55 protein-coding genes and 5 pseudogenes (1 of these 60 cut by a window edge) are annotated in these 56422 nt (G+C 65.8%); 38 read left to right on the top strand and 22 right to left on the bottom strand.

Going from position 1 to position 56422, the window contains the following annotated elements:
- From EET03_RS22830 to EET03_RS22810, 5 genes and pseudogenes are all read right to left on the bottom strand, one after another.
- On the bottom strand, nucleotides 1-283 hold the beginning of the coding sequence (locus EET03_RS22830; RefSeq protein ID WP_075540829.1) for an amidohydrolase family protein. 818 nt of this gene lie to the left of the window's left edge; only the first 283 of its 1101 coding nucleotides appear in the window; it begins with the start codon at nucleotides 281-283; its stop codon lies off the left edge, out of view.
- A gap of 277 nt (nucleotides 284-560) precedes the next feature.
- Nucleotides 561-992, bottom strand: coding sequence for a DUF4189 domain-containing protein (locus tag EET03_RS22825; protein WP_075540810.1), 432 nt, complete (start codon nucleotides 990-992; stop codon nucleotides 561-563).
- A gap of 284 nt (nucleotides 993-1276) precedes the next feature.
- Nucleotides 1277-2829, bottom strand: a pseudogene (locus EET03_RS22820) (phospholipase C).
- A 157-nt stretch (nucleotides 2830-2986) separates the two neighbouring features.
- Nucleotides 2987-3988, bottom strand: a complete 1002-nt coding sequence (locus EET03_RS22815) for an NAD-dependent epimerase/dehydratase family protein (RefSeq protein WP_075540809.1) — start codon at nucleotides 3986-3988, stop codon at nucleotides 2987-2989.
- Nucleotides 3989-4102: 114 nt separating this feature from the next.
- On the bottom strand, nucleotides 4103-4603 hold the full coding sequence (locus tag EET03_RS22810; RefSeq protein WP_075540808.1) for a nuclear transport factor 2 family protein: 501 nt from the start codon (nucleotides 4601-4603) through the stop codon (nucleotides 4103-4105).
- A gap of 99 nt (nucleotides 4604-4702) precedes the next feature.
- On the opposite strand from EET03_RS22810, the gene EET03_RS22805 reads away from it, so the two are divergent.
- The gene (locus EET03_RS22805) at nucleotides 4703-5701 is read left to right on the top strand and encodes an acyl-CoA dehydrogenase family protein (protein WP_075540807.1); all 999 of its coding nucleotides are present in this window, start codon (nucleotides 4703-4705) and stop codon (nucleotides 5699-5701) included.
- Nucleotides 5685-6860: an acyl-CoA dehydrogenase family protein gene (locus EET03_RS22800; protein WP_075540806.1), complete on the top strand. Its 1176-nt coding sequence runs from the start codon at nucleotides 5685-5687 to the stop codon at nucleotides 6858-6860. The genes EET03_RS22805 and EET03_RS22800 overlap by 17 nt, the downstream gene beginning before the upstream one ends.
- 81 nt (nucleotides 6861-6941) lie before the next feature.
- Here the strand turns inward: EET03_RS22800 and EET03_RS22795 are convergent, their stop codons facing one another.
- The 3 genes from EET03_RS22795 to EET03_RS22785 all read right to left on the bottom strand — a co-directional run bounded on the left by EET03_RS22795 (nucleotide 6942) and on the right by EET03_RS22785 (nucleotide 9238).
- Nucleotides 6942-8198, bottom strand: coding sequence for a cytochrome P450 (locus tag EET03_RS22795; protein ID WP_425271553.1), 1257 nt, complete (start codon nucleotides 8196-8198; stop codon nucleotides 6942-6944).
- A 113-nt stretch (nucleotides 8199-8311) separates the two neighbouring features.
- Nucleotides 8312-8518, bottom strand: a complete 207-nt coding sequence (locus EET03_RS22790; protein ID WP_075540804.1) for a ferredoxin — start codon at nucleotides 8516-8518, stop codon at nucleotides 8312-8314.
- A gap of 18 nt (nucleotides 8519-8536) precedes the next feature.
- Nucleotides 8537-9238 carry an SDR family NAD(P)-dependent oxidoreductase gene (locus EET03_RS22785; RefSeq protein WP_075540803.1) on the bottom strand — a complete coding sequence of 234 codons (702 nt, stop codon included), beginning with the start codon at nucleotides 9236-9238 and terminating at the stop codon, nucleotides 8537-8539.
- 262 nt (nucleotides 9239-9500) lie between these two features.
- Between EET03_RS22785 and EET03_RS22780 the strand changes: the two genes are divergently transcribed.
- From EET03_RS22780 to EET03_RS22735, 10 genes are all read left to right on the top strand, one after another.
- Entirely contained in the window at nucleotides 9501-11051 is a 1551-nt protein-coding gene (locus tag EET03_RS22780; protein WP_075540802.1) for an aldehyde dehydrogenase family protein, read from the top strand.
- Complete coding sequence (locus EET03_RS22775; RefSeq protein ID WP_075540801.1) at nucleotides 11048-12253, top strand: CaiB/BaiF CoA transferase family protein; 1206 nt, start codon at nucleotides 11048-11050, stop codon at nucleotides 12251-12253. The genes EET03_RS22780 and EET03_RS22775 overlap by 4 nt, the downstream gene beginning before the upstream one ends.
- Nucleotides 12254-12596: 343 nt before the next feature.
- Nucleotides 12597-13403, top strand: coding sequence for an MlaE family ABC transporter permease (locus EET03_RS22770; RefSeq protein ID WP_075540800.1), 807 nt, complete (start codon nucleotides 12597-12599; stop codon nucleotides 13401-13403).
- A 27-nt stretch (nucleotides 13404-13430) separates the two neighbouring features.
- A complete protein-coding gene (locus EET03_RS22765) occupies nucleotides 13431-14276 on the top strand; it encodes an ABC transporter permease (RefSeq protein WP_036414703.1) in 846 nt (281 codons plus the stop codon).
- A gap of 11 nt (nucleotides 14277-14287) precedes the next feature.
- The gene (locus EET03_RS22760) at nucleotides 14288-15565 is read left to right on the top strand and encodes an MCE family protein (protein WP_082274391.1); all 1278 of its coding nucleotides are present in this window, start codon (nucleotides 14288-14290) and stop codon (nucleotides 15563-15565) included.
- Nucleotides 15562-16602 (top strand): MCE family protein, encoded by a 1041-nt coding sequence (locus EET03_RS22755; RefSeq protein WP_075540799.1) that lies wholly within the window; start codon nucleotides 15562-15564, stop codon nucleotides 16600-16602. Before EET03_RS22760 ends, EET03_RS22755 begins: the two co-directional genes overlap by 4 nt.
- Nucleotides 16599-17720 (top strand): MCE family protein, encoded by a 1122-nt coding sequence (locus EET03_RS22750; RefSeq protein ID WP_075540798.1) that lies wholly within the window; start codon nucleotides 16599-16601, stop codon nucleotides 17718-17720. The genes EET03_RS22755 and EET03_RS22750 overlap by 4 nt, the downstream gene beginning before the upstream one ends.
- The gene (locus EET03_RS22745) at nucleotides 17720-19129 is read left to right on the top strand and encodes an MCE family protein (RefSeq protein ID WP_099193750.1); all 1410 of its coding nucleotides are present in this window, start codon (nucleotides 17720-17722) and stop codon (nucleotides 19127-19129) included. Before EET03_RS22750 ends, EET03_RS22745 begins: the two co-directional genes overlap by 1 nt.
- Entirely contained in the window at nucleotides 19126-20490 is a 1365-nt protein-coding gene (locus tag EET03_RS22740; protein WP_082274389.1) for an MCE family protein, read from the top strand. The genes EET03_RS22745 and EET03_RS22740 overlap by 4 nt, the downstream gene beginning before the upstream one ends.
- Nucleotides 20491-22194 carry an MCE family protein gene (locus EET03_RS22735; protein WP_075540797.1) on the top strand — a complete coding sequence of 568 codons (1704 nt, stop codon included), beginning with the start codon at nucleotides 20491-20493 and terminating at the stop codon, nucleotides 22192-22194. It begins immediately after the preceding gene.
- Between the two features lie 23 nt (nucleotides 22195-22217).
- On the opposite strand, the gene EET03_RS22730 is transcribed toward EET03_RS22735, so the two are convergent.
- The 3 genes from EET03_RS22730 to EET03_RS22720 all read right to left on the bottom strand — a co-directional run bounded on the left by EET03_RS22730 (nucleotide 22218) and on the right by EET03_RS22720 (nucleotide 24178).
- A complete protein-coding gene (locus tag EET03_RS22730) occupies nucleotides 22218-22733 on the bottom strand; it encodes an Rv2253/PknI dimerization domain-containing protein (RefSeq protein WP_075540796.1) in 516 nt (171 codons plus the stop codon).
- Between the two features lie 96 nt (nucleotides 22734-22829).
- Nucleotides 22830-23420, bottom strand: a complete 591-nt coding sequence (locus EET03_RS22725) for a twin-arginine translocation pathway signal (protein ID WP_075540795.1) — start codon at nucleotides 23418-23420, stop codon at nucleotides 22830-22832.
- Complete coding sequence (locus EET03_RS22720; protein WP_075540794.1) at nucleotides 23417-24178, bottom strand: hypothetical protein; 762 nt, start codon at nucleotides 24176-24178, stop codon at nucleotides 23417-23419. The genes EET03_RS22725 and EET03_RS22720 overlap by 4 nt, the downstream gene beginning before the upstream one ends.
- A gap of 140 nt (nucleotides 24179-24318) precedes the next feature.
- Between EET03_RS22720 and EET03_RS22715 the strand changes: the two genes are divergently transcribed.
- Nucleotides 24319-24723, top strand: coding sequence for a hypothetical protein (locus EET03_RS22715; RefSeq protein WP_208649119.1), 405 nt, complete (start codon nucleotides 24319-24321; stop codon nucleotides 24721-24723).
- Between the two features lie 5 nt (nucleotides 24724-24728).
- Here the strand turns inward: EET03_RS22715 and EET03_RS22710 are convergent, their stop codons facing one another.
- Entirely contained in the window at nucleotides 24729-25241 is a 513-nt protein-coding gene (locus tag EET03_RS22710; protein WP_244232492.1) for a TetR/AcrR family transcriptional regulator, read from the bottom strand.
- Nucleotides 25242-25418: 177 nt separating this feature from the next.
- Here EET03_RS22710 and EET03_RS22705 point away from each other — a divergent pair, with 177 nt between their 5' ends.
- The 5 genes from EET03_RS22705 (at nucleotide 25419) to EET03_RS22685 (ending at nucleotide 29031) form a co-directional block, all read left to right on the top strand.
- Nucleotides 25419-26168 (top strand): hypothetical protein, encoded by a 750-nt coding sequence (locus EET03_RS22705; protein ID WP_075540792.1) that lies wholly within the window; start codon nucleotides 25419-25421, stop codon nucleotides 26166-26168.
- Nucleotides 26165-26911, top strand: coding sequence for a hypothetical protein (locus tag EET03_RS22700; RefSeq protein ID WP_099193748.1), 747 nt, complete (start codon nucleotides 26165-26167; stop codon nucleotides 26909-26911). The genes EET03_RS22705 and EET03_RS22700 overlap by 4 nt, the downstream gene beginning before the upstream one ends.
- Entirely contained in the window at nucleotides 26908-27498 is a 591-nt protein-coding gene (locus EET03_RS22695) for a cytochrome c oxidase subunit 3 (RefSeq protein ID WP_075540791.1), read from the top strand. Before EET03_RS22700 ends, EET03_RS22695 begins: the two co-directional genes overlap by 4 nt.
- Before the next feature lie 6 nt (nucleotides 27499-27504).
- Nucleotides 27505-27786 carry a cytochrome C oxidase subunit IV family protein gene (locus tag EET03_RS22690; RefSeq protein WP_075540790.1) on the top strand — a complete coding sequence of 94 codons (282 nt, stop codon included), beginning with the start codon at nucleotides 27505-27507 and terminating at the stop codon, nucleotides 27784-27786.
- A 513-nt stretch (nucleotides 27787-28299) separates the two neighbouring features.
- Nucleotides 28300-29031, top strand: a complete 732-nt coding sequence (locus EET03_RS22685; protein ID WP_136625754.1) for a glycoside hydrolase family 18 protein — start codon at nucleotides 28300-28302, stop codon at nucleotides 29029-29031.
- A gap of 58 nt (nucleotides 29032-29089) precedes the next feature.
- Here the strand turns inward: EET03_RS22685 and EET03_RS22680 are convergent, their stop codons facing one another.
- Nucleotides 29090-30367 carry a cytochrome P450 gene (locus tag EET03_RS22680; RefSeq protein WP_075540788.1) on the bottom strand — a complete coding sequence of 426 codons (1278 nt, stop codon included), beginning with the start codon at nucleotides 30365-30367 and terminating at the stop codon, nucleotides 29090-29092.
- A 211-nt stretch (nucleotides 30368-30578) separates the two neighbouring features.
- Between EET03_RS22680 and EET03_RS22675 the strand changes: the two genes are divergently transcribed.
- Nucleotides 30579-31175 (top strand): TetR/AcrR family transcriptional regulator, encoded by a 597-nt coding sequence (locus EET03_RS22675; protein ID WP_075540824.1) that lies wholly within the window; start codon nucleotides 30579-30581, stop codon nucleotides 31173-31175.
- A 15-nt stretch (nucleotides 31176-31190) separates the two neighbouring features.
- Here EET03_RS22675 and EET03_RS22670 read toward each other — a convergent pair whose 3' ends face one another.
- Complete coding sequence (locus EET03_RS22670) at nucleotides 31191-31553, bottom strand: hypothetical protein (protein WP_244232491.1); 363 nt, start codon at nucleotides 31551-31553, stop codon at nucleotides 31191-31193.
- A 59-nt stretch (nucleotides 31554-31612) separates the two neighbouring features.
- Nucleotides 31613-32377: an enoyl-CoA hydratase/isomerase family protein gene (locus EET03_RS22665; RefSeq protein ID WP_075540786.1), complete on the bottom strand. Its 765-nt coding sequence runs from the start codon at nucleotides 32375-32377 to the stop codon at nucleotides 31613-31615.
- Between the two features lie 259 nt (nucleotides 32378-32636).
- Here EET03_RS22665 and EET03_RS22660 point away from each other — a divergent pair, with 259 nt between their 5' ends.
- From EET03_RS22660 to EET03_RS22635, 6 genes are all read left to right on the top strand, one after another.
- Nucleotides 32637-33818, top strand: a complete 1182-nt coding sequence (locus tag EET03_RS22660; RefSeq protein ID WP_075540823.1) for an amidohydrolase family protein — start codon at nucleotides 32637-32639, stop codon at nucleotides 33816-33818.
- On the top strand, nucleotides 33815-35275 hold the full coding sequence (locus tag EET03_RS22655) for a FadD3 family acyl-CoA ligase (RefSeq protein WP_075540785.1): 1461 nt from the start codon (nucleotides 33815-33817) through the stop codon (nucleotides 35273-35275). The genes EET03_RS22660 and EET03_RS22655 overlap by 4 nt, the downstream gene beginning before the upstream one ends.
- Before the next feature lie 346 nt (nucleotides 35276-35621).
- Nucleotides 35622-36524, top strand: a complete 903-nt coding sequence (locus EET03_RS22650) for a hypothetical protein (protein WP_075540784.1) — start codon at nucleotides 35622-35624, stop codon at nucleotides 36522-36524.
- Nucleotides 36521-37120, top strand: a complete 600-nt coding sequence (locus tag EET03_RS22645) for a twin-arginine translocation pathway signal (protein ID WP_075540783.1) — start codon at nucleotides 36521-36523, stop codon at nucleotides 37118-37120. Before EET03_RS22650 ends, EET03_RS22645 begins: the two co-directional genes overlap by 4 nt.
- Nucleotides 37121-37171: 51 nt before the next feature.
- Nucleotides 37172-37804, top strand: a complete 633-nt coding sequence (locus tag EET03_RS22640; protein WP_075540782.1) for a fatty-acid--CoA ligase — start codon at nucleotides 37172-37174, stop codon at nucleotides 37802-37804.
- Between the two features lie 12 nt (nucleotides 37805-37816).
- Nucleotides 37817-38002, top strand: coding sequence for a (2Fe-2S)-binding protein (locus EET03_RS22635; protein WP_075540781.1), 186 nt, complete (start codon nucleotides 37817-37819; stop codon nucleotides 38000-38002).
- A gap of 1 nt (nucleotide 38003) precedes the next feature.
- On the opposite strand, the gene EET03_RS22630 is transcribed toward EET03_RS22635, so the two are convergent.
- Nucleotides 38004-39728 carry an alpha-keto acid decarboxylase family protein gene (locus EET03_RS22630; protein WP_099193747.1) on the bottom strand — a complete coding sequence of 575 codons (1725 nt, stop codon included), beginning with the start codon at nucleotides 39726-39728 and terminating at the stop codon, nucleotides 38004-38006.
- Nucleotides 39729-39763: 35 nt separating this feature from the next.
- Here EET03_RS22630 and EET03_RS22625 point away from each other — a divergent pair, with 35 nt between their 5' ends.
- From EET03_RS22625 to EET03_RS22610, 4 genes are read left to right on the top strand one after another with little or no spacing between them, the layout of a single operon-like run.
- Complete coding sequence (locus EET03_RS22625; RefSeq protein WP_063472435.1) at nucleotides 39764-40207, top strand: SRPBCC family protein; 444 nt, start codon at nucleotides 39764-39766, stop codon at nucleotides 40205-40207.
- A gap of 5 nt (nucleotides 40208-40212) precedes the next feature.
- A complete protein-coding gene (locus EET03_RS22620; RefSeq protein WP_075540780.1) occupies nucleotides 40213-41292 on the top strand; it encodes a CaiB/BaiF CoA transferase family protein in 1080 nt (359 codons plus the stop codon).
- 56 nt (nucleotides 41293-41348) lie between these two features.
- Nucleotides 41349-41804 (top strand): SRPBCC family protein, encoded by a 456-nt coding sequence (locus tag EET03_RS22615; protein WP_081255090.1) that lies wholly within the window; start codon nucleotides 41349-41351, stop codon nucleotides 41802-41804.
- 50 nt (nucleotides 41805-41854) lie between these two features.
- Nucleotides 41855-42295 carry an SRPBCC family protein gene (locus EET03_RS22610; RefSeq protein ID WP_063472489.1) on the top strand — a complete coding sequence of 147 codons (441 nt, stop codon included), beginning with the start codon at nucleotides 41855-41857 and terminating at the stop codon, nucleotides 42293-42295.
- On the opposite strand, the gene EET03_RS22605 is transcribed toward EET03_RS22610, so the two are convergent.
- On the bottom strand, nucleotides 42276-43466 hold the full coding sequence (locus tag EET03_RS22605) for a pyridoxal phosphate-dependent aminotransferase (protein ID WP_075540779.1): 1191 nt from the start codon (nucleotides 43464-43466) through the stop codon (nucleotides 42276-42278). The genes EET03_RS22610 and EET03_RS22605 overlap by 20 nt on opposite strands.
- 374 nt (nucleotides 43467-43840) lie before the next feature.
- Between EET03_RS22605 and EET03_RS22600 the strand changes: the two genes are divergently transcribed.
- Complete coding sequence (locus EET03_RS22600) at nucleotides 43841-45052, top strand: acetyl-CoA C-acetyltransferase (protein ID WP_075540778.1); 1212 nt, start codon at nucleotides 43841-43843, stop codon at nucleotides 45050-45052.
- A 5-nt stretch (nucleotides 45053-45057) separates the two neighbouring features.
- Nucleotides 45058-47202 (top strand): 3-hydroxyacyl-CoA dehydrogenase NAD-binding domain-containing protein, encoded by a 2145-nt coding sequence (locus tag EET03_RS22595; RefSeq protein WP_099193745.1) that lies wholly within the window; start codon nucleotides 45058-45060, stop codon nucleotides 47200-47202.
- A 279-nt stretch (nucleotides 47203-47481) separates the two neighbouring features.
- Here the strand turns inward: EET03_RS22595 and EET03_RS22590 are convergent.
- Nucleotides 47482-47856: pseudogene (locus tag EET03_RS22590) on the bottom strand (FAD-dependent oxidoreductase); the annotation flags it as partial.
- Between EET03_RS22590 and EET03_RS22585 the strand changes: the two are divergent.
- Nucleotides 47812-48357: pseudogene (locus EET03_RS22585) on the top strand (LLM class flavin-dependent oxidoreductase); the annotation flags it as partial. The pseudogenes EET03_RS22590 and EET03_RS22585 overlap by 45 nt on opposite strands.
- Before the next feature lie 29 nt (nucleotides 48358-48386).
- On the opposite strand, the gene EET03_RS22580 reads toward EET03_RS22585, so the two are convergent.
- The gene (locus tag EET03_RS22580) at nucleotides 48387-48680 is read right to left on the bottom strand and encodes a putative quinol monooxygenase (protein ID WP_075540775.1); all 294 of its coding nucleotides are present in this window, start codon (nucleotides 48678-48680) and stop codon (nucleotides 48387-48389) included.
- 198 nt (nucleotides 48681-48878) lie between these two features.
- Here EET03_RS22580 and EET03_RS22575 point away from each other — a divergent pair.
- Nucleotides 48879-49332, top strand: a pseudogene (locus EET03_RS22575) (Zn-ribbon domain-containing OB-fold protein).
- A gap of 2 nt (nucleotides 49333-49334) precedes the next feature.
- A complete protein-coding gene (locus EET03_RS22570) occupies nucleotides 49335-50480 on the top strand; it encodes a thiolase family protein (RefSeq protein ID WP_075540774.1) in 1146 nt (381 codons plus the stop codon).
- 67 nt (nucleotides 50481-50547) lie between these two features.
- On the opposite strand, the gene EET03_RS22565 is transcribed toward EET03_RS22570, so the two are convergent.
- Together EET03_RS22565 and EET03_RS22560 are read right to left on the bottom strand one after the other, a co-directional pair.
- Nucleotides 50548-52197 carry a DNA repair helicase XPB gene (locus tag EET03_RS22565; protein ID WP_075540773.1) on the bottom strand — a complete coding sequence of 550 codons (1650 nt, stop codon included), beginning with the start codon at nucleotides 52195-52197 and terminating at the stop codon, nucleotides 50548-50550.
- A 43-nt stretch (nucleotides 52198-52240) separates the two neighbouring features.
- Nucleotides 52241-54517, bottom strand: a complete 2277-nt coding sequence (locus EET03_RS22560; protein ID WP_075540772.1) for a helicase-associated domain-containing protein — start codon at nucleotides 54515-54517, stop codon at nucleotides 52241-52243.
- 71 nt (nucleotides 54518-54588) lie between these two features.
- Between EET03_RS22560 and EET03_RS22555 the strand changes: the two genes are divergently transcribed.
- The 4 genes from EET03_RS22555 to EET03_RS22540 are packed head-to-tail and all read left to right on the top strand — an operon-like array spanning nucleotide 54589 to nucleotide 56195.
- On the top strand, nucleotides 54589-54789 hold the full coding sequence (locus tag EET03_RS22555) for a hypothetical protein (RefSeq protein WP_099194258.1): 201 nt from the start codon (nucleotides 54589-54591) through the stop codon (nucleotides 54787-54789).
- A gap of 10 nt (nucleotides 54790-54799) precedes the next feature.
- A complete protein-coding gene (gene moaC / locus EET03_RS22550) occupies nucleotides 54800-55291 on the top strand; it encodes a cyclic pyranopterin monophosphate synthase MoaC (protein WP_063472424.1) in 492 nt (163 codons plus the stop codon).
- Nucleotides 55288-55773 carry a MogA/MoaB family molybdenum cofactor biosynthesis protein gene (locus EET03_RS22545; protein ID WP_063472423.1) on the top strand — a complete coding sequence of 162 codons (486 nt, stop codon included), beginning with the start codon at nucleotides 55288-55290 and terminating at the stop codon, nucleotides 55771-55773. The genes moaC and EET03_RS22545 overlap by 4 nt, the downstream gene beginning before the upstream one ends.
- A complete protein-coding gene (locus EET03_RS22540) occupies nucleotides 55770-56195 on the top strand; it encodes a molybdenum cofactor biosynthesis protein MoaE (RefSeq protein WP_075540770.1) in 426 nt (141 codons plus the stop codon). The genes EET03_RS22545 and EET03_RS22540 overlap by 4 nt, the downstream gene beginning before the upstream one ends.
- A gap of 9 nt (nucleotides 56196-56204) precedes the next feature.
- On the opposite strand, the pseudogene EET03_RS22535 reads toward EET03_RS22540, so the two are convergent.
- Nucleotides 56205-56422, bottom strand: a pseudogene (locus tag EET03_RS22535) (Resuscitation-promoting factor RpfA); the annotation flags it as partial.

Here is a 56422-nt window from a genome sequence, read left to right as displayed (position 1 = left end):
CGCGGCCCATCGGATGCAGGATCGCCACGTCGACACCGCGTTTGGAAAAGAGTTCGCCGGCAACGAGTTCCACGTTCGAACCCGGGTATTCGCGGTTCGGCCCCTCGGCGTTCGGGGCGTACTCGCCGCCGGGCGCTCCGTACCAGTCCATCTCGTAGTCGGGAAAGCCGCGGCTCTTGAACGGCTCGCGCAGGAAGCCGCGCAGGTCTTTGTTGGACGGAAAGAAGATGTGCACACTGGCATCGATGACCGGTGTGCGCGTTCCCTCGGCATCCTCGATCACGAAACCCACCCTCCGGCTCCGGCGACGACGAGCCCGGTCAGGGCATCTGATAGACAACCTAACATTTCCGTCGGTCGCCGATCAACGCCTTTCCGGTAAGCATTTCGATTAATCATCTGCCCTGCTACGCGGTGTTGTTGCCGGCCATATTGCCAGTATTGTTCTTCAATACGGATAATATCATTCTCTCATTCGATGAGGGGCGCTCCGAGCGGGATCCGAAGACAAGGATGACTTCGGCGCGCGAACCCGGGGCAGCCGACGCGATCGGCAACGGCTAGTTGCACGCCCAGTCAACGATCCGCCCGCCACCGAGGTTGGCCATGGCGTGTGCTTCGGCCGCGCCGCGGTTGTACCCGTAACCGCCGTGGTACTTCGCGCCGTCGTGGGCGACCGCGCCGCATCGGGTGAAGACGCTGACCACTGTGCACGTGTGGATCCCACACAGCTCCAAGGCACGCTGCTTGGCCTGCGCCTTGGAGAGGTGCCGCCATGCCTTGCCATTTGACCCGTCGTGTCCGTAGGCGATGGCGCCGTAGTAAACAGGGGAGGGCGGCATATTGGACACATGGGTCATCTCACCCCGGTGGGTATGGGCGCCTGCCGGATGGATCTGCGTGACGGTCATTGCGGCCGCAACCGCCAGGCCCGACACTGCCAGTACGATTCGGCGGCGAAGCTTTCCGGTGCTTTTCTCAGCTCTACTCACCTGGGCTCACCTCCACCACAGCCTCACCGTTCCCGATGCCCCGATGGATGAGGGCGCTGACGCTGTATGAAATGCGATATTTACTTGGGAGAAATATTTACCATCTACAATACCGGCGCGTTGGCCGCTACGTGGGTTGTGTGAATCGGGCTTCATAGGCAATTCATGATGTGGGTTGGCCGTCTCGTCGGCCGGCAATCTCGAACATCGCGACGTCATACCCCTCAGGCGTTCCATGCGTCGAAATCGCTTCGGCCGCAGCTGTATCGATGATGCCGGCAGATTCAGCACAGACCGCTGGGAATGCCCCTGGCGGGAGTGTTTCCTGGCTGGGCATCGCCTGCGGGTAGGGCACCCGGTAGGGCGGGTTCAAGCGATAGGTGCCCGTCAACGCTCCGATGCCGAGGCCGCACTGCGCCAGTTCCGGCAGCACCCGTCGGGGTTGGTTCAGCTTGGGTGGCGACGGGTTGGGTGCGACGGCGAAGTTGAAGGCCGACGTCATGTCGCCGATCACGCTTCGGCGCCATGCGGTGAGGTTGGGCACCGGCACGCCGAACCGTTTCTCGATCAATCGAAGTTGGGAGGTGTGATCGAACACGTCGTGGGCCATCGGCCCGCCGCGGCTGAACGGTGAAATAACCAGGCAGGGAACGCGAAAGCTCAAGCCGATCGGTCCGCGGATGCCGCCGGAACCGGCCACGCCGTCGATGTCGGGCACCGTCAGGTATTCGCCCGCGGTGCCCGGCGGCGCCGTCGGCGGCACGACGTGGTCGAAGAAGCCGCCGTTTTCGTCGTAGCTGACGATCAGCGCGGTCTTTTCCCAGACCGCCGGATTGGACAGCAGAATCCGCAGCGTGTCCGCCATCGCGACGGCGCCGCCCGCGTCCGGCATCGCCGGGTGTTCGGACACGAGAATATTCGGAACCAGCCAGGAGACCTGCGGCAGCCTGTTGGCTCTGACATCGGCGGCGAAGTCCCAGGGATAGCGGGGGGCGACGCCGAAGCGAGCCAAATCCGACCGCGGGTCTGCGGCCTGTTTGAACCATCGCACGATCTCGCCGTAACCCACGTAAGTGTTGACCGCGGGCCCTAATGACTTGTCGCTGTACATCTTCCAACTGACGCCGGCATCGCTGAGGTTCTGCGGCATGATGCGCCAGTTGAACGCCCCGATCGGCGCGGTGGAGGAGGTCTCCACCAATGGCCCCCCATTGGTACCGGCGGGGTCGATCCAGGCACTGAGCCAATACAGCCGGTTGGGAGAGTTCGGACCCAATACCGAGCAGAAGTAGTGATCGCAGACGGTGAAGGTGTCGGCCAGCAGGTAATGAATCGGGATGTCTCGACGAGTGTGGTAGCCCATTGTCCCCGGGGTGTTGGCGGCCGAACGGGTCCTCGCCTGCGCCGGCAACCAGTTGTCGTTCGCGCCGCCGTTCCACGACTGATGGATCGCGATCCAATCATGGTCGGGATCGTTGATGCACGCGCCGTTGAGAAAGGGCGCTCTGGTGCTGTCGAAACGGAACGGGAGGGTGATGCCGGAGGGGTCCAGCGACTGGGTCCGCGGGTCCCAGCCCTTTTGCTGGAACAGCGGCGAGGCGGTATTGAATCCGTCGGTATCGGAAAGTGTTCCGAAGTAGTGATCGAAGGATCTGTTTTCTTGCATTAACAGCACGATGTGCTCGATGTCGGTCAACTTACCCGAGCACGGCCCGGCGCCGTAAGCCTTTTCGATCACCGGCCCGACTAACGACATGAGAGAGGCGGCAGTGGTAGCAGCGGCGGCTTTAGCCAAAAACTCGCGGCGCGACATTGTGTCATCCGGGTTTTTGCCCATCACCATGGTTCCTTCCGCACAGTTAGGCGAACTGTATCTTTGCGGCGGCGATCTGCCGTGACACGTCAAAGGGTGTGTCGTGGCGAATGCGCCGGGGCGCTGAGACGCAAATTCGCCGGGGTGCGAAATGCCGGCATGCCGCCAACTGGATTATTGCCTAATCGGCTGGGTGCGCGACGAAAAACCGGGCGGCCTTGCGGATGGAATCTTCCACCGGTTCCGGTTTCCAGCCCAGTTCGCGTTCGGCTTTGCTGTGATCCAGCGGCGACATCAGTTCCGCCATGCGCGCTCCGACGTAGGCGAAGAGCAGGTCGCGACGCAGCAGGCGGGCGGCCAGATCGTTGAGGCGCGCCGCGGCCCGCAGGACCGGCATCGGGATCGGAATGCGCGGCGGGCGTATGCCGACCGCGCGGGCCGCGATCTCGTGGATTTCCCGGGTGCTCAGGTAACGATCGGAAATGATGTAGCGCTCGCCGACGCGGCCCCGGTCGGCCGCCAGAAGCATGGCGCGGGCGGCGTCTTCGATACCGACCACCTCGGCGGAGAAGCCGAGGTAAAACGGGAACCGCCCGGTGGCGACGCGCGCGATGAGCGAACCATGCGGGGTCGGGGCCCAGTCGCCGGGCCCGTAAGTGGTCGAGATACACATCGCGACCGCCGGTAACCCTTTCTCGCGCACGTACCGCAGGACCAGGTTCTCCGCGGCCACCCGGGACTCGATGTAGGCGCCGCCGTCGTTCCAGTTGTGCGGGTCGTCCTCGGTGACGGGCCGCTGGCCGTTGATTGCCAATGTGCCGGTGCTGCTGGTGAATACGAACTTGCGCAACTGTGCCTCGAGAGCCGCGTCGAGCACCTGCCGCAGGCCTTCGACATTGGTGCGGAACAACGGAGTGGGGTCGCGCAGCCACATCCGGGCGTCCACCACGCAGTAGTACACGACGTCGCAGCCGGCCATGGCCCGCCGCAGCGCGGCGTCATCGAAGATGTCGCCGTAACAGCGTTCGACTTGGCGAGTCTGCAATAAGTCGTCGATGCCCTTGGTGACACTGGTGCGCCGCACCATGACCCGCACGTCCTGCCCTGCTGCGACGAGTTGGCGGGTGACGTGTGAGCCCAGGAAACCACTGGCCCCGATGACTAGTTTGGTGGTTCCGGTCATCGCCGCCTCAGAAGGTGGTGGGTCGCGACCACGGTGTGGCCGCGGCGCAGCAGGATTTCGGTGCAGCGCTTGCCATCTGGCCGAACGCGCCGGTGACCAGAACGGTCTGGCGGTTCACCGGCCGAGCCGCCGCGCCAGCGCGGCCGCCGTGTCCCGCAGCCGAGGCGAAATACGCACGGAGAAAATGGGATTGAAGATATCCTCACGCAGCCGGGTCAGCGTCGAGGACTTGATCAGCCAACCGCCGTCGAGCTTCTCGTAGGTTTCGTGGTAGTGACCGCGCCCGTTGAGATTGACGCCCGGGCCCAGCCGCACCACGTCCTCGAGCGCCCAGATCCCGGTCGCGGTCGTCGGCGACGTCAGCGTGATTTCCGGGGCGTGCACCTGATGCACCGTGGGTTGCGACGGCTTGCCCAGCGCGTGGCGCACGTAGGACACGAACTCGTCGGCGCCGCGGATCACCATCCCGCCCGACTGCGAGGTGTCGCTGACGAAGTCGTCGGTGAACAGCTGCCGCCAGTCATCCCAGCGCTTGGTGTCCAGGTATCGGCAGTATCGGGCCTTGAGTTGCTTGATCGCCTCGATCTCCCACAGTGTCGTTGCGGTGGCGGACATCCTAGCTCCTCATGCACCTCATAGCCCGATTTCGAGATTACTGCTTCCGTATCAGAGAATGCTATTCTCGCATGATAGCGACGACAGGAGGCGGCCCGAATGCTGTTGGAGTTCGATGCCGATCAGCGCTTGTGGCAGGACACCGTGCGCGATGTCGTCGCCAAGCAGTGCCCGCCGTCGCTGGTGCGCGCCGTGGCCGAAGACGGCGTCGACACGAGCCCGCTATGGAAGGTGTATGTCGACCTCGGCTGGACGGAACTCAACGATCCGGCCGGCGCGGTGGAGCTGGCGATCGTGTTGGAGGAGTTGGGGCATGCAACCGACCCGACCCCCTTCCTGGCGACGATGAGCCAGTTCGCGCCACTGGCCATGGACCACTTCGACCCGCACCAGTCGGGTACCGCCGTGTACAGCGGGGTGACGGCGCGCCGGGACGCCGACGGATGGGTGCTCGATGGTACCGCACGCCACGTTCTCGACGGCGATCGCGCCGACCGATTGGCGGTGGTCACCGACGCCGGGGTGTTCATCGTGGACGCCCATCAGGTCTCGGCCCGTCGCGAGTCCGTGTTCGACCCAGTGCTGCACGTCGCCGACCTGTCCTTCGATCGGGTTCGGGTACCCGACGCTGTCCGGGTAACCGCCGATCGGGAAGGCGCGCGCCACGTTGCGCTGACCGGCATGGCCGTCACGATGGTCGGCGCCTGCCAGCGCATCCTGGATCTCGTGCTCGAGCATGTGCGCAGCCGTCACCAATTCGGGGTACCGATCGGATCGTTCCAGGCGGTGCAGCACAAGGCCGCCGACATGCACGTCGCGGTGCAACGGGCCCGGGCGCTGGCCTACTTCGCGGCGCTGACCATCGCCGCCGACGACCCGCGGCGGCGGCTGGCCGCCGCCATGGCCAAGGCCAGCGCGGGCGAGTGCCAGTCGCTGGTGTTCCGGCATGGCTTACAGCTGCACGGCGCAATGGGATTCACCTGGGAGAACGATCTGCAATTCGCGCTCAAGCGGGCCAAGGCCGGTGAACTGATGCTCGGCGGTGCGGCCGAGCATCGGGACCAGATCGCGCAGGAGTACCGTGCAGCTGACTTTTGATCCCGACGTCGAGGCGTTCCGGGCGGAGTTCGCGGCCTTCCTCGACGAAAACCTGCCTCCGGCAAGCGAAACGGGCGAGCGGCCGCGCTCGGTCTCGCATCTGCCGGCTTGGGCGCGCCGCTGGCAGCGGTTGCTGTTCGACAACGGCTGGCTGCTGCCCGGCCAGCCGCCGGAGTTCGGCGGTCGCAACGCGACGGTGGTTCAGCAGTTCGTCCACCTCGAGGAACTGTGCCGCCGGCGGATCTATCACAGTTTCAACCCCCAAGGCGTGAATATCGTTGCCGCGTCGCTGCTGTCGTTCGGCACCGAGGAGCAGAAACACCGCTGGGCGGTGCCGATCCTGCGCGCCGAGATCACCGCGTCACTGGGGATGAGCGAGCCCAGCGCCGGGTCCGACCTGGCGTCGCTGCGCACCCGGGCGGTGCTGGACGGTGACCACTTCGTCGTCAACGGGCAGAAGGTGTGGACCTCCGGGGCCCATGACGCCGACGTGTTGCTGACGTTCGTGCGCACCGACCCGGATGCGCCAAAACACCAGGGCATCAGCGCATTACTCATCCCGACCGGCACCGCGGGTGTGGTGCGCCGCCCGTTTCCGTCTATCTGCTCGGCCGACGACCTGGATTTCAACGAGGTGTTCTTCACCGATGTGCTGGTGCCGGCGGAAAACCTGGTGGGTCCGCTCAACCGGGGCTGGCGCGTGGCCAATGGCTCCCTCGGGCACGAGCGCACCATGATGTGGCTGGGTTTCGCGGATCGGCTGGACAACCTGCTGGCCGACTTTCGTCCCGGCACGGAACTCGAACGCGACCGGTACGCCACCATGGTGATGGACAAACAGGCGCTGCGCCTGCTGGGTTCGGTGGCGCTGGCCCGCGCCGCCCGCGGCGAGGATGACACCGCCGCCGTCTCGGTGCTCAAGCTGCTGGGTTCGGAGGCCGAACTGCAAGCGTGCGAGCATGCCCTGGCAGCCGCCGGTTCCGACGGGCTCGTTCACCCCGCGCTGACCGGCCCGTATGCGCCGATGAACCTGGATCACTATTTCGCCAGCTGGTTCGAGCGTTACGCCCGCAGCTTTTCCGGCACCATCGCCGGAGGCACGTCGGAAATCCAGCGCAACATCATCGCCCAGCGAGTGCTGGGGCTGCCGCGCGGCTAAGCTCTTTCGCCGAGCAGACGTAAAAGCGCCCGACACGCCGAGGATTTTGGGGCTTTTGCGACTGCTCGCCAGGGCCGCTGCTCACCAAATGACCGCAGCCTCTTTGCGTTCGGTGACCGGTCTGGCGAGTTCCTGCTCCTCACAAATGCGTTGCAGCTTGTCGAGAGTTTCGTCAAGACCCGCACCTATCCTGCTGCCGGGCGTGAAGGTGGCCGGTAGCTTGCGCATCCCCTGGATGACCCCGATGGTCTCGTAGTGGACGGTGCCCGCAGGGTCGCAACGGTAGTCCGGCATCCGGTCGAGAACCACGGTCAGCATGGACTTGAACACGGTGCGCGCCACGTTGGATCCGATGCAACGGTGCACACCGATCCCGAAGCTGAAGTGCCGGTTACCTTTACGGTCAAGAATTACCTTGTCCGGGTCGGGGAACACCGCGGGGTCGCGGTTGGCCATCGCCCACGAAATCCACAGCCGCTCACCCTCTGTGAAATGCAGCCCGTCCAGTTCGACGTCGTCGGCGAATGTCCGGCCGTCGCCGGGGGCGGGGGTGAAGTAGCGCAGAAATTCCTCGGTCGCCGAGTCGAGCAGGCTTTCGCGCTGCCTGCTGAGCAGCTCGCGCTGTTCGGGGTTTTCCGAAAGCCATTCCAGCGCATGGGCGGTCAGCGCCGTCGTGGTGTCGAAGCCGCCGCCGATGAGCAATCCCAGATTGCCCAGTATTTCCAGATCGGGAGCGGGCTTGCCGTCGATGCGCATCTCGAGCAGGGCGTTGACCACCCCGGGCCGCGGATTGTTGCGAATCTCGACCATGTTGTTGACCAGGTCGAGCCCCATCTGCCGGTGCATCTCGGTAACCCGCTGAATGTCCGGCGAGTGCTCCGGCGTATACACCGCGGCGTGGGTCGGCTCGCTGTACATCTTCCAGTTCTGCAGCGGAATACCCATGAGCGCCAAGGTCAGAACGGCGGGCACGACGTTGGCCAGATCGTCGACGAAGTCGATGCTGCCGTGCTCGATCCTCTCGTCGAGGCAGGCGCGCGTCACGTCGTCGACGAACGGCACCCAGCGCTTGACGGCAGCCGGCGACAAATACGGGTTGAGCACGTTGCGGTAGCTGCGGTGCTCGGGGTCGTCCATCTCCAGGATGCCGCCGCGCACGCCGTTGATCCGGCTGGCCGTCGGAATCGAAATGCCCTTGTAGCCACGGCGTTCGTTGTTGACATCGTGATCGTTGGAGACGGCGGGACAGCGGGCGAGCTCGAACACTTCGTGGCTGCCGGCGGCGACCCAGTGCCCGCCGTAGGTGTCGCTCCACGCCATCGGGCAGCTGGCGTGCATCTCCTCGGTGATCGCCTTGAACCGTGACCGGTACTCTGCGGAGTGCCGGTCGAAGTGGTACCGATGCGTGCTGCGGTCACTGACGCTCAACCCGCTGTCTCCCTTTACCCGTTCTACCCGTCGGTGATGACGATGGCCTGCTCCGGACACGATCGCGCGGCTTCACGCACCTGGTCCTGCTGGTCGGCCGGCAAGGCCGGCACCACTTCGCTGACCGCCGACGAGGTGCCGTCGATGTCGCTGAGCCGGAAGGAGTCCGGGGCGATTATGGAGCACAGGGTGTGGCCCTGGCAGCGTTCGGGGTCAACCCAGACCTTCACGACGCCTTCCTTCCCGGCTCAGGTGTTGCGGCCACCGTTGACGCCCAGAATCTGGCCGGTGATGTAGCCGGCTTCCTCGGACACCAGAAAGGCGCAGGCCGCCGCGATGTCTTCGGGTCTACCCATCCGCCGCACCGGAGTGCGGGCGATGCTCTCTTCGATGTCACCGAGAAACCCTTGCTCCGCGGCCTTGCGCAGCATCGGGGTATCGATGAACCCGGGCGGTATGGCGTTGACGGTGATGCCGCTGGGCCCGTACTCGAGCGCCAGCGTTTTGGTGAGCCCGTTGACCGCGGATTTGGCCGCGACGTAGTGCGCCATGTAGGGCGTGCCGGAATGTGTGCTCGACGACGAGATGTTGACGATCCGTCCCCACCCGGCCTCGACCATGTCGGGCAGCACCGCCTGAATGGTGTGAAAGACGCCGTTGAGGTTGACGTCGATCACCCGCTGCCAGTCCTCGAAGGTGATGTTGGCGAACCGCTTGAACCCGTCCAGGCCCGCGGCGTTGACCAGAATCGTGACCGGTCCCAGTCGGTCGCGGATCGCCGACAGTGCGGCATCGACCTGCGGGCGGTCCGTCACGTCGGCGGTGTAGGCGAACTCGGCGTCACTGGGCTTGAGGTCGACGGTGGCCACATCGATACCGTCGGATCGCAGCCGACGGGCGACCGCCAGCCCGATGCCCGACGCGCCGCCGGTGACGACGGCGGTCTTCATGCCCGCAACCTCTCAATCATAAAGAATCTCCCTTACAATTATGAGAACCCTACTCTCGCCGTCGAGCGGCCCGCAAGCCGGCCACGAAACCGGGTCCTGCCTGCGCCGAACGCCGTAACTGGGATGCCGCTGAGCGATTGCTTAGCACCACGGCAGGTCGGTCCGATGACGGGGCATTCTTGAACTCTCAAATGGCGAATGTAAGATTCGCAAAGGATGAGAATGAAATTACCGTGACCGTCAGCACACCGAGGGGGCCGCAATGCCAACGCAGCAGACGGCGGGAACCATCGCGGAGGGGCGAACGGCCGGCGGGCTGGCCGGCGCCCCGAGTCAGTCACGGGCCGGCCGGCGGCTATTGATCGACGGCCGGCTGCTCACCACCGACACGACCTTTGCCTCCATCAATCCCGCCACGGGCGCGGTTGTGGGGTATGCGCCCGCCGCCGGGGCGACGGAAGCCCAGGCAGCGGTCGCGGCGGCCCGCCGTGCCTTCGACACCACCACCTGGTCGACCGACGTCGAGTTGCGGACGCGCTGTCTCGACCAACTCCATCAGGCATTGCTCGACCATGCCGAGGAGTTGCGGGAACTCACGATCGCCGAGGTCGGCGCCACTCGCGCCCTGACCCATGGAGCGCAACTCGACGAGCCGATCGGCATCGTGCGCTATTACGCCGGCCTGCTGCGCAGCTATCAGTTCTCCGAAGACCTCGGCGACATCCAATCGCGGGGGATGCGCCATCACCGCTGGGTGGAGAAGGAAGCCGCCGGGGTGGTCGCGGCGATCATCGCCTACAACTACCCCAACCAGCTCGCACTGGCCAAGCTGGCCCCGGCGCTGGCCGCCGGCTGCACCGTCGTGCTCAAGGGCGCGCCGGACACCCCGCTGGTCACGTTGGCGCTGGGCGAGTTGATTGCCGAGTGCACCGACATCCCGGCCGGCGTGGTGAACGTGCTGAGTTCCTCGGATGCCGCCGTCGGAGAGGTGTTGACCACCAGTCCCGATGTCGACGTGGTCACCTTCACCGGGTCAACGGCGGTCGGCCGGCGAATCATGGCGGCGGCCAGTGGGACGGTCAAACGGGTGTTCCTGGAATTGGGCGGCAAGTCCGCGGTGATCATGCTCGACGACGCCGACTTCGCCGGCGCGGCCATGTTCGCGGCGTTCAGCATGGTCACCCACGCCGGCCAGGGCTGCGCACTCACGTCGCGGCTATTAGTGCCCCGACAGCACCACGACGAGATCGTCGAACTCATCGCGCAGAACTTCGCCAAGGTGCGGCACGGCGACCCGGCCGACCCGAAAACATACCTGGGTCCGCTGATCAACGAACGCCAGCGGGACAAGGTCGACGGCATGGTGCAGCGCGCCATCGCCGCCGGCGCGACCCTGGTCACCGGCGGCAAGCGACTCGATCCCGGCTACTTCTATGCGCCTACCCTGCTCACCAACGTGGACCCGGACAGCGAGATCGCCCAGGAGGAGGTGTTCGGTCCGGTGCTCGTCGTGATCGGGTTCGACGACGATGATCACGCCGTGCGGATCGCCAACAACTCGATCTACGGCTTGGCCGGTGCGGTCTTCAGCCGCGACCAGGGTCGCGCCCTGGCGGTGGCCCGCCGGATCCGCACCGGATCCTTTTCCATCAACGGCGGCAACTACTTCGGCGCGGACAGCCCGTTCGGCGGCTTCAAGCAGTCCGGGGTCGGCCGCGAGATGGGGGTCGCCGGCCTGGAAGAGTTCTTGGAACGCAAGACTTTTGCCGTTCCGGCGGGGCCGGCGTCGCCGGCTGAGGGGAGCCCCGGATGAACCCCCTCGAAGGCATCCGGGTCCTGGAAGTCGCCATGTACGGGTTCGTCCCGTCGGCCGGCGCGGTGCTCGCCGAATGGGGAGCCGACGTCGTCAAAGTCGAGCATGCGGTGACCGGCGACCCGCAGCGCGGCCTGCGGCAGACCGGCATGCTGCGGGTGGAGGGCGACCCCAACCCCAACATCGAGCACGCCAACCGCGGCAAACGCAGCATCGGCCTGGACATGTCGGTGCCCGAGGGCAAAGACGTGCTCTACGAATTGGCCCGCCGCTCCGACGTATTCCTGACCAGCTTCCTGCCCGACGCACGACAGAAGTTCGGCATCGACGTCGACGACATCCGGGCGGTGAACCCGTCGATCATCTACGCCCGCGGCAGCGCGCTCGGCCCGCGCGGCGAGGAAGCGACCAAAGGCGGCTACGACATGACCGCCTTCTGGTGCCGGGCCGGAACCGCCGCCACCATCACTCCGATGGGTTATGCCGGGATGATCAATCCGCCTGGGCCGGCCTATGGCGACACCATCTCCGGCACCAACCTCGCCGGCGGCATTGCGGCGGCGTTGCTCAAGCGCCAGCGCAGCGGAGAACCGTCCGTCGTCGACGTGTCGTTACTGGGCAGCGGATTCTGGTCGCTGGGCCACACCGTGGCGTTGACAAGGCATTTGGGCCAGCGATTGCAGGCGCCGCCGCCCGGTGTGCACGGCGCGCCCAACAACCCTTTGGTGGGGCTGTATACGACATCCGATGGCCGCTACATCTCGTTCGTGATGATGCAGCCCACCAAGTTCTGGGCCGACGTGTGCCGGCACATCGACCGGCCCGAATTGGCCGACGATCCGCGCTTCGCGACCGTCGAGACCATCGCCGCCAATACCGCCGATGCCGTCGAGATCTTGACCAAAGTGATCGCAACCCGCACGCTTGCCGAGTGGAGCGAACGCTTTGCGACGCTCGCGGGACCATGGGCGCCGGTGCAGGACACCCTGCAAGCGGCCGACGATGCGCAGATCCGGGCGAACGAATATCTGGTGCGCGCCGGCCAACTCGAGCTGGTCGCCAATCCGGTGCAATTCGACGTCACCGCGCCCCATACCGGGCCGGCACCCGGATTCGCCGAGCAGACCGACGAGATCTTGCTGGAACTCGGTCTGGACTGGGATCGCATCATCGAACTCAAAACGGCCGGCGCCGTCACCTGAGACCCGCATGAGACCCGAGCCCGCGATGCCGAATGCCCCCGTTGTTCGAAGCCGTCGCAGCCGATCCGCCTTGTCGGATAACGGTTACGGGTTTCCGGTTACACCTGGGCGCGGCATGAGCCATAATCGCCACAGGCTTGCAAGACGTGGGGGCTGGGCCGGCATTGTTCGCAAGCACCAACTCACGCAGCGGAATGGAGGACTGGCGTGAGGGCGGTAGCCGTTCTTCAGGCGAGCCCATGCCCTCTGGGGCAACCGATGATCGTCGCCGCCCGGGTCAGCTTGGCATGGCGCCTCATTGGCTACACAACTGGCCACACAACGCGAGAAGGGCCGGGGACCGATGACCGGTAGGGGGGCGGACCGCTGGTCACCGGGCGTCACGTTTGGGCGCGGGTCCAAACCCATGCAGGCGGTCGGGGGGCTATTCGCGATGTCGGCGGACGCCATCAAGTTCGTGTTCCGGCGGCCCTTCCAGTGGCGGGAGTTCCTGGAGCAGTCGTGGTTCGTCGCGCGCGTCTCGATGGCGCCGACGTTGTTGGTGGCCATCCCATTCACCGTCCTGGTCAGCTTCACGCTCAACATTCTGCTGCGCGAACTGGGTGCGGCGGACTTGTCCGGTGCGGGGGCCGCTTTCGGTGCGGTCACCCAAGTCGGTCCGCTGGTGACCGTGTTGATCGTCGCCGGCGCGGGCGCGACGGCGATGTGTGCAGACCTTGGTTCGCGAACGATCCGTGAGGAAATCGACGCGATGGAGGTACTGGGCATCAACCCCGTGCAGCGCTTGGTGACCCCGCGCATGCTGGCTTCGGGATTGGTCGCGCTGTTGTTGAACAGTCTGGTCGTCATCATCGGCATTCTGGGCGGCTATGTCTTTTCGGTGTTCGTCCAAGACGTCAACCCCGGTGCGTTCGCCGCGGGCATCACCTTGTTGACCGGGGTGCCCGAGGTGATCATTTCCTGTGTCAAGGCAGCGCTTTTCGGCCTGATCGCCGGTCTGGTTGCGTGCTACCGGGGGCTGACGGTATCCGGCGGGGGCGCCAAGGCCGTCGGAAACGCCGTCAACGAGACCGTGGTGTACGCGTTCATGTCGTTGTTCGTCGTGAACGTGGTTGTCACCGCTATCGGCATCCGCATGTCAGCCAAATAACCGCAACGGGAGGCCTAGGGACACGCTGTGACACTGCGAGCAGCCTATCCGCGACTGACGCGACAACTCCAAAAGCCGGTCGGCACGTTGAGCCGCATCGGCGATCACACGTTGTTCTACGGCAAGGCGCTGGCCGGCGCTCCGTTCGCGGCCACCCACTACCGGCGGGAAATCATTCGTCTTGTCGCCGAAATCAGCATGGGTGCAGGGACTTTGGCGATGATCGGCGGTACCCTGGTGATCGTCGGCTTCTTGACGTTGGCCGCGGGAGGCACGCTGGCGGTCCAGGGCTACAGCTCGCTGGGCAATATCGGCATCGAAGCGTTGACCGGATTCCTGGCCGCTTTCATCAACGTTCGCATTTCAGCGCCGGTGGTGGCGGGAATCGGGCTGGCCGCCACCTTCGGCGCCGGCGTGACCGCACAGCTGGGCGCGATGCGGATCAACGAAGAGATCGATGCGCTGGAATCGATGGCGATCCGCCCGATTTCATATCTGGTCAGCACCAGGATCGTCGCCGGGATGCTCGCGATCACCCCGCTGTATTCCATCGCCGTCATCCTGTCCTTCCTCGCCAGCCAATTTGTCACCGTGGTGCTGTTCGGCCAATCGGGTGGCCTCTATCAGCACTACTTCACGACGTTCCTGAATCCGATCGACCTGTTGTGGTCGTTCCTGCAGGCGGTGCTGATGGCACTGACCATCTTGTTGATCCATACCTATTTCGGCTATTTCGCCTCGGGCGGACCGGCCGGTGTCGGGGTTGCGACCGGTAACGCGGTACGCACCTCGCTGGTCGTGGTCGTCTCGGTGACACTGCTGGTGTCGCTATCCATCTACGGCTCCAACGGCAACTTCCACTTGTCGGGCTAGGGGAAACGACAGTGACGAAGAACCTCGGGCCGGGTCCCCTTCACCGTTCGGAAACCGCCAGCGCCGCAAGGCCTGTCGCGGCGTCACCCGGCCGGCACTTCGGCGTGCGGTCCTATGTTCGCCCCTTGGCGGGTTTGGCAACCGTCGTCGTGGTGGCCGGCATCGCCGCCGTCGCGGTGGGTCTGTTCCGGGGTTCGTTCACCGAGAGCGTGCCGGTGACCGTGGTTTCGCCGCGAGCCGGCCTGGTGATGAACCCCGACTCCAAGGTCAAGATGCGCGGGGTTGAGGTGGGTAAGGTCGCCTCGATCGAATCCCGGCCGGACGGCAAAGCGGTGCTGCACCTGGCCATGCAACCGTCGCAGATGCATCTCATCCCGTCCAACGTGCTCGTCGACATCGCGTCGACGACCGTCTTCGGCGCGAAGTTCGTCGAGCTGGTGCCGCCCGATAATCCGTCGCCGCGGCCGCTGCGCGCCGGTGCGGTGCTCGAGGGCCAGCACGTCACCGTCGAAATCAACACGGTTTTCCAGCAACTCACCTCGGTGCTGAACTCCATCGATCCCGCCAAACTGAACGAGACCCTCGGCGCCATCGCGTCGGCGGTGAACGGCCGCGGCCACGAGATCGGCCAGATGCTGTCCGATCTCGATCACTTCCTGGCCACCCAGGATCCGAGTCTTCCGGCGCTTCGCCACGACCTCGAGGTCCTGCCCACGGTCAGCAACGCCTATGCCGACGCCGCGCAAGACCTGGTCACCACGGCCGACAATGCCATCCGGATCAGCAAGACGATTCTCGACGAGCAACGCAACCTGGACGCCTTCTTGATCAGCTCGATCGGTCTGGCCGACATGGGCAACGACGTGATAGGCGGCAACCGGCAAGCGCTCACCGATGTCCTGCATCTGCTGGTGCCGACCACCAATCTGACCAACGAATACCACCAAGCGCTGTATTGCGGTCTGGCCGGGTCGTTGGTGAATCTGCACGCGCCGCCGCTGCCCACCCCCGGCGTGTTGGTGTTGGTCGGTTTCGAGTGGGGGGCCGAACGATATCGTTACCCGGTCAACTTGCCCAAGGTGGCCGCGACCGGTGGCCCGCAGTGCTGGGAGCTTCCGGTGGTGCCCTTTGACGTGGCTCCGCCGTTCGTGGTCGCCGACGTCGGCGCCAACCCCTGGCAGTACGGAAACCCGCACCTGCTGCTGAATTCGGATGCCCTCAAACAGCTGCTGTACGGGCCACTCGACGGGCCGCCGCGCAACACGATGCAGATCGGGCAGCCCGGATGAGCAGCTCACGCCCGATGATCGTCAAGTTCGGCATCTTCGCCGTGATCATGACGGTGCTGACGGTGTTCTTGTTCTTCATTTTCGGTCAGTACCGCACGGGTTCGACGAATGGTTATTCCGCTGTCTTCAACGATGTCTCGCGACTCAAGTCCGGACAGACGGTACGCGTGGCGGGCATCCGGGTGGGCACCGTCAACAGCGTCACGCTGCTGCCCGACAAAAGGGTGCGGGTGAAGTTCGACACCGATCGCAGCGTCGTGCTCACCACCGGCACCCGGGCCGTCGTCCGCTACCTCAACCTGGTCGGTGACCGCTATCTCGAACTCGTCGACGGTCCCGGATCCACCAAGGTACTGCCTGCCGGCGGCGAGATTCCGCTCGACCGGACGGCGCCCGCGCTCGACCTCGATCTGCTGCTGGGTGGCCTGAAACCGGTTATCCAGGGCCTGAATCCGCAAGACGTCAACGCGCTCACCGCGTCGCTGGTACAGGTGTTCCAGGGCGAGGGCGGCACCCTGCAGTCGTTGCTGTCGAAAACGTCGTCGTTCTCAACTACGTTGGCCGACAACAACGAAACCGTCCAGCAATTGATCGACAACCTCAACGCGGTGGTTGCCACGCTGGACAAGGACGGCGACAAATTCTCCACCGCGCTGGATCGCCTGCAGCGACTCGTCAGCGCGTTTTCCGACGACCGCAATACGATCGGCACCGCTATCGACGCCCTGGACCAGGGAACCGCGTCGATCGCGGATCTGCTCACCCGGGCCCGGCCGCCGCTGGCCGGCACGGTGGATCAGCTCAACCGGCTGGCGCCGCTGCTTGACCAGGACAAGGACAAGATCGACGTGTCGTTGGCGAAGCTGCCCAACAACTACCGCAAGCTGGTGCGGCTGGGCTCCTACGGTGCCTGGATTCCGTACTACCTCTGCGAGCTGAGCCTTCGCGTCTCCGACCTGCAGTACCGGACCGTGGTATCGCCCATCTACCGCCAAGAAGGCGGGCGGTGCGCGGAGCCCGATGAGGGAGACCGATGAACAAGTACCGCGGCACCGGTCTCGTTCGGGCCGGATTCATCGGCACCGTGCTGGTGATCATGGTCATCGCCGTCGGCCTGTCGCCCGAGCAACTGATCCAGCGGGCCACCGCCGTCAGATACCAGGCGGTGTTCTCCGAAGCCGGTGGCCTGGCCCAGGGCAACGACGTGACGATATCGGGAATGAAGGTCGGCTCGGTCTCGGATGTGGCCCTGCACAACGGCGATGCACTGGTGACGTTCACCATCAAAGGGACGGTGCTCCTCGGGTCGGACACCACCGCACACATCCGGACCGGTTCGCTGCTGGGCCAGCGGGTGCTCACCCTGGAATCGGCGGGCGGCGGCAAGCTGCATCCCATGGATGTGATACCGATTTCACGCACATCCTCGCCGTACTCGTTGAGCGACGCCCTCAGCGATCTCACGACCGATGTCGCCGGCACCAATACCGATACGCTCAACCAGTCGCTGGACACGCTCGCGACAACGCTTGACCAGATCGCCCCGCAATTGGGCCCGGCCTTCGACGGGGTGACCCGGCTGTCGCAAACCCTCAACAGCCGCAACAAATCACTGCGCGACCTCTTACAAGGCGCCGCCGATGTCACCAAGATCCTTTCGCAACGCAGCGCGCAGGTGAACACGCTGATCCTCGACGCCAACAGCCTGCTGTCCGTCCTGGTGGCCCGCCGACAAGAGATTGTGCAACTGCTGGCCAACACCTCCGCGGTGGCCAAACAGCTGACCGGATTGGTGCACGACAACGAAAGCAAGTTGGCGCCGACGTTGACCAGGCTGAATTCGGTGATCGCGATGCTGGAGAAGAACCGCGACAATCTCTCGCAGGCGCTACCGGGCCTGGCCAAGTATCAGCTCACCCAGGGCGAGGCCATCTCCAACGGGTTCTACTACACCGCGTTCGTCCCGAACTTCTTGGTAATGGAGCTCTTTCAGCCGTTCTTCGACTATTTCTTCGGCTTCCGAGCTTACGGAGCGCCCGGTCAGCCACCGGACACCGCCGGTCCGCGAGCACTGATCCCCTTCCCCTCCAACGCCATTCCACCGTGCCCCGACTGCCGGGTGCCCGGCCTTCCGCCCTTCGCCGGAGGGTCGTGATGATCACCCGCACCACGCTTCGGGCCGGGCTGGCGATCATGTTGGTAGCGCTGGTCGTCGTGGGCGCCGCAGTGGCCGTTCGCAATACGTTCTTCCGCCCGAAGACGATCACCGCCTACTTCACCAAGACCACCGCGATCTACCCGGGCGACGACGTGCGGGTCTCGGGTATCAAGGTCGGCACGATCACCGCCATCCATCCGGAGGGGACCACGGCCAAGATGGTCATGCACGTCGATCACGACGTCCCCATTCCGGCGGATGCCAAGGCGGTGATCGTCGCGCAGAATCTGGTCGCGGCCCGCTATGTCCAACTCACCCCGGCCTACCGGTCCAGCGGTCCCACCATGCCCGACGGCGCCGTGATACCGCGCGAGCGGACCGCGATACCCGTCGAGTGGGACGAGGTCAAAGACCAACTAATGCGGCTGGCAACGGAATTGGGGCCCAACAGCAAAGTCTCGACGCCCTCGGTGGCGCGCTTCATCGACAGCGCCGCCAACGCGCTGGGCGGCAATGGCGCGAAGCTGAGACAGACCCTGGCCGAACTGTCCGGGGTGGGGCGGATCTTGGCCGACGGCAGCGGCAACATCGTCGACATCATCAAGAATCTGCAGACTTTCGTCAAGGTGCTTCGCGACAGCAACCAACAACTGGTGGTGTTCAACAACCAGCTGGCCACGCTGACCAATGTGCTCGACGACAATAAATCCGACTTGGACGCCGCGCTCACCGACTTGGCGGGCGCCGTCGGTGAGGTGCAACGGTTCATCGCGCAAACCCGTGATCCGACCTCGGAGCAGATCGCGCGATTGGCCGACCTGACCCAGATCCTGGTCGACAACAAGATGGCTCTCAAGAACATCCTGCACGTCACGCCGAACGCACTCGCCAACGCCTACAACGACTACGAACCCGACATGGGGGCAATCCGTGGCGCGTTCACGGTCAACAACACGGCCAATTCGGTGAACCTCTACTGCTCGCAACTCGGGGCCATCGAAAACGTCACCGCCGTCGAATCCGGCAAGCTGTGCGGCCTGTATCTCAGTCCGGCACTGCGAGTGTTCAACCCGCTGTTGCTCTTCAACTGGAACTATCTCCCTATTCCGATCAACCTGATCCTGGCGTCGTCGGCGGACCCGCAAAACATCGTCTACACCGAGCCGCGGCTGGCGCCCGGAGGTGAGGGCCCCAAGCCCGGACCGCCCGAGCTGCCACCGGCGGTGTCGGCCTATACCGGGCTGCCCGGCGATACGCCGGACTATCCGCCGCCGCCGGGGCCGCCGGCACGGATACCGGGCGCGGCAATGCCCGAGCCGCCGGCGCCCACCCGCCCGGGCGAGTCACCGCCGCCGTCGCCGGCGCCGATACCCGGCCTGCTCCCAGCCGAAGGAACGCAGCCGTGACCGCCCGGGTGTTGGCCCGCCGGGTGCTGGTCCTCGGCGCGGCCGTCATGCTGAGTGTGACCGGATGCGCATTCAACGGCCTCAACTCGCTGCCGCTGCCCGGCGCGGTGGGACGTGGCTCGGGTGCCGACATCTATCACGTCGAGATCGCCAATGTCGGCACCATGGAGTCGAATTCGCCGGTGATGGTCAACGACGTCGTGGTCGGCAGCATCGGCAGGATGCGGGTGACCGGCTGGCACGCCGACGTCGAGATCTCGGTGAAGCACGGTGTGGTGATACCCGCCAACGTGATTGCCAGTGTCGGTCAGACGAGTCTGCTGGGGTCCATGCACCTCGAGCTCAATCCGCCGCCCGGAAAACAGGGCGAAGGGAAGTTGCAACCGGCGGCCGAATGCGCCCGGCTTCACCTCGCCCAGCCGCCCTGCGCCACCGTCCCGCTGGACAAGTCGTCGACGTACCCGTCGACGGAACAGACGTTGTCGTCGTTGTCGGTTGTCATCAACTCGGGCGGCTTCACCCAAATCGGCGACATCGTGCACAATTTCAACGCGGCCTTGTCCGGCCGGGCAGCCGATGTTCGCGACCTGATCGATCGCCTCGACCGGTTCGTGGGAACACTCGACCAACAGCGTGGCAACATCGTCGCGTCGATCCAGGCACTGAACCGGCTTGCCGGCACGTTCGCCAGCCAGCGCGACATCATCACCCAGGCGCTCTACAAGGTGCCGCCCGCCCTGGACGTTCTGATCCGCGAGCGGCCGCGCATCACGGCCGCGTTGGACAGACTCAGGGTGTTCAGCGACACCGCCACCAGGCTGGTCAACGACGCGGGCAGCGATCTGGTCACGAATCTGAAAAACCTTGAGCCGACCATCGGTGCGCTCGCCGACGTCGGGCCGGAGCTCGACGCCGCCCTTGCCTACGCGCCGACCTACCCGTTCACCCAGAACCTCATCGACCGAGCCATCCGAGGTGACTTCGTCAACGGGTTTTTCGTTCTCGACCTGACGAACGCCCGGCTGCGCAAGGGGCTGTTGCTGGGCACCCACTGGGGACGGTTGGGCGCGGAGCTGGTGCCGGCGCCCGGGGACCCGCAGTACCTGCAGTACCAGTACACGCCCGACCCGCGGAATCCATCCGCTCCTGGGCCGGTGGCGCCGCCGGTCGGTGCGCCGTTGACGCCGACGGCGGCGCCGGGCCCCGCAACGTTTGTGCCGCTGCCGTTGCCGCCGCCGGGCGCGCCGCCGCCGGTGCCGCCACCACCGCGGCCACAGCTGGGCCCGGCGACACCCGAATTCGGTCCGCAGGTGCCGGGCACGCCGCCGACCGCCACGCAGCCACCGGATGGGGGCTCGTAAATGCTGACCCGGTTCGTTCGTATCCAGCTGGCGATTTTCACGATCGTGGGCATCGTCGGTGTGTTCGTCATGGTGTTGATGTACATCCAGGCGCCGACGCTGCTCGGAATCGGGCGGATAACGGTCACCCTGGAGGTGCCCGCGGCCGGCGGCCTCTACCGCTTCAGCAACGTGACCTACCGCGGCGTGCAGGTCGGCAAGGTGACCGCGGTGGGGCTGACGTCGCACTGCAGCGACCCCACACGCAGTCCGTGCACGAATGCGACGCTGTCGCTTGGTTCTTCGCCGAAGATCCCGGCGGACCTGGAAGCCGATGTGCGCAGCATCTCAGCGGTCGGCGAACAGTACGTGGATCTGCGGCCGCGCACCAACTCGCCGCCCTATCTGCACAACGGATCGGTGATCCCGATGAGCCAGGCCACCATTCCGCAGCCGATCGGGCCGGTGCTCGATCAGACCAGTGCGTTGATCGACAGCATCCCCAAGGACAAGCTCGTCGCGTTGCTCGACGAGGCATTCAAGGGATTCAACGGGGCGGGCTACGATTTCGGATCGTTGTTCGACTCGGCGGCAAAGGTTTCCGGTGACCTCAACGGTGTCGCCGACCGGACCCGAACCCTCACCGAGGACACCGGGCCGGTTCTGGACTCCCAAGCGCAAACCACCGACGCGATCCGGCTGTGGGCGCGCAGCCTTGCCGGCGTCTCCGGCCAACTGGTGACCAACGACCCGCAGGTCCGCACCCTGCTGGAGCAAGGCCCCGGCGCATTCGACGAGGCGTCTCGACTGCTCGGGCAGATCAAGCCGACGCTGCCGGTGCTACTGGCCAACCTGACCACGGTCGGCCAGATCGCGGTGACCTACCACGCGTCACTCGAGCAGGTACTGGTGTTGCTGCCGCCGTTCATTGCCGCGATTCAATCGTTCGTCGGCACCAAAAACCCGACGGGCTACGCCCAGGGCGACTTCGCGGCTCTGGTCGACGATCCGCCCGGCTGCACGGTCGGGTTCCTACCGCCAAGCCAATGGCGCTCGCCGGCCGACACCACGACGATCGATACCCCGGACGGGCTGTACTGCAAGCTGCCGCAGGACTCACCGATTTCGGTTCGCGGTGCCCGGAACTATCCCTGCCTCGAGCACCCGGGCAAGCGCGCGCCGACGGTCGAAATCTGTGACAGCGACCGGCCTTTCGAGCCACTGGCGATGCGCCAGCACGTCTTCGGCACCTATCCGCTGGATCCGAACCTGCTCGCACAGGGCATCCCGCCCGATGACCGGGTCAACTTCTACCGGGACCGGATTTTCGGACCGGTGGAGGGCACCCCGCTGCCACCGGGATCGCCCGGGCCGCGGGGAACGCCGCCGGGACCGCCGAATTCGCCGGTGCCCCTGGGGCAACCACCGATACCGCCGGGATCGTCGGTACCGCCGCCGGCCAACTTGCAACCGCCGGTGCCGGTGGAACTGACGCCAATCGCGCCGATGGACGTTCCGGACGGCGCCCCCCCGGCCCCGGTTGGCGGGCCGCAGGCTGCACCAAGTGCGTTCGGCCACAACGGTTCTCGAGTGAGCCCGGGTTTGGCCGTGGCGCAGTACGACCCCCGCACTGGTCGCTACGTCGCTCCCGATGGCCAGCTGTATCGGCAGTCAGATCTGGTCAAGGCGCCCAAGACCTGGATGGACATGCTCTTGGCGGCGTGATCCCGGTGGCGGCCGGCGCCCGGTCAGATCTTGTCGAGCCGGAACGGCATCATGACGACGAGCCACTTGTTGACACCGCATGCGCCGCTGGGCCCGACGGTCTGGTCCTTGCCGGCATATGTCGACGAGCCGGCCTGCACGGTGCCGTCCGGCCCTGCCGGATAGAAGGTGAACGTTTGCACCCCGGTGAAGGAGGTGCCGTCGGGGCATGTTTCCCAGTTGGGCACCTCGTGTTTGACGGTCCACATCACCCCGTCATGCATGTAGAGCGGTGCGCTCCAACCCTGGTCGCTGGTGACGTGGCCGGTGCAGTCCTGAGCCGTGGTACAGCTGGACGTCAGGGTCCACGTGCTACTGACGGTCGGTTCATCATGAAAAGATTGATTCGTCTTGGCCCATTCACCGACGGACGTGGCGCGGTAGGTTCCGTTGATGGCGAGACCGTCGGTGGAGGCCCGGGCCGGCGGTGCGGTGCTCGAGCCGCCAATCATCGTGGCAGCCACCAGTATTGCGCTTGCGACAATGCCCATTGCCCGCATCACGTGCTCCTCGACGCGCTAGCGCCACTTCCCACTTGAGACAGTAACACCGGGACCGCCAAGTGGGCGAGGGCTTTGCCGCGGAGCGCGCGGCCGTCACAGCGAGTCGAGCTTGGCGATCAGCCAGAATCCGTTGACCTTCGTCAGCGTTACCCGAACGCTGCTGGTCGTTTTCACCGGGTCGGGTTTGTCCTTGCTGGTGGTCTTCAGACTGATAAACACAAGTACGACAGCTGAATCCGGATGCAATTCTGCCGCGGCGGCTCGAATGACGCGGGCGTTGGTGGTGATTTGGCCGCGCTGGGCCGCCGGCGCCACGATCTGCTCGGTGAACCGTTCGTAGTAGGTCTGATAGTCGCCGGTGAGCCGCGATCTCGCGTTGTCGAAATCCCGGCTCAGGCTGTCGGGCGAGTACGACAGGAGCGCCACCGTGCCCTCGGACGCCGCTCTGATCGCGTCGCGTGCCGCCGCGTCGTCGGTCTGTTGATCCGGACGGTAACCGAAGTAGAAGAATCCGGCGGCGAAGCCCGTCGTGGCAATGACCAACAGCCCTAACAGAATTGGACGCCACCGCGTCAGGCACCGGCGGATCCGGCGGCGTGCCAACCTGAATCGGCGGCGCGGCGCCGCAGTGTCATCCGGCAAAGCGGTCGGGTCGTCGAGCTGTGAACCCTCGTCGAGGGTCACGGCAGCGCCTCGACCTTCGCCACTTTGAGCTGTCCGCCGTCTCGTTGCACCGTCATGACAATCCGCCAGGACCGCGGCGGCAGTTTGGCCTTGTCCGGATTGGCCTCGGGATTGGCGACCTCGGCTTTGGCCGCCACCAGGACCACTGCGGAATCGTCGGTCATCGACTGGACGGCGACGCCTTGCACGGTCACCTTGGTGCTGACCCTGGACTGCTCGACCGACTGGACCAAGTCGTCGGCAGCGATCAGCATCCCGCCTTTGAACGCGCCGGTGGTGCTGTCGATGATGCGTTGTACGTCCTCTCTGGCCTTGGTGGCATCGATCGACATCAGGGTGATGGCGCCCTGCCGGGCCGCGGACGCGAACTCGGTGGCGCGCTGCTGTTGGCGCACGACAGTGCGGTGGTGCCACACCAGATAGCCGCTCGCGCCGAGTGACCCGCAGCTGATGACCGCCGCGGCCATCGCGGCCAGGCCCTTGCGTCCCGGACGCCGAAGCCGCAGCCGCCGCACCCGGAATCGGCGCCGTGCGTTACCGGCTCCGTGGTCGACGGCTGCGTCCTCAGCCTCGGCGCCAGCCGTTGGCTGCTGGCCGCCAGTTATCGCGCCGGCCTTTTCGCTGAGCTGTCTCGCGCGTTCACGGGCCGCGCGCGCCCTCGCTTCGGCCAGGGCGACGGCTTCTGCTGCCTGGGTTAGCGATTCGCCGTCGCGGCCATCGGCTTCGTGGGCCTCAGACAGACGCTCTCGCGACGGCATTGTCACCTCCTGGTCACGCGCTGAGGGAGAGCAACATTATCTATCACTCATCAGAAGGTCCTGGCCCCGCCCCGAATAGGTTGATTTCAGTCTTCTGGCGAGCAGGAGAGTTTTCTTCTCAATTGTGCAAGAGTAATAGCGTGCGCTTACTCGTGGCAGCGATTGCCGCGTTGCTCGGCATGACGGTATTGACGGCACCGCCCGCCGACGCGGGTCCGACGGTTTGCGACTATCCGGCCTGCACGCCGGGAATCACCCCGAACGTCGTCCTCGGGGCACCCTGCGACAACACCACCTACTACGTCTTCGGAACCGCCGACTACTACGTCTCGTTCGCCACCGAGCCGGGACGGTTGATGTTCTGCGGTTCGCCGCGGCGATATGAACCCCGATGGTTCCGATCACCCCCGATGGCCGGGATCAAGGACGAGAACTCCGACTGCACCAGATATCCGGAGTATTACGTCGCGCAGGCGCCCGACGGCCTGTTCCTAGTGTGCGTGGCGCAGAACGGTCACGCCAGATGGGTGCGGGGCGACACGTAGTGGGTTCACTCCGCGTCAATGAGCCGACGGGTGATGCGACGCAACTGCGAACGCAGTGACTCGTCGTCGACATCCGCGACCAAGGGGTGCATCACGCCGACGGCAATCGCGCCCGACAGCATCGCCGCCGTGACCCGGGCGTCCTCGGCGGCATCGCCGACCAGCACACCGTAGAGCCGCGCAATGAATTGCTGAAACGGTTGGTGTTCGGCCAGCAGCCGAACGATGACCGGATCGAACTGCAGCGTGCTGGCCGCGCCCCGGCGCTCGACCGCCACGTCGATCACCCGCTGCAGCAGCAGCTCACGCGCTCGCGGCTGGTGAGCCTGGGTTTCGGCGGACTCCAGTGCCTCTTCCAGACCGCCGAGCTCACGTTCGGTGAGGGCGATGACGATCTGCTCTTTGGTCTTGAACTGGTGGTACACCGCCGCTTTGGTAACCCCGATGGCGTCGGCGATCATCTGCAGCGACGTGCCGCCGACGCCGTGCTCGGCGATCAGCTGCAGTGCCGCATCCAGAATGCGGGTCTGCGCGGGGGTGCGGTTGATGAAGCGAAACTGGCCGGGCGGCGGTGTGGACACCACATCGAGAGCCTAGCCGATCGGCTATTGACCGCAGATAGCCGATCGGCTAGCTTCGCTGAGAAGCCGCACCCCGCGATCGCCCAACGACCCGCGGACCGGAAGGAGTCCCCGATGTCCGGCATCGGTGAGCACCCAACAGCCCCGCCATCGGCGTTACGGCGCACCGATGGCGAGCTGATCCTGTTGTGGACGTTGCCCGTCGTGGCGATCATCTGGGTCTCGGCGTTCGTCTTGTTTCCCGGCTTTACGCCACCGATGTCGCCCAGAATGCCGGCCGAACAGGTGGCCGCCTTCTATCGGGAAAATCAGTCCGGGGTCCGCTACAGCATGATCCTGTTCAACTGGTTCTGCGTGGGCCTGATCCCGGTCCTGATCCTGCTGGTGATGCAGATTCGCCGGATGGCTCACCGCACACCGATCTTTTCCTATTGCATGCTCGGGTGCGTGGCCGGCGGTCCCACCCTTTTTCTCATCGCCAACGTCTGCTGGTTGCTGGCCGCGTTCCGCCCGGAACGCAACCCCGAGCTGACCCAGATGTTCAACGATCTGGCCTGGCTCACCTTCACCACGCAGGTGCCCTTCCTCATCGGGCAGAGCGTGATTCTGGCCCTGGCGATCTACTTCGACGATCCGTCGCATCCGGTATTCAGCCGGTGGGTGGCCCATTTCAATCTGCTCATCGCCGCCGCGCTGGTGCCGGCGGCGTTCGCCGGCCTGACCCTGTCCGGCCCACTGGCGTGGGACGGAGCGTTGTCGTTCTGGCTGAAGAACATCGCCATCGCGGTGTGGATTGTGGTGTGCGCCGTCGTCCTCGGCCGGGCCGTTCACCGGCAGCGCGCCGACGAATCGGCCGGCGCATGAGCGCAGTGGCGACAAACCCCAAGCGCGAGTTGTGGCTGGCCTGGTGGACGCTCGTGGTCTTCTACAACTTGTTCGTCCTGGTGTTCTTCGTGCTGACCCGCGCCCAGCCCCCGCCAGACCCCTCGTGGGACACACCGAGAATCGTTCGGTGGTTCCAGGACAACCACTTTGGGATACTCATCGGTTTTGCCATCATGTTCGTCATCACCGGCATGACAACGATGAGCAACGCGCTCATCGCCTATTCCATGCGCCGCATGTCGGTCAGCCCGGCATTCGCATACTCGTACCTGGTGTTGTACTCGCTCAGCGCGATTCCCGGAATGATGCTGATGTGCATCGTGCTCACCGCGGGGGCGATGCGCCCCGACCGCGATCCAGAACTGATCGGTTGGCTCTACGACTTCGGCTTCCTGTCGTTCATCGGGACCATGGGGGTGTTCCTGATCGGCTCGCTGGTGTGGATGCTCGCCATCCTGATCGACAAGAACCGGGTCTTCCCAAAGTGGTTCGGCTATCTCAACCTCTGCAACGCGCTCACCGAGATCGTGGTCTCGCCTGCCTGGATTTTCCGTCGCGGCGTCTTGGCCTGGAACGGGCAGATCGCCTGGTGGCTCAACATGGCCGTATTCGGTATCTATACTGGCGTTTTCATCGCCTTGCTGCGGCGGATGATCCAGCGTGAGGACTTCGGTACCGGGACACTGCCCGAGCTTGCGCCCGGAAAGGTGACCGCGCTATGACCGCCGGTGCGAACAAGCCGCCCAGGGTCGTCCCCGGCCAACCGGACATGTGGGCCTTCGTGCTGTTCGAAACACTGGTATTCACTGCTTATTTCAGCTTCTACCTGTTCTACCGCACCCAGAGCACCGAGCTCTTCCTGCGCTCCCAGGCGCAGCTGGACCTGCGTATCGGGGCCTTCAACACACTTATTCTGCTGCTGAGTTCCTGGTCGGTGGCACGATGTGTCCAGTCGGCCCGCGTCCACGCATACCGAGCGGCGCTCACCGACGCCTTTCTCACCGCGTTCTGCGGCCTGGTGTTCCTGGTCGCCAAGGTGTTGGAGTGGGCCAAGCAGATCCGGATGGGCAATTCCTTGACCGCTAACGACTTCTTCACCTATTACTTCTTTCTCACCGGTATCCACTTCGTGCACCTGCTGATCGGATTCGTCGTCATCGGCGTTGTGGTCTACCAGCTTTGGGGTCTGGCACGAAAATGCCAGTGGTCTCAGGGGTCTCAGCAGCTTGTCGAGACCTGCGCCACGTACTGGCACACCGTCGACTTCCTCTGGGTGCTGATTTTCGCACTGCTGTACGTGGTGAGGTGATCCGAAATCAGATTCAACAAGCGGCTGTCGGTCGTCTGGGTGGTGCTGGCGTCATTGACGCTGTCGTACCTGTGGCTTGATTACGCTGTCGACGGATCTCCGAAGGCCAGCGCGGTGGTTACGTCGAGCGTGATCGTGATCGCACTCATCAAGGTACGCATCATCTTTCGCGAGTTCATGGAAGTCGGGCAGTCGCCTGCCTTGCTGCGCCGCCTGACGGACGCGTGCGTGCTGCTTGTCGGCGCTGCCTTGTTCGGCAGCTATCTGGTCGGCATGATGCTCCACTAGGACAGTTGCGGACTTAGGCGAGGGCCCGGCGATCGCATCATGCACATTGGTTTCTGGCCCAACGGTAGGTAATTCGCTCGCCCTCGCTCGGAAATTCCTGGTGTCCACGGATGTGGCTGGTCAACGATGTCCTCGTGCGCAGCCTCGGGTGCCCGGGCACGCCTTGGCTCTGTTGTCGGCACGCCGATACCGCACCTTCGCTCAAACCTCTTCTGATGGCCGGCGTTCGGGGGATGTCTCACGTGCTCACCGAGTCGGCAGTGATGCCGCATCGAGTGTGAGGCGACGGCTTTGACCGTGTATGCAGGGGCGGGAACCGCCGCAATCGGCCGCCCTGACGGCACGCTCGGCGCCGCCAGCGCACACTCGGCGCCGCCAGGGCACGCTCGCCGCCGTTAGCCGCCGACCCAACCGCACCAGCACGCGATTTCCAGCCGTCGCGCTGTTGGGGTTGTCACGGACAGGCGGGCTGAGTGAGACATCGCGAACCCGTTGGAGATTGATGTGGCTGATGTGAAATTCGCAGTTGAGTCGTACAACTCGGGGCACCTGTCGGTGGTGAATACCTACAAGATTTGTCACCTCGACTTCGACGTCGAAGGCGCGTTGCAGGGCAATACTCAGGCGCTGACGACACAAACGAAATCCATTGCCCTGCTGCAACAGCAGGAGGCGGACAACGGCACGCCAGTGACCGTCTCCTCCGCCCTTCCGGTGCTGTCGACCGGGCTGGTGACGGGTCAGGGCGGCGGACTGAACGTCCTCCAAATCGCTACGGCCAACGGTGTCAACATCTCCCGGGTGAACGTCATGGCCATGGATTACGGCCCTGGTTTCGCTCAGCCCGGCAACCCTGGCATGGGCACGTACGCGATCGACGCGGCGACGGCGACCCTCGGTCAGCTGATGACGTTGTATCCGTCGCTGTCCAGCGAGCGGGCATGGTCGATGCTCGGGGTGACGCCGCTGGTAGGAATCAACGACGACCCGCGCGAGATCTTCACCCTCGCCGGCGCGCAACAGCTGACCACGTTCGCGGTTCGAAACCATATCGGCGAATTGTCCATGTGGGAGCGCCCGCGGGAACACCACAGGCACCTTGGGCGCAGTAGACGCCGTCGACGGCAGCGGAGTGGCGCAAACCCCGTTCGAGTTCTCCAAGATCTTCGAGCAGATCGAGACCGGTTCCACACTGTGACGCCGGTCGCCGAGCGGGCGGCTCCGACAACATCGGAAACTCCGTGAGTCGTTGTGCAGCAGGTTCTTCGGTACTCGTCCCGGCAGCAGCGTCACATCGAAGTGCCTACGCCGTCGGGGTGAAGGTGAGATGTAGTTCGGTGAGCCCGCGCAGAATATACGTCGGTTCATATCGGTAGCGGCGATCGCCAGCCGGCCCGTGCTTGGATTCGTCAGCGGCTATGTCGGCCATCCGGTCCAGGATGCGCTCGATCGAGACGCGGCCCTCCACGCGGGCAAGGGGTGCGCCGGGACAGGAGTGGACTCCGCGGGCAAAAGCCATGTGTTCGCGGACATTCTTTCGGTCGAGGCGGAACTCGTGCGGATTGTCGAACCTTCGCGGGTCGCGGTTGACAGCACCGGGCAACACCATCACCACGGTGCCGGCCGGGATGTCGACCCCCGCGACGGTGGTGGCCCGGCGGGCGAGTCGCGAGTCGCTCTTGACCGGGCTCTCCAGCCGCAGTGACTCCTCGATGAACGCCGGAATCACGCTGCGGTCCTCGCGCAGCCGCTGCTGTAGGACCGGCCGGTCGACGAGCACCTGCAGCGCGGCGCTGAGCAGTTTGGCCGTCGTTTCCTGCCCGGCGGCGAAAAGAAATGTGGCCGAACGGACTACGTCAATGACCTCGGGTGTGGATCCGTCCGGATACTTCGCCGTCGCGAGCGCGGTCAGCACGTCTTCACGCGGTTCGCGGCGCCGGTCTTCGATGTAGCTGCTGAACTTCTCGTCGAGCCACTGCAGCGGGTTGGTGCCCACCGACTCGTGGTCGAGTCCACCCACCCGCGCGCCGGGACGCTCGGCGCCCAACATGACGCGAAACTCCTTGTGGTCGTCCTCCGGAACACCGAGCAGATCGGCAATCACCAGGGTGGCAAAGGGTTTGGAGTATTCGGAGATGAACTCGCACCGGCCGTTGCCGAGGAACTCGTCGAGCTGGCGATCGGCCAGGCGCCACATGAACTCCTCGTTCTGCTTGAGGCGGCTCGGCGTCAGCAGCCGGCTCAGCAATGACCGGGCACGGGTGTGATCCGGCGGGTCCATGGTGACCATGTGCTCGTACATCGGGAACTTCTCGCGGTTCTGGTCGATCTGGGCGTTGATGTCGTCGCCCTCGGGCACGAACGGCAGCGGCGGGAACGGTCCGCCCAGTGCGACGCAGTTGGAGAAGGAGTCGGTGTCCTTGTAGACCGCGGTGGCCTCGTCATACCCGGTGACGGCGACGACGCCGTAGTGTGGCAGTCGCAGCACCGGGTTCTTGCTGCGCAAGTAATCGAAATACGGATAAGGGTCGGGGACCAGCGACGGGTCGGTGAAAAAGTCGATCGAATGGTAGTCGCTCATGTCGCGCGTGCCTCCCGCAGCTGGCGTTTGCCGAATGGGCCGTCGGCGGCGATAGCTTCCGCCGCCCGAATCCGACGATGTGCTGAGCACCTGCTTAGCATGGCGGTAATGTCATGGTCAAGGTGGGCCACCCGGCCACCACGGCGACGTCGCTACGATCGGCGTGATCGGCGTGGTCGACGTCGAGGCATCGAAAATAGGGAGTGAGGGCATGACATCGGCTCGCCGGATCGGGGCGCCGGACGCGAAGAATCGCGGCCTGCTGCTCGACGCGGCCGAGCAACTGATGCTCGAAGAGGGCTATGCGGCAGTGACTTCGCGCCGTCTGGCGGGTAAGGCCGGGTTGAAGCCGCAATTGGTGCACTACTACTTCCGCACCATGGATGACTTGTTCCTGGAAGTGTTTCGCCGCCGCGCCGAAGCCGGTCTGCGGGTGCAGGACCGAGCGCTCGAGTCGCCGCAACCGCTGTGGGCGCTGTGGCGGTTCGGCACCGAGCCCGGATTCGCAAAGATGACAATGGAATTCATGGCGCTGGCGAACCATCGTAAGGCGATGCGGTCCGAAATCGCTTACTACGCTGAACGTTTCCGCGAACGGCAGCGGGTGGCGTTGACGGCCGCGCTGCAGCGCTACCACGTCGACACCCAGGACGTGCCGCCGGTGGTGTGGACGGTCCTGATGACCAGTATTTCGCGATTTCTGGTGATCGAGCAGGGGCTAGGCATGTCGGGCGGACATGCCGAAACGGTGGAAGTGGTCGAGCGCTACCTGCGTCGTCTGGAGGGTGAGCCACAGCCAGTCGAGTAGGGCAGCCGCGCCGAGTCACCAGTTGCGCAGCGAACAGAGCACGCCGCGGGGGCCGTCCTTGGCGACGACGACGACCCCGTCCACGGCCAAATCGCAATGAAACATCGGCGTGCCGGGTTCCGGGCCGGTGCTGGCGGTGACCATTGCCCACTGGTCGGGGTTGGCGAGCATGACCTGCATGGTCCACGGCCTGCCCGCAGCGATATCGGCCTGGATGTTCGGCGTGAACTGATAGGGGTTGTGGCTGTAGTCGGAAAAGACGGCAGGATCCTGGTCCTGGTAATAGATGTCGGCGTAGATCGGGTTCTTCGCCGAGATGGTGTACCGGACCTGATGCATGGGTGTGTCGTCGGCGTGTGACCGGCCGGTGCTGGCCATCAGAACCGGGCCCGCCACCAAAACCGCCAAGCCGAAACCCAGCTGCCGCCTTGTCGTGGTCATGTCGCGCCTCCAGCTGGCCCCCGGGGACCGGACGTGCGGTTGCGCACCCGCGCTGCGGCCTGCCAATGAGCCTCCGCCACCCACAGTCGTGCAAAGGATGCTATCGCTTCATCAGCCGAAACACCGCTGATTACCCGCTTGATCTCGGTCGCCGGGTGGCGCGCCAGGGCTGCGGCAACCGATCGCCACCCACGATCCGGTGAGTCGAACGAGGCGCGGGGCAGCACCAGATCCACCAGGCCGATGCGTTCGGCCTCGACGGCGTCGAGCGCCGTTCCCGTGCCCGCCAGCAGCAGCGCCTTGCTCTTTCCGACCAGCGCGGCCAGTCGCTCGGCGCCGCCCCAGGCCGGCATGATCTCCAGCTCCACCTGATTGAACGCGATCTTGATGTCGTCGGCGGCAATCCGGATGTCTGCGGCGACAGCCACCTCGGCGCCACCGCCGAAGGCGTGGCCATTCAGCACGGCGATCACCGGAGCCGGAAAAGCCGCGAGCTGGTCGCAGATGGAGCGCATCCGCTTCGCCATCGCCGAGGCGTCCTCCTCGGTTCGCAGCGAGCTCAGCTCCTTGAGGTCTCCGCCGGACACGAAGGCCCGGTCCCCGGCACCCCTGATGACCAGCGCTCGCGCGCCCGCCACCGCCTCGAGTGCCGTCTCCAGCTGGTCCATGGTGCCCGGCGCGATGGCATTGCGCGCGTGCGGGCGATCGATGGTGAGCACCGCCAACCCGGTACCCGACTTGTCGAACTCGAGGTCCACCATGCGTCAGTGCTTCCGGGACGAGCGGCGAAATTGGCATTCTCTTGCTCGGAGAATAGCATCATCGCCAGGGCTCGGGACTTCCGTCGCACAGCATCCGGGGTGGCCACGTGCAGCACCGAATCGGGGCAGTGAGCACAGCGGCCGTAGCGGCACTGTAAGCCCACTGCCGAAGCCCACTGGCGACGCACCGCCACCGCAGCCCGTTGCGGCGAACCCGATGAAGAGAATACTATTCTCGCAAATCGCGAAGGAGGATTTCATGTCGTCGGGCGCGCTGTCGTATCCGTTGTTCGATGCGGACAATCATCTCTACGAGACCGAGGAATCGCTCACCAAATTCCTGCCCAAGCAGTACCAAGGCGCGATCCAGTACGTCGAGGTGAAGGGGCGGACCAAGATCGCGATACGCGGCCAGATCAGCGACTACATCCCCAATCCCACCTTCGAGGTGGTCGCCAGGCCGGGGGCGATGGAGGAGTATTTCAGGGTGGGTAACCCGGAGGGCAAGAGCCGCCGGGAGATCTTCGGCGAGCCGATGCGGTCGATTCCGGCCTTTCGCGAACCCGGCCCGCGGCTGGAGCTGATGAACGAGTTGGGCGTCGACCGCAGTTTGATGTTCCCGACATTGGCCAGCCTGGTCGAAGAACGCATGCGCGACGACCCGCTGCTCATCCATGTGGTCGTGCACGCGCTGAACCAGTGGCTGGACGAAGTGTGGGGCTTCAACTACCAGAACCGCATCTTCACCGTGCCGGTGATCAGCCTGCCGATCGTGGAGAAGGCGATCGACGAGCTGGACTGGGTGGTGCGACGCGGCGCCCGGGTGGTTTTGGTACGGCCGGCCCCGGTTCCTGGGTACCGCGGCCCAAGGTCGTTCGCGCTGCCGGAGTTCGACCCGTTCTGGCAGCGCTGCGTCGAGCACGACGTGCTGGTGGCCATGCACTCCTCGGACAGCGGCTACGCCCGCTATACCGCGGAGTGGGACGGCGGCGACAAAGAGATGCTGCCCTTCCAGACCAATGCATTCGCGATGCTCAACGAGTGGCGCCCGGTGCAGGATGCGGTGGCGTCGTGGGTGATTCACGGTGCGTTGTACCGCTTCCCGCAACTCAAGGTCGCGGTCATCGAAGCCGGGTCGAAGTGGTTGTTCCCGCTGCTGGAACAGCTGGCCGACGTCTACAAGAAGACACCGGAAAGCTTCCCCGGCGGCGACCCGGTCGAAGAGATCAAGAACCGCATCCACATCAGTCCGTTCTACGAGGACGGGATCCGGGACCTCGTCGACCTGATCGGCGTGGACCATGTCCTGTACGGCTCGGACTACCCGCATCCGGAAGGGCTCGCGGCACCGCGGCATTACGCCGATGCGCTGCAGTACCTCAGCGTCGACGATCAGGCAAAGATCATGGGCGGCAACCTGTCTCGGCTCGTGTCGGTATGACGCAATCGGCGCCGCGGCGCCGGGGCGAACCACCATGGGAAACCATCCCCGAGATGGTCGGCAGCGCAGCGGACCGGTTCGGCGACGCCGAAGCCGTCGTCGACGGACCGCTGCGGCTCACGTTCACCGAGCTGACCGATCGGGTGCGCCGGGCCGCAGGTGCCTTCGCCGCGACCGGAGTCGACAAAGGTGATCGGGTTGCGATCTGGGCGCCCAATTCGGCGGAATGGATCATCGCCGCGTTCGGGCTGCTGACCGCTGGCGGCGTGCTGGTTCCGGTCAACACGCGCTTCAAGGCAGCCGAGGCGGCCGACATCATCGGACGCAGCGGTGCCAAGGCCGTGCTCGTCGAGAAGGGCTTTCTGGGAATGGATTTCGCTGTCCCGAACCCCGTCCCGGTGATCGACGTCAAATCGGGCTTCCTCGACAGCGGCAAGCCCTTCGAGCGCGCGGTCAGTGGCTCAGACGTCGCCGACATCATCTACACCTCGGGAACCACCGGGCGGCCCAAGGGCGTGATGATGGACCATGCGCAAACGTTGCGGCACTACGCCGAATGGTGCGATCGCGCCGACCTGCGCCAGGGCGACCGCTATCTGATCGTCAACCCGTTCTTTCATATTTTCGGGTACAAGGCCGGTTGCATCGCGTCGCTGATCCGGGGCGCCACGATCGTTGCGGTACCGGTATTCGACCTCGGCCGGGTGCTGGAATTGATTGAGCGAGAACGGATTACGATGCTTCCGGGACCGCCGACACTGTATTATTCGCTACTCGGCGCCCAGGGTGAGCGGGATTTGTCGTCGCTGCGCGCGGGGGTGACGGGCGCTGCCGACATTCCGGTGGAGCTGATCCGGCGGGTGCGCACCGAGCTGCCTTTCCAGACCCTCATGACCGGTTACGGCCTGACCGAGGCGGGCACCGTGACGCTGTCCCGGCCCGAGGATTCGTTCGAGGACATCGCGACCACCGCCGGTGTTCCCTGCGACGGGATCGAGGTCGGCATCGCCGACGACGGCGAGATCCTGGTGCGCGGGTACAACGTGATGAAGGGCTATCTCGACGACCCGGTCGCCACCGCTGAGGCCATCGACGACCAGGGCTGGCTGCACACCGGGGATCTTGGCAGCCTGGACGAGACCGGCCGGCTGCGCGTCGTCGGCCGCAAGAAGGACATGTTCATCGTGGGCGGATTCAACGCCTATCCCGCTGAGATCGAAGGCTTCCTGATCGAGCACGAGGCGGTCGCTCAGGCCGCCGTGATCGGTGTTTGCGACGACCGGCTCGGGCAGGTGGGCAAGGCGTTCGTCGTTCGCAAAGGTGTTGTCAGCGCTGACGAATTGATCAGCTGGTGCCGGGAGCGCATGGCGGGGTTCAAGGTGCCGCGCTCGGTGCAGTTTGTCGACGCGCTTCCGCTCAATGCCACCGGCAAGGTGGTCAAAGACCGGCTGCGTTGAGCCCGGCATCGACGGCGAGCCGCGTCGCCGGGTTTCGGCGAGGCTGCGAGCCCGGGCAATGTGCTCAATATGAGAATGCTATTTCCGCTGAATGTAGGATTGTTTGGCCGTGGCTGCGGCGTGACCTCGGGGTGGAAGGTGATGACTTGGCTCTCCAAGAACCGGCGATGCCGAGGAGCCGGCGCCAGCACCTGGCCGGTGACCGCAACGTCGGCCCGGGTGCTCGCGTGATGTCGGCTTTGCCTAGTAGGGTTGCGCAACAGCGACATCTGGCCACTGGCGGACCAGGGGTAGAGGAGATCCGCGTTGAGTTACCCGAGCAGTCGCCCCGTCGGGCCGGTGAATCATGAGCGCCGGCAGCAACCACAACGCCGCTGACACGAGATCGGTTCTGGTGAGCGACGACGAAAACGCAAGCACCGCAGCTGAATTGCGGGCATTGGCCGAACAGGCCGAGGCTGAGGCCGCCGAAGCCGAAGCGCTGGCCGCCGCCGCCCGCGCCCGCGCCCGCGCAATTCAGTTGCGCCGTCGGGCCGAAATCGCCGAAGGCCCGGAAGACACCCCGGTCACCGAAGAGGATCCGGTCACCGAAGAAGTCGACGCGGAGGTGTCCAAGGGTGAGCCGGACGATTCCGAGCCCACCGTGGTATCCGAAACCGTCGAGGCCGAGCGTGGTTTGGACGTCGGGGGAGAGGACAGCGACGTCGCGGTGTCCGCCGATGCCGATGAGGGGCCGGCGCGGCGCCGGCACAGGCTGCGGCTCACCCGGTCCGCGGTTGCCGCTGCGCTGGCCGTCATTGTCATTCTGGCCGCGCTGTCGGGCAGCCTGTACATGGTTGTGCAGCATCGCGATGCCACCCGCCACCGTGAGCGAGTGGCTGAGTTCGCCGCAGCCGCGCGACAGGGCGTCGTGACGTTGACATCGCTGGACTTCACCAACGCCAAGCAGGGCGTGCAGCGCATCCTCGACAACTCCACCGGGACGTTCCGCGACGATATGGCAAAGGTGGCAGACGATTTCATCAAGGTGGTCGAACAGTCGAAGGTGGTCGAGCAGGGCACCGTCCAGGCGGTCGCCGTCGACGTGGACACCATGACCGACGACTCGGCGGTGGTGCTGGTCGCCTCGACGTCCGAAGTCACCAATGCCGCCGGAGCCAAGCAGGATCCGCGCAAGTTCCGGTTGATCGTGACCATCACCCGCGACGGTGATCAGCTCAAGATGTCGAAAGTCGAGTTCGTGCCATGACCGCAGAGAAAACGTCTCTCGAGGAGACTGCGGAGGCCGACGCGGCCTTGCCAAGCGACGACGACCGGCCCGCACGGCCGAAGCGCCGCGCCGGCTGGGTGAGCAAGCTGTCGTCGGGCAAGGTGATCGCTGCCCTGATGGCGTTACTGGTGGCGGCCTCGCTGGCGCTGCTGGCAGGACTGTATTTCTTCTCCTACCGACCGGATCGGGAAGTCGATGACCAGGCCGCCAAGTCGGCGGTCGCGGCGGCTACCGATGGCACCATCGCCATCCTGTCGTACTCTCCGGATACCCTGGAGCGCGACTTCTCTTCCGCGAGGTCACATTTGACCGGCGACTTCTTGTCGTATTACGACCAGTTCACCCAACAGATCGTCGCACCGGCCGCCAGGCAGAAGTCGGTCAAGACGAGCGCGGTGGTGCTTCGCGCCGCCGTATCCGAATTGCATCCGGACTCGGCCGTCGTGCTGGTGTTCGTCAACCAAAGCACCCAGAGTGCCGACCGCCCGGAGCCGACGTTGACGTCCAGCAGCGTCATGGTCAAGCTGACCAAAGCCGACGGGAAGTGGCTCATCTCATCGTTCGATCCGGTGTAGATCGGGGGCAGGTCCGGTGCGGGAGCCTCCGCTGGTGACGGGAATACGACCATGACCAACGACATCCATTCGATGGTGATCGCGTCCGACTACCGGGTCCCGGATCCGAGCCGAGTGTGGCCGTTGTTGCAGCGCAAGAAGTCGGCGCTGGCCGCTATCGGAGCCCACCACGTTCTGGTCTATACCTCGACCCGCGACTACGGCCGCGTCCTGGTGATGATCGGCGTGCACAGCCGCGAACCGATCGTGGAGCTGCTGCGCTCCCGGGTCTTCTTCGAATGGTTCGACGCGGCGGGCGTCGCGGACATCCCGGCGGTCTTCGCCGGCGAGATCGTGGACAGGTTCATTGCCGAGGCTCCGGCCGCAGGGGCCGCCGGCCGGGCACCGGGGGTCGTGGTTGCGGGAATCGCGTCGGTGGACGACGTGTCGACACTGACTGCCGAGGTAGGCCTTGCGATGGCGCGGTTCACCGCCGCCGGCATCCGAAAGACATGGGTTTTCCAGGCCTTCGACGACGAGCGCGAGGTCCTGATTCTGCAGGAATTCCCGGACGAAGAGCGCGCCCTGGTGTGGATCGACCATCCCGATGCCGCGGCCCAATGGATGAGCCGCGCTGGAGTGGGCGCCTACCCACCGCTGTTCGTCGGCCGGCTTTCGGAGATGATGCGGATCGAGACGGATTGAGCGGATCGCTCGATGTACGTCTGCCTGTGTAACGGCGTCACCAGCCAGATGGTGGCCGAGACCGTTGCTGCCGGCGCCTCGACCACCAAGGATGTCGCCCAAGCCTGCGGAGCGGGCGCCGACTGCGGACGTTGCCGGCACACCATTCGCGCGATCCTTGGTTCCTTGGCGGCGGAGCGGACACCGCACCGGTCCTGAGTCAGCGGCGCGCGGTGCCGTCCGCCGACGTGGGTGCGACGAGATCGCCGAGCAGGTGCGGGATTTCGAGCCGCGGCAGCACCGCCTCGACGAGCACCAAGCGGTCCCGGTGCGCCGCGGCCGCGGTGAGCGCGTCGTCGAGTTCGCCGTACGTCTGCGCCCGGAACGCCAGGTGATCGGTCACTCCCAGCGCGCTGGGGATGGCGGTCCAACTCCAGTCGACGATGTCGTTGTAGGGGGCCGTCTCGCCGTGTATCGCCCGCTCGATGGTGTAGCCGTCGTTGTTGACCACCACGATGACCGGGGCCAAGCCCTCGCGGGAAAAGTTGCCGATCTCCTGGACGGTCAGTTGAGCGGCCCCGTCGCCGATCAACAGCACCGTCCTGCGGTCACGGTGGGCCACCGCGGCCCCGAGCGCCGCCGGTAGTGTGTAACCGATTGAGCCCCAAAGGGGTTGGCCGATGAAGGTGACGCCGTGCGGCAACCGGTGGTCCGCCATGCCGTAGAACGAGGTGCCCTGCTCGGCCAGCACCACGTTGCCGGGGGTGAGCGCGTCGTTGACCCGGTCCCACAGCATCCGTTGGGTCAGCGGGTCCTCGCGCCTCGGTGCCGGCGCCGGCCGGTGGTCATCCGGCGCCGGCACGGGGGGTGAGCTTATCCCGCGGCGGGTCAGGATCTCGGCCAGCGCGCGCAGGGCGGCGCTCATCTCGAGCGGGGCGAACACCCGGCCGGCCACGGTGCTTTGGTACTGGCCGATGTCGATGGTGCGCGCCGGGTCGATCCGCTGGCTGAAGAACCCGCTGACCATGTCGGTGAACACCACCCCGGCCGTTACCAGCACCGGCGCCTGCTCGATCGCCTTACGTACCCGCTCCGCGCTGGCGGCTCCGGCATAGATGCCCAGAAAGTTGGGAGAGCTCTCGTCGAGCAGACTCTTTCCCCACATCAGCGTGGCATGCGGCACCACGTCGGTGGACAGCAACGCCTCCAGCTCGCCGACCGCCCGCAATCGATGGACCAGCAGGTCGGCGAGCACGGTGAGTTGGTGCTCGCCGATCAGTGCGGCGGCAGCTTCGGTGAACAGCGACAGCGCGCGCGGGCTGGTGCCGCCACCGTAGCGGGGCAGCGGGGCGCCGGGCGCTTCGGTGGGGAAGCGGGCCACGTCGGTGGACAGCAGTAGGTATCCGGGCCGCTTCTGCTCCCGCACCTCACACAGCACCCGGTCGATCTCCCGGCATGCCGTTGCCGGCATGAGATTGGCTTGCGCGCAGGTGATTTCGCGGCTGATCCGAAGGAAGTGTTCGAAGTCGCCGTCGCCGAGCGAATGGTGCAGCGCTCGCCGGGTGCCCTGGGCGTCTTTGGAGGGGCCGCCGACGATGTGGACCACCGGCACATGCTCGGCGTAGCTGCCTGCGATCGCATTGGCCGCCGACAGTTCTCCGACACCGAATGTCGTTACCACAGCTGACATTCCGCGCAACCGCCCGTAGCCGTCGGCGGCGTAGCCGGCGTTGAGCTCGTTGGCGTTGCCCACCCACCGGATGGCCGGATGGGCCACGATATGGTCGAGGAACTCCAGGTTGTAGTCCCCGGGCACGCCGAAGATTTCGGAAACGCCGAGTTCGGCGAGGCGGTCGAGCAGGTAGTCGCCGACGGTGTACACGGGTTCGTTGAGGCCAGCCGCACGATCGGTCACGAAGACGACGGTACGCCCGGCCGAAATCATTCCGGCAATGACGCGGTCGCGCTATCGTCGGCGCCATGGCAGTCAAGGAATCCCGCGAAGTAGTCATCGAAGCAAGTCCCAAGGAGATCCTCGACGTGGTCGCCGACGTCGAGGCAATGCCCGAGTGGTCCGACATCCATCAGAGCGCAGAAGTGCTCGACCGCGACGAGGATGGCCGGCCGCGGCGCGCCCGGATGAAAGTCAAGACCGCCGGGGTCACGGACGAGATCGTGCTCGCTTACACCTGGCGCGACGACGGCGTCACCTGGACGCAGGAAAGCGGGAAGGCGTCCCGCAACCAGGAAGGGAGCTACACGCTGACCTCGGAAGGCGACAAGACGCGAACGAGGTTCGACCTGGGCCTGGACCCGCTGGTGCCGCTGCCCGGCTTCATGATCAAACGGGTCATGAAAGGGATCATGGAGCTGAATACCGACGGGCTGCGCAAGCGGGTACTCAAGGTCAAGAAGGGCGGCTAGCCACCGTGACCGGCGGGGGGCCCTTGGCCGGGGTGAAGGTCATCGAACTCGGCGGCATCGGACCCGGTCCGCATGCCGGGATGGTGCTGGCCGACCTCGGCGCCGACGTGGTGCGGGTGCGCCGTCCCGGCGGGTTGACCATGCCGTCCGAGGACCGGGATCTGCTGCATCGCGGGAAGCGGATCGTGGACCTGGATGTCAAGGCGCAGCCCGGTGCATTGCTGGCGTTGGCCGCCAAGGCCGATGTGCTGCTGGACTGCTTTCGGCCCGGCACCTGCGAGCGGCTCGGCATCGGTCCCGACGACTGCGCGGCGGTCAATCCGCGACTGATCTTCGCGCGCATCACCGGCTGGGGACAGGACGGGCCGCTGGCTTCGACCGCCGGCCACGACATCAACTACCTGTCGCAGACCGGTGCCTTGTCGGCGCTCGGCTACGCCGACCGGCCGCCGATGCCGCCGCTGAACCTGGTCGCCGACTTCGGCGGCGGCTCCATGCTGGTGCTGCTGGGCGTCGTGGCCGCGCTGTATGAGCGGGAGCGGTCGGGCAAGGGGCAGGTGATCGACGCCGCGATGGTCGACGGGGTCAGCGTGCTGGCCCAGATGATGTGGACCATGAAGGCAATCGGAAGTTTGCGCGACGAACGCGAATCGTTCCTGCTCGACGGCGGCGCCCCGTTCTACCGTTGCTATGAAACCGCCGACGGCAAATTCCTGGCGGTGGGTGCCATCGAGCCGCAGTTCTTCGCGGCGCTGCTGGCCGGGCTCGACCTGACGGCCGACGACGTGCCCAACCAGCTCGACGTCGGCTCGTACCCGCGGATGCGCGACATCTTCGCCGAGCGGTTCGCCGGCCGGACCCGCGACGAGTGGACCGAGGTCTTCGCCGGCACCGACGCGTGTGTGACTCCGGTACTGACCTGGAGCGAAGCGGCCGGCAACGCCCACTTGAGAGCCCGGTCGACGGTGATCAACGTCCACGGTGTGGACCAGGCCGCGCCCGCGCCGCGCTTCTCGCGCACCCCGGCCGGACCGGTCGCGGCACCGCCGGCCGCGACCACACCGATCGACGAAATAAATTGGTAGTCACCTATTGTCCCGAACACGTCCGCGAATAGGGCGGCGTTGCTAGCTTGAGCTTGGTGGCCGTCAAAGCATCGCGGGAGATCATCATCGATGCGCCTCCGGAAGTGGTCATGGAGGCGCTGGCAGATGTGAGCGTGCTGACATCCTGGTCACCGCTGCACAAACGGGTGGAAGTGATCGACTATTACCCGGACGGGCGCCCCCATCATGTGAAAGCCGTGGTCAAAATTCTGGGGCTGGTCGACAAGGAGATCCTGGAATATCACTGGGGCCCGGACTGGATGTGCTGGGATGCCGACCAGACTTTCCAGCAGCATGGCCAGCACATCGAGACCACCGTCAAGCCCGAAGGCGTCGACTCGTCACGGGTGCGGTTCGACATCACCGTCGAACCGGCCGGCCCGATTCCCGGCTTCATCGTCAAGCGGGCCAGCGAACACGTGCTGGATGCCGCGGCGAAGGGGCTGACCGAACTGATCAGCGGCCGCAGCGACCGGGATCATCTGACATAGTTCCGTTCCGCCGCGCCGCAAGCCGGCCCGTGGTTGCTAACTTGGTGGCAGTGGCTGTCCAAGCGTCGAGCGAAATCGTCATTGATGCGCCCCCTGAGGTGATCATGGAGGCGCTCGCCGACATGGACGCGGTGCCGTCGTGGTCTTCGGTGCACAAGCGGGTCGAGGTCGTCGACACCCATCCCGACGGTCGGCCGCACCACGTGAAGGTCACCGTCAAAGTGACCGGCATCGTGGACACCCAACTGCTCGAATACCACTGGGGTCCGGACTGGATGGTCTGGGACGCCCACAAGACCGCTCAGCAGCACGGGCAGCACGGCGAGTACAACCTGCGCCGCGAGGGGGAAGACAAGACCCGGGTGCGGTTCACCCTCACGGTCGAGCCGTCGGCGCCGCTGCCCGAGTTCTGGATCAAGCGGGCGCGCAAGAAGGTCCTGCACGCCGCCCTGGAGGGACTGCGAAATCACATCATGGGCAAGGCCGGATAGCCCCGTCGCGTAGTGTGGCAAGTCGCCTGATCGCCTCGTCGAGGGTGTCCTCGCGTTTGCAGAAGGCGAAGCGCACCAGGTGATTCCACAGGTCGGCGTGCTGTGCCGCGGGGTCGCAGAACGCCGACATCGGGATGGCGGCCACCCCAGCCTTCACCGGCAGCGCCGCGCAGAATGCCGCGCTGTCGTGGTAGCCCAGCGGACGCGGGTCGGCGCACACGAAGTAGGTGCCGTAGCTGTCGTGCACCTCGAAACCGATCTCGGTCAATCCCGAGGCCAGCCGATCGCGTCTGGTCTGCAGGGAACTGCGCAGCGCGGCCACCCAGTCGTCCTCGCTGTTTAGCGCAAGGGCCACCGCCGGCTGAAACGGTGCGCCGCCCACATAGCTCAGATACTGTTTGGCCGCGCGCACCCCGGCGATGAGTTGCGCAGGGCCGCAAGCCCATCCGATCTTCCAGCCGGTGCAGTTGAACATCTTGGCCGCGCTCGAGATCGTGATCGTCCGTCCGGCCATGCCGTCGAAACCGGCCAGCGGCAGGTGATCGTGGCCGTCAAATACCAAGTGTTCGTATACCTCGTCGGTGATCACCAAAAGGTCTGCGGTCACTGCGATCTCCGCGATGGCCGCCAGCTCGGCCCGGCCAAGCACCGCGCCGGTCGGATTGTGCGGTGAGTTGACGATCAACGCCCGGGTGCGTGGCGTCACGGCGCGTCGCAACGCGTCGGCGTCCAGGGCAAAGCCGCGGCCGTCGGCCACCAGCGGCACGGAAACTCGATGCGCGCCGGCCATCGCCACGACCGGCGAGTAGGAGTCGTAGAACGGCTCGATCAGCAGAACCTCCGAGCCGGGCTCGACGAGGCCCAGCACGGACGCGGCAATGGCTTCGGTCGCCCCGACCGTGACCAGCACCTCGGTGTCCGGGTCGTACTCGATACCGAAACGCCGGCGGCGCTGGGCGGCGATGGCCTGCCGCAGGGCCGCGATACCCATCCCCGGCGGATATTGGTTGGCGCCGCCGGCGATGGCGTCTTGTGCGGCCTTGAGCATCGCCGGTGGCCCGTCCTCGTCGGGAAACCCCTGCCCGAGGTTCACCGCGCCTACCCGCGCGGCCAGCGCCGACATCTCGGCGAACACCGTCGTCGCGTAGGGCTGCAGCCGCGACACCGTCATGGCAGACGAGCTTAGGCGCGGCGATGATGCCGAACGGCGGTGCGACCACTGACGGGCAGCGCTTATCACATCTGCCGCATAGGCACTGTTAGATCCATTGACCCCACTGGCCTCATTGGTCCAATTGGCCTCAGGCGGAAGGGGAACGCTCGCTGTGCCCGCCTTTCCGCGACAAATTCCGGGCCCTGGGACCTGGCCGGGGCCAGCAACCCATGTGGCCGGTGCGACAGCTGCGGCGCACAATTTCCACAACTGCGCTGACCTGCAGACTCTTGGCCAACCAACAGGTTGGCCGAGGACCCTGTTAGTGTTCCCCTACTGGACCTAGTCTTGAAGACGGATCTAGCCCCCTTTCCCCCGAACAGGAAATCGACATGCCCGAAGAAGCCTTTATCTACGAGGCCATCCGCACCCCGCGTGGCAAGCAGAAGAACGGATCGTTGCACGAGGTCAAGCCCTTGAGCCTGGTCGTCGGCCTGATCGAGGAGCTGCGCAAGCGCAACCCCGACCTGGACGAGAACCTGATCAGCGACGTCATCCTGGGCTGCGTCTCACCCGTCGGTGACCAGGGTGGTGACATTGCCCGGGCCGCGGTGCTGGCGTCGGGCATGCCGGTCACCTCCGGCGGTGTGCAGCTCAACCGGTTCTGCGCATCGGGCCTCGAGGCCGTCAACACCGCCGCGCAGAAGGTCCGCTCCGGGTGGGACGACCTGGTGCTGGCCGGCGGCGTCGAATCCATGAGCCGCGTTCCGATGGGTTCCGACGGCGGCGCCATGGGCCTGGACCCGGAGACCAACTATGACGTCATGTTCGTTCCGCAGGGCATCGGCGCCGACCTGATCGCCACCATCGAGGGCTTCTCCCGCGAAGACGTCGACCGCTACGCGTTGCGCAGCCAGGAGAGGGCCGCCGCCGCATGGTCGGGTGGCTACTTCGCCAAGTCGGTGGTTCCGGTCCGCGATCAGAACGGCCTGCTGATTCTCGACCACGACGAGCACATGCGGCCCGACACCACCATGGAAGGTCTGGCCAAGCTGAAGCCGGCCTTCGAGGGCTTGGCGGCGATGGGCGGCTTCGACGACGTCGCGCTGCAGAAGTACCACTGGGTGGAGAAGATCAACCACGTCCACACCGGCGGCAACAGCTCCGGGATCGTCGACGGTGCGGCCCTGGTGATGATCGGCAGCGAGAAGGCCGGGCAAGCGCAGGGCCTCACCCCGCGGGCCCGCATCGTGGCCACCGCCACCAGCGGCGCCGACCCGGTGATCATGCTGACCGGGCCCACCCCGGCCACCCTCAAGGTGCTCGACCGGGCCGGGCTGACCGTCGACGACATCGACCTGTTCGAGCTCAACGAGGCGTTCGCGTCGGTGGTGCTGAAATTCCAGAAGGACCTGAACATCCCCGACGAGAAGCTCAACGTCAACGGCGGCGCCATCGCGATGGGCCACCCGCTGGGCGCTACCGGCGCGATGATCCTGGGCACTATGGTCGACGAACTGGAGCGCCGCAATGCCCGACGGGCGCTCGTCACGCTATGTATCGGCGGCGGCATGGGCGTCGCGACGGTTATCGAGAGGGTTTAAAAGTTATGCCCGACAATACAATCCAGTGGGACAAGGATGCCGACGGCATTGTCACGCTGACCATGGACGACCCGTCGGGGTCGGCCAACGTGATGAACGAGGCCTACATCGAGTCGATGGGCAAGGCCGTGGATCGCCTTGTCGCCGAAAAGGATTCGATCACCGGCGTGGTGATCACCAGCGCGAAGAAGACCTTCTTCGCCGGCGGTGATCTCACATCCATGATCAAGGCCGGGCCCGAGGACGCCGGACAATCGTTCGACACTGTCGAGACGGTCAAGAAGCAACTGCGCACCCTGGAGACGCTGGGCAAGCCCGTGGTCGCCGCGATCAACGGCGCCGCCCTTGGCGGCGGACTCGAGATCGCGCTGGCCTGCCACCACCGCATCGCGGCGGACGTCAAGGGCAGCCAGCTCGGCCTGCCCGAGGTGACGCTGGGCCTGCTGCCCGGCGGCGGCGGCGTGACGCGCACGGTGCGGATGTTCGGGATCCAGAACGCGTTCGTCAGCATCCTGTCGCAAGGCACCCGGTTCAAGCCGGCCAAGGCCAAAGAAATCGGACTAGTCGACGAATTGCTGCCCACCGTCGAGGAATTGGTGCCCGCCGCCAAGGCTTGGATCAAGGCCAACCCGGACGCCCACGAGCAGCCGTGGGACAAGAAGGGCTACAAGATTCCCGGCGGCACCCCGTCGTCCCCCGGGTTGGCGTCGATCCTGCCGTCATTCCCCGCGTTGCTGCGCAAGCAGCTCAAGGGTGCGCCGATGCCGGCGCCTAAGGCCATCCTGGCCGCCGCGGTCGAGGGCGCGCAGGTGGACTTCGACACGGCCAGCCGGATCGAGAGCCGGTACTTCGCCTCGCTGGTCACCGGCCAGGTCGCCAAGAACATGATCCAGGCGTTCTTCTTCGACCTGCAGGCCATCAATGCCGGCGGGTCGCGTCCCGACGGGATCGCCAAGACCCCGATCAAGAAGATCGGGGTGCTGGGCGCGGGCATGATGGGCGCGGGTATCGCCTACGTCTCGGCCAAGGCCGGCTATGACGTGGTGCTCAAGGACGTCAGTTTGGAAGCCGCGCAGAAGGGCAAGGGCTACTCCGAAAAGCTGGAGGCCAAGGCGCTGGAGCGGGGTCGCACCACGCAGGAGCGCAGCGATGCCCTGCTGGCGCGCATCACCCCGACGGGCGACCCCGCGGATCTCAAGGGTGTTGACTTTGTCGTCGAGGCCGTCTTCGAGAACCAGGAACTCAAGCACAAGGTGTTCCAGGAGATCGAAGACATCGTCGAGCCCAATGCGGTCCTCGGGTCCAACACCTCCACGTTGCCGATCACCGGTCTGGCGACCGGCGTCAAGCGGCAGGAGGACTTCATCGGGATCCACTTCTTCTCACCGGTCGACAAGATGCCGCTGGTCGAAATCATCAAGGGCGAGAAGACATCTGACGAGGCACTGGCCCGGGTGTTCGACTACACGCTGGCCATCGGCAAGACCCCGATCGTGGTCAACGACAGCCGCGGGTTCTTCACCTCACGGGTCATCGGCACCTTCGTCAACGAGGCGCTGGCGATGCTCGGCGAGGGCGTGGAGCCGGCGTCGATCGAACAGGCCGGCTCGCAGGCCGGGTACCCGGCGCCGCCGCTGCAGCTGTCCGATGAGCTCAACCTGGAGCTGATGCACAAGATCGCCCTCGCCACCCGTAAGGCGGTCGAGGATGCGGGCGGCACCTACGAGCCGCATCCCGCCGAGGCGGTCGTCGAGAAGATGATCGAGCTCGGGCGGTCCGGCCGGCTCAAGGGTGCGGGCTTCTACGAATACGTCGACGGTAAGCGATCCGGCTTGTGGCCGGGGCTGCGGGAGACGTTCAAGTCGGGGACGTCGGCGCCGCCGCTGCAGGACATGATCGACCGGATGCTGTTCGCCGAGGCGCTGGAGACCCGGAAGTGCCTCGACGAGGGGGTGCTGACGTCCACGGCCGACGCCAACATCGGGTCGATCATGGGCATCGGCTACCCGCCGTGGACCGGCGGCAGCGCGCAGTTCATCGTGGGTTACCAGGGGCCGGCCGGGATCGGCAAGGAAGCCTTTGTGGCCCGTGCCAAGGAGTTGGCCGCCAAGTATGGCGACCGTTTCCTGCCGCCCGAGTCTCTGACGTAGTTTCGGCCGCGAGCAGACGTAAAGTCCCCCGAAAACCCCGGTTTCCGGGGGACTTTACGTCTGGTGGCGCTGGGCCGCCGGGGCCCCGCGCCGTCACCGGTCGCCTGGCAGGTCGCAGCCGGAGCGCCAAGCCGACCCGCGCCAAGCCGACCCAGGCCGAGCCCATCCGAGCCAAGCCGACCCGCGCCAAGCCGACCCAGGCCGAGCCGACCCAGGCCGAGCCCATCCGCGCCGAAACATAAGCCGACGCTATCGTTTTCGGCGTGTCGTCGCAGCAGGTTAAGTGTCGCGAGCCGGCTGACTGCGGGTTAGCTCGCTGTACTCCTTGAACCGCATCGAGTCATAGAGTCGCACGCCCTTGGTGTTCAGCTTCGCGACCGCCCGGACGAGCCCGGCGGGCAGTAGTGAGACCAGCTGTGCGCCACGGGTCAACGCCCACACACCCGCGGGGGAACCCGGCACGATGCTCTTGGCCATCGCTCGCGCAAACGTGCGGCTGCGACGTACCGGTTCCGCCATCTACTGCTCGTCGGCCGCGAACCCGCTTGCGTAGTCTCCACCCGACCGGGCCAGTTCGCCGGCCAGTATGTACGCCCCCAGCACCGCGATGACGCCTGGCGCGACGGCAAGGTGACTTTCACCGGCGAGCACTACCGGGTAGACGGCGCCATAGTAGCGCCAAAGCCGTTGCAAGCCAGCGGCATTCCGCTGTGGATTGCCGGCGGCGGGGAAAAGGTGACGCTACGCATCGCGGCGAAGTATGCCCAGTACACCAACTTCACCCCCGAGCCCACCGCATTCGCCCGAAAGTCGGAACTGCTTGCGCAACACTGCCGAGAACTGGGCACCGACTTCGACGCCATCGTTCGCTCGTCCAACTTCACCGCCGTCGTTGGCACCTCGGACACCGATGTCAAGGATCGGTTGCAGCGGGTGCGCGACCGCCTAGTCGGCTATGTGCCTGAGACGCTGGCGGATTCGATGGTCGCGGGCCTTTCGGATGCGGCGACGGGCACGCCGGAACAGGTGATCGAGCAGCTGGCCAAGACCCGCGGCCTCGGGTGTGACTACGCCATTTGCTATTTCCCCGAGGCCGCCTACGACCGTTCGGGCATCGAGCTTTTCGAACGTGAAGTGATTCCGGCGCTGAGTTGATTGCCTGCTGAATGTGCCGGGTGCTGCCGTCAGATGTCGGTCGTCACGTACCTGGTCTTGACGGGAGGCGCGGCGAGCAGCGGCGGAAGCTCCGTCAGCCGGCCTTCGCCGGCGCGAAATCTGCGGTAGGCCTCGTCGTGCTCGACGGTGTCCCAGAGTTCGTAGATGAGCCAGTGGGCTTCGTCGTCTTGATTGACCAGCACGTCGGTACCGAGGTTGCCGTCGAACGCCCGGGTGTCTTGCAATGCCCGGCTCATCACCTCGCGTGCCGCCGGTACCGCTTCGGGCTTGAGCCTGAGTTCAAGTATCACCGTGATAGGCATCGTCGGGTCCTCACATGGGGTTCAGTTTCGCCGGCAGGGGTGATCTGGAGAAGATAGCGAACGGCGGGAGTCCGCCTTCGGGGGCGGGGCAGATCCCACGCCTCACGGATGGCGAGAATGGTATTTCCGCTTTATTTGAATGCTGTTGTACTGTCTGGTAAAGCGTCTTATTCTGCGGCCGACGACAAGGATTGCGCGATGCAGAAGGCACTGGCCCCCGACATCTCGACCTGGCCGAACGACAACCCGCAGCTGATCGGCAGTTGCTGCGGCGACTGTGGTGCCACGACTTTCCCCGTGCAGCAGTGGTGTCCGCGCTGCAGCGGCGCGGACATGACCGAGGTGTTGTTGCCGCGCCGCGGCACCCTCGTGACATGGACCACCCAGGGGTTCCCGCCCGGACCTCCCTATGCCCAATGCCGGGCCGGCCGGCAAGGATTTCGTGCCGTTCGGCGTGGGCCTGGTCCAGCTCGGCCTGGGAGAGGAGGCGGTCGTCAGGGTCGAGGGGCGGCTGACCGAGAATGACCCGGCCAAGCTGCAGTTCGGCCAGGAGGTCGAACTCACCATGGTGCCGCTTTTCGCCGATGACGACGGCAACGAGGTGATGACATTCGCGTTCCGGCCGGTTTCAAAGGACCAGGAAGGACTCTGACGATGAGCAACGACGTGGCGATCATCGGCGTGGGCCTGCATCCGTTCGGCAGGTTCGAGAAGACCGCGATGCAGATGGGCGCCGAGGCCATCCAATCCGCGCTGACCGACGCCGGCGTGGAATGGAAGGATATCCAGTTCGGCTTCGGCGGCAGCCATGAGGTGTCCAACCCCGATGCCGTGACCCGGCTGGTCGGGCTAACCGGCATTCCGTTCACCGACGTGTTCAACGCCTGCGCCACGGCGGCCAGTGCCGTCCAGCAGACCGCCGACACCATCCGGCTGGGGAAATACGACATCGGCATCGCCATCGGCATGGACAAACACCCGCGTGGCGCCTTCACCGACGACCCCGCCAAACTCGCGCTGCCCCAGTGGTATGCACAGAACGGTCAGTTCGTCACCACCAAATTCTTCGGTATGAAAGCCAACAAGTACCTCCACGACCACAACATCTCCCGGGCCACCCTGGCCAAGGTCGCGGCCAAGAACTACCGCAACGGCGCCATGAATCCGAATGCCTTCCGGCGCAAGGCGATTCCCGAGGACGAGATCCTCAACTCGACGGTGCTCAACTATCCGCTGACCCAGTACATGTTCTGTGCGCCCGACGAGGGCGCCGCCGCGGTCATCATGTGCCGCGGCGACATGGCGCACACCTTCACCGACAAACCGGTGTATATCCGGGCATGTGAGATCCGCACCCGTCGCTACGGAGCCTATGAGGTGCACGCCACGTCGGCTCCGCTGGACGAGGACGCCTCACCGACGGTGTACGCGGCGAAAGCCGCCTACGAGGCCGCGGGAATCGGGCCCGACGACGTCGACCTCGCTCAGCTGCAGGACACCGACGCCGGCGCCGAGGTCATCCACATGGCCGAGACCGGCCTGTGCGCCGACGGCGAGCAGGAGAAGCTGGTCGCCGACGGCGCCACCGAGATCCACGGCTCGATCCCGGTCAACACCGACGGCGGGCTGATCGCCAACGGCGAGCCCATCGGCGCGTCGGGGCTACGGCAGGTGCACGAGCTGGTGCGGCAGCTGCGGGGTGCGGCGGGCGAACGTCAGGTGCCCGGCCGGCCGCGCGTCGGCCTGGCGCAGGTGTACGGCGCCCCGGGCACCGCGTCGGCGACCATCCTGTCGACCTAGCGCGAGCAGACGCCAAAGCCCCCGAAAACCGCTGTTTTCGGGGGCTTTGGCGTCTGCTCGCCACAACCTAAATCGCCGGGCCCAACAGGTCGTCGGCATCGCGGATGATGTAGCCGTAGCCCTGCTCGGCCAAGAACCGCTGCCGGTGCGCGGCGTATTCGGCATCGAGACTGTCGCGGGCCACCACCGAGTAAAAGATGGCGCCGCCGCCGTCGGACTTGGGCCGCAGCAGCCGGCCCAACCGCTGCGCCTCTTCCTGACGTGAACCGAAAGTGCCCGAGACCTGAACCGCCACGGAGGCTTCCGGCAAGTCGATGGAGAAGTTGGCCACCTTGGACACCACCAGCGTCGAGATCTCGCCGCGGCGAAAGGCGTCGAACAACGCCTCTCGTTCGCTGGTCTTCGTCGATCCCTGGATAACCGGAGCGTTCAGCTCGGTGCCCAGCTCCTCGAGCTGATCCAGGTAGGCGCCGATCACCAGGGTCTGCTCGCCGGGGTGTTTGTCCAGAATCGACTTGACCACAGCGATTTTGGTGTGCACGGTCGAGCACAGCCGGTAGCGCTCCTCGAGCTCGGCCGTCGCGTACTGCATCCGCTCGTTATCGGTCATCGTCACGCGAACTTCGACGCACTCCGCCGGTGCGATCCAGCCTTGGGCCTCAATGTCTTTCCATGGCGCGTCGTAGCGCTTCGGGCCGATCAGAGAGAACACGTCGCCCTCGCGGCCGTCTTCGCGGATCAACGTGGCGGTCAGCCCCAGTCGCCGCTTGGACTGCAGGTCGGCGGTCATCCGGAACACCGGCGCCGGCAGCAGATGCACCTCGTCATAGATGATCAACCCCCAGTCACGGCTGTCGAAGAGTTCCAGATGCCGGTATTCGCCCTTGGTGCGACGGGTGATCATCTGATACGTCGAAATGGTGACCGGCCGAATTTCCTTGCGCTCTCCGGAGTATTCGCCGATCTCGTCCTCGATCAGTGAGGTGCGGGCGACCAGCTCGCGCTTCCACTGCCGCGCGGCCACGATGTTGGTGACCAGGATCAGCGTCGTGGCCTGAGCTTTGGCCATTGCGGCCGCGCCGACCAGGGTCTTGCCAGCGCCGCACGGCAGAACCACCACCCCGGAGCCGCCGGACCAGAACGAGTCCGTGGCCATCTGCTGGTAATCGCGCAGCTGCCAGCCCTCCTCGTGCAGACTGATCGGATGCGCCTCGCCGTCTACGTATCCGGCGAGATCTTCTGCGGGCCAACCGATCTTGAGCAGCAGCTGCTTGACCCTGCCCCGCTCGCTGGGGTGGACGACGACGGTGTCGTCATCGATCCGGGCACCGAGCATCGGTGCGATCTTCTTGTTGCGCAGCACTTCCTCGAGTACGGCACGGTCCAGGCTGAGCAGGGTCAGGCCGTGTGCGGGGTTCTTGACCAGTTGCAGCCGCCCATAGCGGGCCATGGTGTCGACGATGTCGACCAGCAGCGGCTGCGGCACGGCGTAGCGGGAGAAACTGACCAGCGCATCGACGACCTGCTCGGCATCGTGCCCGGCGGCGCGGGCATTCCACAACGCGAGCGGGGTGATGCGGTAGGTGTGCACATGCTCGGGTGCGCGTTCCAGCTCGGCGAACGGCGCGATGGCGGCGCGTGCGGCACCGGCCAGGTCATGGTCGACTTCGAGCAGCACCGTCTTGTCGGACTGCACGATCAACGGCCCGTCGGTCACAAGTGCGCTCCGCGGCAATCGGGTGGTCGGGTCATGGGTTCCATTATCGGTCGTCGACCGACATCACCGAGGTGATGCGATGGATGGCGAAGTCGCGCAGCTTCCCCGACGACGAGTCGAAGGCCATCAGCTGCCCACCGCGGACGGCGATCGGTGACACCACCCGCTGGGTCGCCACGCCGGCGGCGTCGAGGTAGCCGATCAACACCGTAGCCTCGTCCTTTATCGCGCGCAGCAGTAGCGACATCGCGACGGCCGGGTCGACGCGGATGTTGCCGAACGGCGCCGCTGTCACCTTACGTAACACCGCGACCACCGCGTGCAACGTCTCGCTGCTGGGCCGCGGAGACGGGCGGTAAGGCCGGCGTTGGTTCGGTGCGGGTACGCGGGCGCCGCGCGGGCGGACGTCGACGATCGCGCCTGTGGAATCTTCGGCGGCCGGAGCGAAGCCGGCATTCCGCAAGGCGGCAAGCACCTCGGCGATGGGCGCGGGTGACACCGCCACCGTCGGTGCCAGAGCCCGCAGCTGCAGGTCCCCGGCCGCGGCCACGGCCTGGGCCAACAGTGCGGGGTCCTCGCACCGCACGAACGACGCGGCCATGCCGATTCGGAGTTGCCCGTGACGGCGTGCGACATCGTCGATCAGGTAGGTAAGTCCCTGTGGCACCGGTGTTTTGGAGTGGCCGGCGAAGAACCCGTGCATCCAGTCTCGGGTCTTGCCGACGTCGAGCGCATGCCGGATGGACTGCTCGCTGACCCGGTACACCATTGCCGCGCCAGCCGATTCGACGGTGGCCACCGTGGCCAGCCGATCGGCGAGTTCGCGTTGCAGCGGCCCCGGTACCACGACGGTCAGATCCGCCTGGACCAGGAAGTGGTCGATCGGCTTGGGCAGCGCCCGCGTCATCGCATCGACCACCGCGGCGGGGTCCCCAGCGTCCCGATCACTGTCCAGCAGTGCGCGGCCGGGCGTGCTGATCGCTCCGCGGCCCACCAGGCCCAGCGCGTGGCCTTCGGTCAACAGATCCGCGACCGGCCCCGGCTGCAATCGCCGGCCCCACCGCGGACGACGCCAGATCAGGGCCGCCGAGGCAGTTACCGCGTCGACACCGGCACCGGCAGCCAGCTCGGCGAGCATCCCCAGCAACAGCCGGCGATCCAGCGGCGCCGCCGTCGAGAACAGCGAATCGCTCAAGGCGGCATACGGTTTGCCGTCCGGGCCGCGGCTGCCGAGCAGCGCCGGCCGGCCCGGCAGGTCGAGCCAGCTGCGGGCCAGCAGGTGCCACCGCTCGGCCGGGGACATGTCGGCGAACCGGTCGGCGGCCGGCGTCGGCGCCCAATAGGGGCCTTCGCCGTGGGATGGCAGCGGCTCGGGCAGGCCGCCGGCGATCAGCCCGGCGGCGGCCACCACCTCAAGGATCAGACCCAGACGTGGTTCGTCGATCCCGGTTGCCTTGGCAAGCCGCTTGATTTCGCGCACGCCTAGGCCGCCGGTGCGCAGCTCGGGAACCGGTGTGGCGCTGAGTTTCTGCAACAGGACGTCGATCTCGCGCAGCAGGTCGATGACGGCTCCGGCGGCCGCGGCGTCGACGTCGCGCGGCGCGGCGGTGGACACCACCGGATCGGGCGCGGTCAGCTGCATCGGACCGGGTTCCTCGCCGCGGAGCACCTGCCCGACTTGCCGGGGCAGGATCACCGTCTCAGCATCGACACGCCGCAGCAGCCCAGCGGCCAGCAGCCGGGGCACCGGGCGGTCCGGCAGGGCGCCGGGTGCGGCGTCGCGAGTGCGCCCCATCGGTGATCCTTCGACGAGTTTCTCCAGCACCTCACGCTGGGCCTCGTCGAGCCCGGCGATCAACTCGGCGATCTGCTCGCCGGTGCGCGAGCCGTATTCGAGGGTGACTTGGCCCGGGTGCCACGGCAGCGCCGTGCCGGTGTCGGCGGCGACCCGCACGGCACTGTCGCCCCAGACCAGGGCTCGTTTCTTGAGGTCGGCCAGCGCATCGGTCACGTCGGCTTCGCCGGCGCGGTCGCCGATCAACGACAGCAGCTTGGCGATCGGCACGGGCGCGGTGTCGGCTTGCAGCACCAGCAGGGCGTCCAGCACCGCCAGTCGCAGGAAGTCGAGGTCGTCGGTGGCGGCCTTGACCGACTGCCTGGCCTGGGCGCGCGCGGCCAGTGCGGCGATGCTGCCAGGTGGCGGCTGTGCCAGATCCGGCCGAAACTCCAGCAGCTGGATCAGCCGCTCGTCGGGTAAGTCGGCCAGCCAGGACCCCAGCGGGATCTCCGGGGTGTGTTCGGTCGGGGCTTGCTCAGGCATTGCTGATCAGCGTAGGCCCGACCTGCAACCTTGCGCCGCGGGCGGGAGGAAGACCTGTCAGAATGGATGCCGTGGCTGACAATGCTGACGGCAAGGCGCGCAAAACCAAGTACGTGGACAACGGCTGGCCGACCAGAGACCCGGACGACCATGCGGTAAGCGAACTGGCGACCGACCGCACGGGTGCGTTGTCACCCTTCGGTGAGTTGGCGTTCCCGCTGCCCGCCGACGACCTGCCGTACGTCCACCCGGTGACCGTCGTCAACAGGTAGGACTCCGCCGATGGCCGGAGCGTCCGATTTCCACTCGGGCGGACTGTCGCACCTGGACGAGCGGGGAGCCGCGCACATGGTCGACGTGACCGAGAAGTCGGCCACCCGGCGCACCGCCGTCGCTGCCGGCGCCTTACGAACCTCGACGGAGGTGGTGGCGCTGATCTCCGCCGGCGGTCTGCCTAAAGGCGACGCGCTGGCTACGGCACGGGTGGCGGGCATTATGGCGGCCAAGCGCACCAGCGACCTCGTTCCGCTGTGCCATCAGCTCGCGCTCACCGGTGTCGACGTGGACTTCACCGTCGGCGAGTCCGACGTCGAGATCACCGCAACGGTGCGCAGCACCGATCGAACGGGGGTCGAGATGGAGGCGCTGACCGCGGTGAGCGTCGCTGCTCTTACGCTCTACGACATGATCAAAGCGGTGGACCCGGCGGCCCGGATCGATGACATCCGGGTGCTGCGCAAAGAGGGCGGCCGTAGCGGAAGCTGGCAGCGGTGACCGGCGCGCGGTCTGCCCGGGTGATCATCGCGTCGACCCGCGCATCGTCGGGCGTCTATACCGATGAGTGCGGTCCCATCGTCACCGAATGGCTGGCGCAGCGGGGTTTTTCGCCCGTCGAGTCGGAGGTGGTCGCCGACGGGAATCCGGTCGGCGAGGCGCTGCATAACGCCGTCGAGGCCAGGGTCGATTTGATCATCACGTCCGGCGGCACCGGCATTTCACCGACCGACACCACCCCGGAACAGACGGTGGCGGTGTTGGATTTCGTCATCCCCGGGTTGGCCGACGCGATCCGTCGCTCGGGCCTGCCCAAGGTTCCGACGTCGGTGTTGTCGCGGGGGGTGTGTGGCGTCGCCGGCCAATCGTTGATCGTCAACCTGCCGGGTTCACCCGGCGGGGTTCGCGACGGGCTCGGCGTGCTCGCCGACGTGGTGGATCACGCACTCGATCAACTCGCCGGCCAAGATCACCGGCGATGACGCTGGTCCTGCGCGCCTCGCTCACCGATCAGCCGATCCATCTGGCCGAGCATGAGGATCTGGTGAGCCATCAGGCGGCCGGAGCTGTCGTCGGGTTCGTCGGCGTGGTCCGCAACCACGATGGCGGACGGCACGTGGTGCGGCTGGAGTACTCGGCACACCCGTCGGCTGCCCAGGTTCTTGCCGACGTGGTAGCCGAGGTCGCGGAGAACTCCACCGGGGTGCGTGCGGTGGCGGCCAGTCACCGCATCGGTGTCCTGGCGGTCGGGGAGGCGGCCTTGGTGGCCGCCGTCGCCGCCGATCATCGGCAGGCCGCGTTCGCCACCTGCGCGCAGCTGGTGGACTCCATCAAGGAGCGGCTACCGGTATGGAAGCACCAGTTCTTCGGCGATGGCTCCGAAGAATGGGTGGGCTCGGCCTGAGCCCGTGTCTCAGCCGATGACAGTCGGTTGGGCGAGCGCGTCCAGCGCGTCGTTGCCGCTGACGTTTTGTCCCACGATCGCCTGCCAGAGCTTCTTGGTGTAAGCGACGTTCGAGACCTGGTGGATTTCCACCGGTGCGTTGGCTGCATCGGCAGGCGCTGGCGCGTCGGCCGGGTCGGTCAGCGGCAATCCTGCCTCCAGGACTGCCGGGGTCTCCGGCGCAGCCG

The sequence above is a fragment of the Mycobacterium innocens genome (assembly GCF_900566055.1).
GTDB lineage: Bacteria > Actinomycetota > Actinomycetes > Mycobacteriales > Mycobacteriaceae > Mycobacterium > Mycobacterium innocens.
The sequence above is the reverse complement of the archived record's forward strand: the minus strand, read 5'-3'. Positions and strand labels throughout refer to the sequence as shown.

Excerpts from the sequence above, each read along its gene's own strand:
- EET03_RS22815 (WP_075540809.1), bottom strand. The coding sequence starts at position 3,988 with ATGACCGGAACCACCAAACTAGTCATCGGGGCCAGTGGTTTCCTGGGC.
- EET03_RS22810 (WP_075540808.1), bottom strand. The coding sequence starts at position 4,603 with ATGTCCGCCACCGCAACGACACTGTGGGAGATCGAGGCGATCAAGCAA.
- EET03_RS22805 (WP_075540807.1), top strand. The coding sequence starts at position 4,703 with ATGCTGTTGGAGTTCGATGCCGATCAGCGCTTGTGGCAGGACACCGTG.
- EET03_RS22795 (WP_425271553.1), bottom strand. The coding sequence starts at position 8,198 with ATGCACGCCAGCTGCCCGATGGCGTGGAGCGACACCTACGGCGGGCAC.
- EET03_RS22785 (WP_075540803.1), bottom strand. The coding sequence starts at position 9,238 with ATGAAGACCGCCGTCGTCACCGGCGGCGCGTCGGGCATCGGGCTGGCG.
- EET03_RS22780 (WP_075540802.1), top strand. The coding sequence starts at position 9,501 with ATGCCAACGCAGCAGACGGCGGGAACCATCGCGGAGGGGCGAACGGCC.
- EET03_RS22775 (WP_075540801.1), top strand. The coding sequence starts at position 11,048 with ATGAACCCCCTCGAAGGCATCCGGGTCCTGGAAGTCGCCATGTACGGG.
- EET03_RS22770 (WP_075540800.1), top strand. The coding sequence starts at position 12,597 with ATGACCGGTAGGGGGGCGGACCGCTGGTCACCGGGCGTCACGTTTGGG.
- EET03_RS22755 (WP_075540799.1), top strand. The coding sequence starts at position 15,562 with ATGAGCAGCTCACGCCCGATGATCGTCAAGTTCGGCATCTTCGCCGTG.
- EET03_RS22750 (WP_075540798.1), top strand. The coding sequence starts at position 16,599 with ATGAACAAGTACCGCGGCACCGGTCTCGTTCGGGCCGGATTCATCGGC.
- EET03_RS22745 (WP_099193750.1), top strand. The coding sequence starts at position 17,720 with ATGATCACCCGCACCACGCTTCGGGCCGGGCTGGCGATCATGTTGGTA.
- EET03_RS22735 (WP_075540797.1), top strand. The coding sequence starts at position 20,491 with ATGCTGACCCGGTTCGTTCGTATCCAGCTGGCGATTTTCACGATCGTG.
- EET03_RS22730 (WP_075540796.1), bottom strand. The coding sequence starts at position 22,733 with ATGCGGGCAATGGGCATTGTCGCAAGCGCAATACTGGTGGCTGCCACG.
- EET03_RS22720 (WP_075540794.1), bottom strand. The coding sequence starts at position 24,178 with ATGCCGTCGCGAGAGCGTCTGTCTGAGGCCCACGAAGCCGATGGCCGC.
- EET03_RS22705 (WP_075540792.1), top strand. The coding sequence starts at position 25,419 with ATGTCCGGCATCGGTGAGCACCCAACAGCCCCGCCATCGGCGTTACGG.
- EET03_RS22700 (WP_099193748.1), top strand. The coding sequence starts at position 26,165 with ATGAGCGCAGTGGCGACAAACCCCAAGCGCGAGTTGTGGCTGGCCTGG.
- EET03_RS22695 (WP_075540791.1), top strand. The coding sequence starts at position 26,908 with ATGACCGCCGGTGCGAACAAGCCGCCCAGGGTCGTCCCCGGCCAACCG.
- EET03_RS22680 (WP_075540788.1), bottom strand. The coding sequence starts at position 30,367 with ATGAGCGACTACCATTCGATCGACTTTTTCACCGACCCGTCGCTGGTC.
- EET03_RS22675 (WP_075540824.1), top strand. The coding sequence starts at position 30,579 with ATGACATCGGCTCGCCGGATCGGGGCGCCGGACGCGAAGAATCGCGGC.
- EET03_RS22670 (WP_244232491.1), bottom strand. The coding sequence starts at position 31,553 with ATGGCCAGCACCGGCCGGTCACACGCCGACGACACACCCATGCATCAG.
- EET03_RS22665 (WP_075540786.1), bottom strand. The coding sequence starts at position 32,377 with ATGGTGGACCTCGAGTTCGACAAGTCGGGTACCGGGTTGGCGGTGCTC.
- EET03_RS22660 (WP_075540823.1), top strand. The coding sequence starts at position 32,637 with ATGTCGTCGGGCGCGCTGTCGTATCCGTTGTTCGATGCGGACAATCAT.
- EET03_RS22655 (WP_075540785.1), top strand. The coding sequence starts at position 33,815 with ATGACGCAATCGGCGCCGCGGCGCCGGGGCGAACCACCATGGGAAACC.
- EET03_RS22650 (WP_075540784.1), top strand. The coding sequence starts at position 35,622 with ATGAGCGCCGGCAGCAACCACAACGCCGCTGACACGAGATCGGTTCTG.
- EET03_RS22645 (WP_075540783.1), top strand. The coding sequence starts at position 36,521 with ATGACCGCAGAGAAAACGTCTCTCGAGGAGACTGCGGAGGCCGACGCG.
- EET03_RS22640 (WP_075540782.1), top strand. The coding sequence starts at position 37,172 with ATGACCAACGACATCCATTCGATGGTGATCGCGTCCGACTACCGGGTC.
- EET03_RS22635 (WP_075540781.1), top strand. The coding sequence starts at position 37,817 with ATGTACGTCTGCCTGTGTAACGGCGTCACCAGCCAGATGGTGGCCGAG.
- EET03_RS22630 (WP_099193747.1), bottom strand. The coding sequence starts at position 39,728 with ATGATTTCGGCCGGGCGTACCGTCGTCTTCGTGACCGATCGTGCGGCT.
- EET03_RS22625 (WP_063472435.1), top strand. The coding sequence starts at position 39,764 with ATGGCAGTCAAGGAATCCCGCGAAGTAGTCATCGAAGCAAGTCCCAAG.
- EET03_RS22605 (WP_075540779.1), bottom strand. The coding sequence starts at position 43,466 with ATGACGGTGTCGCGGCTGCAGCCCTACGCGACGACGGTGTTCGCCGAG.
- EET03_RS22600 (WP_075540778.1), top strand. The coding sequence starts at position 43,841 with ATGCCCGAAGAAGCCTTTATCTACGAGGCCATCCGCACCCCGCGTGGC.
- EET03_RS22595 (WP_099193745.1), top strand. The coding sequence starts at position 45,058 with ATGCCCGACAATACAATCCAGTGGGACAAGGATGCCGACGGCATTGTC.
- EET03_RS22580 (WP_075540775.1), bottom strand. The coding sequence starts at position 48,680 with ATGCCTATCACGGTGATACTTGAACTCAGGCTCAAGCCCGAAGCGGTA.
- EET03_RS22570 (WP_075540774.1), top strand. The coding sequence starts at position 49,335 with ATGAGCAACGACGTGGCGATCATCGGCGTGGGCCTGCATCCGTTCGGC.
- EET03_RS22560 (WP_075540772.1), bottom strand. The coding sequence starts at position 54,517 with ATGCCTGAGCAAGCCCCGACCGAACACACCCCGGAGATCCCGCTGGGG.
- moaC (WP_063472424.1), top strand. The coding sequence starts at position 54,800 with ATGGCCGGAGCGTCCGATTTCCACTCGGGCGGACTGTCGCACCTGGAC.
- EET03_RS22540 (WP_075540770.1), top strand. The coding sequence starts at position 55,770 with ATGACGCTGGTCCTGCGCGCCTCGCTCACCGATCAGCCGATCCATCTG.